We start from the raw sequence: 55683 nt of genomic DNA on the forward strand, positions 1-55683 counted from the left end.
CCTTGGCCAAGGAACCCTGGGAGGGCGAAGGGAGTGCTGCGGGTGGGTGGGGGTGTTGGTGGGGACTACCCGTTTGGGGGAAAACCCGAAAGGGGGGGTGGGGGGCCTCCCCCCCCCCTCCCCCCCCCCGGGCCCATTTGCTGTTCCCTGCAAGCGGCTCTGGCTCAGCGGTCCACGATGCGGTCGTACTGCGTCGTGGTGTGCCGCAGGTGGGCCACCAGTTCCTCGCCGACCTGGGGCTCCGGGGCGTCACCCGGCACGAAGAGGATGGAGACCTGCATGTGCGGGGGCTCCGCGAACCATCGCTGCTTGCCGGCCCACACGTACGGCGAGAGGTTGCGGTTGACGGTCGCCAGGCCCGCGCGGGCCACGCCCTTGGCGCGGGGCATCACGCCGTGCAGCGCCTTGGGCGACTCCAGGCCCACCCCGTGCGACGTGCCGCCGGCCACCACGACCAGGTAGCCGTCCGAGGCGGCCTTCTGCTGGCGGTAGCCGAAGCGGTCGCCCTTGCCGACCCGGGTGACGTCCAGGACCGAGCCGCGGTACTCGGTGGCCTCGTGGTCGCCGAGCCACAGCCGTGTACCGATCCGCGCGCGAAAGCGCGTCTGCGGAAACTGCTGCTGGAGGCGGTGCAGCTCGTCGGCCTTGAGGTGGCTGACGAACATCGTGTGCAGCGGCAGACGGTTGGCCCGCAGCCGGTCCATCCAGCCGATGACCTCCTCCACCGCGTCGGAGCCGTCGGTGCGGTCCAGCGGCAGGTGGATGGCGAAGCCCTCCAGCCGTACGTCCTCTATGGCCGCGGCCAGCTTCGGCAGGTCCTCGGGCAGCACACCGTGGCGCTTCATGCTGCTCATGACCTCGATGACCACCCGGGCGCCCACCAGGCCGCCCACGCCCTCGACCGAGGAGACCGAGCGGATGGCGCGGTCCGGCAGCGGAACCGGTTCCTCACCGTGCCGGAACGGCGTCAGCACGAGCAGGTCACCGCTGAAGTAGTCCTTCATGCGGGCCGCTTCGTACGTCGTCCCCACGGCGAGGAGGTCGGCACCGAGGCGGGTCGTCTCCTCGGCGAGGCGCTCGTGGCCGAAGCCGTAGCCATTGCCTTTGCAGACCGGGACGAGCCCCGGGAACTGCTGCAGAACGCTCTGCTGGTGTGCCCGCCAGCGCGCGGTGTCGACGTAGAGGGTGAGCGCCATGGCCGGGCCCGGAACCTTTCTCGTGGCTGCGTTGCGGTCGAACAGAGGGTGGGGCGGTCAGCGACGCGACATGTAGATGTCGAGCGCCTTGTGCAGGAGCTTGTTGAGCGGGAAGTCCCACTCGCCCAGGTACTCGGCTGCCTGCCCGCCCGTGCCCACCTTGAACTGGATGAGGCCGAAGAGGTGGTCGTTCTCGTCGAGCGAGTCGCTGATGCCGCGCAGGTCGTAGACGGTGGCGCCCAGCGCGTAGGCGTCGCGCAGCATCCGCCACTGCATGGCGTTGGACGGCCGGACCTCACGGCCGATGTTGTCCGAGGCGCCGTAGGAGTACCAGACATGGCCGCCGACGACCAGCATCGTCGCGGCGGAGAGGTTCACGCCGTTGTGCCGGGCGAAGTACAGCCGCATGCGGTTGGGGTCCTCGGTGTTGAGGGCTGCCCACATCCGCTGGAAGTAGCTGAGCGGCCGCGGCCGGAAGTGGTCACGCTCCGCGGTGATCTCGTACAGGCGCTGCCACTCGGCCAGGTCCTCGTAACGGCCCTGGACGACCTCGACGCCGGCCTTCTCGGCCTTCTTGATGTTGCGGCGCCACAGCTGGTTGAAGCCCTTGTGGACATCCTCCAGCGAGCGGTTCTCCAGCGGCACCTGGAAGACGTACCGGGGCTGTACGTCACCGAAACCGGCCCCGCCGTCCTCACCCTGCTGCCAGCCCATCCGGCGCAGCTTGTCCGACACCTCGAAGGCGCGCGGCTCGATGTGGGTGGGCTCGACATCACGCAGGCGCTTGACGTCCGGGTCCTGGATCCCGGACTTGATCGCGGCGGAGTCCCAGCGACGGATGATCACGGGCGGACCCATCTTCACCGAGAAGGCGCCCTGCTGCTTCAGGTGCGCCAGCATCGGCTTGAGCCAGTCCTCCAGGTTCGGTGCGAACCAGTTGATGACCGGCCCCTCGGGCAGGTACGCCAGGTACCGCTTGATCTTGGGCAGCTGGCGGTAGAGGACCAGGCCCGCGCCGACCAGCTGACCGGTCTTGTCGAACCAGCCCAGGTTCTCCGAGCGCCATTCGGACTTCACATCGGCCCAGGCCGGCACCTGCATGTGGCTGGCCGAAGGCAGGCTCTGGATGTACGCCAGATGCTGCTCTCGGCTGATGGTCCTCAGGGTCAGGCTCATGCGGGGCGCTCCTCGGCAGGTTTGTCCCCAGGGTCGGGGCTCCGGCTCTCGCGCCGAAGCCTACTGCGACAAAGGAGCGCCCCGTTTGGGCGAAGGGGGGTGGAGCCCCCGGCCGCCCGGCTAGCCGAGCAGCCCGCCGAAGAGACCGCCGTGTGCCATGCCGAGGAAGAAGCCGACCGCCGCGGCACCGAGACCGATGATCAGCAGGAAGCGCTCGCCGGTCGTCGCGGAGATGAACTGTCCCCATGCGCCGGTGCCGATGCCGATCAGTCCCGTCCAGGAACTCAGCAGGTGAAGGTGGTGGAAGTGGGCGGTGATGAAGGCGATCGCGCCGAACACCAGCGTCACGGCGACGAGGGTGTTCTCGACGGGATGGGCCTTGCCGTCGCTGTTCAGAAGCGAGAGGGGGCCGTGCTGCGGCCGGACTGCTTGTGCCATGCGGCACCTCCGATGACAGGGCGGCGAACTGTAACGCCGCTCACACCCGTTGTGTTCCAGATTGGGGGGATCAGCGGCCGGATTTCAACCGGAAGCCCGGAGGCGGGTACTCTGTACAGTCTGCGCCCACGTCTGCCCAGGTCTCCTGGCCGGTCCGGGCGCGGAACGCATCATGACCCTCCTGCCACGGAACGACCGTGGCCGCTGAGTCCAAAGGAGGTGGGTTCTACATGCGTCACTACGAGGTGATGGTCATCCTCGACCCCGATCTCGAGGAGCGCGCTGTCTCCCCGCTGATCGAGAACTTCCTCTCCGTCGTCCGTGAGGGCAACGGAAAGGTCGAGAAGGTCGACACCTGGGGCCGTCGTCGTCTCTCGTACGAGATCAACAAGAAGCCCGAGGGCATCTACTCGGTCATCGACCTGCAGGCCGAGCCTGCGGTCGTCAAGGAACTCGACCGTCAGATGAACCTGAACGAGTCGGTCCTCCGGACCAAGGTCCTCCGTCCCGAGACCCACTGAACGCATCAGCGTCAGCGGTAACCGGGTTCGAGTAGCAACACCAGCAGCCAGCAGCACACCCGCCGAGAGGTTCCCCTAATGGCAGGCGAGACCGTCATCACGGTCGTCGGCAATCTTGTCGACGACCCCGAGCTGCGCTTCACCCCGTCCGGTGCGGCGGTCGCGAAGTTCCGCGTCGCGTCCACCCCCCGCACCTTCGACCGCCAGACCAATGAGTGGAAGGACGGCGAGAGCCTGTTCCTGACCTGCTCGGTGTGGCGTCAGGCGGCGGAGAACGTCGCCGAGTCCCTCACGCGGGGCACCCGCGTGATCGTGCAGGGCCGCCTGAAGCAGCGGTCGTACGAGGACCGCGAGGGCGTCAAGCGCACGGTCTACGAGCTCGACGTCGACGAGGTCGGCGCCAGCTTGCGCAATGCCACGGCCAAGGTCACCAAGACCTCGGGCCGCGGTGGCCAGGGCGGCGGCTTCGGCGGCGGCCCGCAGGGCGGCGGCCAGGGTGGCGGCGGCTGGGGCGGCGGCCCCGGCGGCGGCCAGCAGGGCGGCGGCGGTGCTCCCGCCGACGACCCGTGGGCGACCGGTGCCCCTGCAGGCGGCGGCCAGCAGGGTGGCGGGGGTGGCTGGGGCGGCGGCTCCGGCGGCGGCTACTCGGACGAGCCGCCCTTCTAGGTCCGACGTCCGGCACGTACGCACGCTGTTTCACGTGAAACAGCGTGAAACGGGCCGGGGGCCTGAGGGCGTCAGCACAAACTTCTTGAACTCACTGGAGAGAGACAATGGCGAAGCCGCCTGCTCGCAAGCCTAAGAAGAAGGTTTGCGTGTTCTGCAAGGAGAAGATCTCCTACGTCGACTACAAGGACACGAACCTGCTGCGGAAGTTCATCTCCGACCGCGGCAAGATCCGTGCCCGCCGGGTGACCGGCAACTGCACCCAGCACCAGCGTGACGTCGCCACGGCCGTGAAGAACAGCCGTGAGATGGCGCTGCTGCCCTACACCTCCACTGCGCGATAAGGGAAGGGTGACCGACACATGAAGATCATCCTCACCCACGAGGTCTCCGGCCTCGGCACCGCCGGCGACGTCGTCGACGTCCGCGACGGTTACGCCCGTAACTACCTGGTCCCGCGTGGTTTCGCGATCCGCTGGACCAAGGGTGGCGAGAAGGACGTCGAGCAGATCCGCCGCGGTCGCAAGATCCGCGAGATCGCGTCGGTCGAGCAGGCCAACGAGATCAAGGGCCAGCTCGAGGGCGTCAAGGTGAAGCTGGCCGTGCGTGCCGGCGACGCCGGCCGCCTGTTCGGCTCCGTCACGCCGGCCGACGTCGCCTCGGCGATCAAGGCCGCGGGCGGCCCCGACGTGGACAAGCGCCGCGTCGAGCTCGGCTCGCCGATCAAGACCCTGGGCGCGCACCAGGTGTCCGTGCGCCTGCACAGCGACGTCGTCGCGAAGCTGGGCGTCGAGGTCGTCGCCGCCTGATAGCAGCGACACCGCAGCACGCGAAAGGGCCGCACTCCGGAAACGGGGTGCGGCCCTTTCGCGTGCGTGCGGCCGCTCTCAGCCTTCGTCCTCGTCCTGGGCCCGCTGGTAGAGGTCGGCGACAGCGTCACCGAAGTACGCGGCGTACGAGACGTCGTCCTCGTCGCCGCCGCCCTGGTGCCCGCCCAGGACGCCGATGACGGTCCCGGTGTGGCTCTTGGGGTCGTAGTCGGCGAGCCAGGGGCTGCCGCTCGTACCGCCCGCGAAGTCGGTGCACTGGACGCGCATCTGGGTGTCGCTGAATTTCGTGGTGCGGTTGTGGCAGGAGATCGGCGTCTCGCTGCTGGTGGGGTAGCCGGTGATCTTGACGTCATTGTCGAAGCCCGGATCGATGCCGAGGGTGTTGCCGCCCAGCACGTCCTGGATCTGCTTGCCGTCCTTGCTGCCGAGGACGAGGAAGGCGACGTCCATGTCCTCGTCCTGGGACTTGGCCCAGCGGTCGTCGACGACGACCTTCTCGACCTTCCACAGGCCGGTCGGCTCCTTGCCGTCGCGGTAGTCCGGCGCGAAGACCAGGTCTTTGACGGGCTCGCCGGTCTCGGTGTCGAAAGCGCAGTGGGCCGCGGTGATCAGCATGTTCCGGCCCGGGCTCTGCACGACGCTGGCGGTGCAGAAGTGGTCGCCTGAGTCGTCCTTCTCGAAGATCGCACCCACGCGGGCGTTCTGCTCGGTGCTGCGCGGGGTGTACGCGCTGCCGTCGTCGGCGGGAGCCGTGGCGGACGGGTCCTGGTCCTGGGGGTCCTGACCGGACTCCCCCGACTTGCCGTAACCGCTTCTGAGAGTGCCGTTGCCGCGGCTGCTGGTGTCGGCTTCCTGGGAGGAGTAACCCACTATGACGCCTGCCCCGATGACGGTCAGCGTCAGGGGCAGGACGATCTTCCTGGCAAGCGGGCGCACACGGTCATTATCAACACGGGGCCGTTGTTTCGCGCCGCTTCAACGCGAGGCTCCGGTCACAATCCAGCGGCCCGACCGGGTGCGTGCCCACAATGTCAGCATCCGCACGGTCATCATCAGGGCCATGGCCCACCAGAGGGCGGTCAGGCCGCCGCCGACGACCGGTACCAGCAGCGCGGCAGGCGCGAAGAGGGCCAGTGTCACCAGCATCGCCCAGGCCAGGTAGGGGCCGTCGCCCGCGCCCATCAGCACGCCGTCGAGGACGAAGACGATGCCGGCGACCGGTTGGGTGAGGGCGACGACCAGGAGCGCGGGCAGCAGTGCGTCCTTCACGGCGTGATCAGTGGTGAACAGCGGCATGAACAGCGGCCGCGTGAGCACGACGAGCAGGCCGAGCACCACGCCGGAGGCGATGCCCCACTGCACCATGCGGCGGCAGGCCGCCTTGGCGCCCGCCACGTCGTCCGCCCCCAGGTAGCGGCCGATGATCGCCTGACCTGCGATGGCGATGGCGTCCAGGGCGAAGGCCAGCAGCGACCACAGGGTGGTGACGATCTGGTGGGCAGCCACGTCGGCGTCACCGAGGCGGGCCGCGACGGCGGTCGCGATCATCAGGACGGCGCGCAGCGAGAGCGTACGTACGAGCAGCGGCACGCCGGCCTGGGCGCAGGCGCGGATCCCGGCGGCGTCGGGCCGGAGGGAGGCGCCGTGCCGGCGGGCGCCCCGCACCACGACGATCAGGTAGACGGCGGCCATGCCGCACTGGGCGATGACCGTGCCCCAGGCGGAGCCGGCGATGCCGAGTCCGGCGCCGTAGACCAGTCCGACGTTCAGCGCCGCGTTGACGGAGAAGCCGCCGATGGCGACGTACAGCGGCGTCCGGGTGTCCTGGAGACCGCGCAGTACGCCGGTGGCCGCCAGCACCATGAGCATCGCCGGGATGCCGAGGGCGCTGATGCGCAGGTAGGTGATGGCGTACGGGGCGGCGGTGGCGGAGGCGCCGAAGATGTCGACGAGCCAGGGCGCGGTGGGCAGGACGACGGCGAGTACGGCGGCGCCCAGCAGCAGGGCGAGCCAGATACCGTCCATGCCTTGCCGGATGGCGGTGGAGCGGTCACCGGCACCGACTCGCCGGGCGACGGCGGCGGTGGTGGCGTAGGCGAGGAAGACGAAGACCGAGACCGCGGTTGTCAGCAGCGGGGCGGCGACACCGAGCCCGGCGAGCTGCCGGGTGCCGAGGTGGCCGATGACGGCGCTGTCGACCATGACGAAGAGCGGTTCCGCGACGAGCGCGCCGAAGGCGGGCAGTGCGAGCGAGATGATCTCGCGGTCGTGGCGGCGGTCGGTACGCCGCGGCGTCGCGGGGGCCTGTGTCATGCTGCCAATCTAATCTTCCACAGGTAAGTGGCACAACTGCTTACTGATCATTACTTGGCGGCGGGCGGAGCGTTCTCCTCCGTGCCGTTTGGCCCGATCATGAACAGGTTGCCGAAGTTTTTCTCCCCCACAGCCTATGGATGACAAAGGCGCAGGTCAGGAGGGGTGGAGTCGGCTGATTGTGTGTTTGTCCACAGCGGTGTCCCCCGGGCCGTGCACAGGATCGGCGTACTTCTCCACAGGAACGGGACCATCGTCCACATGGCCTGTGGATAACCAGATTGGCGGACGGTCCCGGCGGGCCTACCGTAGTCCGGCGCCTGGCCCCTGATCCGGCCTGAGAACCCATCCGAACTCGACGCGCCGTAACCGGAGCCGGGCGTCTCGTTTTGTCAGTGCTGTGCCGTAAGAAAGAGGGGCACAGCAAGGTCCGCGCCGCGGACGGGAGGAGGTGCCGGGGTGAGCATGCCCGAGCCCGTGGAGGACCCCTGGGCGGACGCCGGCCCCAGCGACCGGCTGCCTGCCGCGCGCTCCCGTCGAGGTGAGGGCAAGGGCCGTGGCCGCGACGACCGCCGCGATCGCGGCGGTGACGAGGAGGGCGGCTGGTCCTCCGGCGGCTTCGAGCGCGTACCACCCCAGGACCTGGACGCCGAACAGTCCGTGCTCGGCGGCATGCTGCTGTCCAAGGACGCCATCGCGGACGTCGTCGAGGTCCTCAAAGGCCACGACTTCTACCGGCCGGCCCACGAACTGATCTACCAGGCGATCCTCGACCTGTACGCGAAGGGCGAGCCGGCCGACCCGATCACGATCGCGGCCGAGCTGACCAAGCGCGGCGAGATCGCCCGGGTGGGCGGCGCGTCGTATCTGCACACCCTGGTCCAGTCGGTGCCGACGGCGGCCAACGCGGAGTACTACGCCGAGATCGTCCACGAGCGGGCGGTCCTGCGCCGGCTCGTCGAGGCCGGCACCCGCATCACGCAGATGGGGTACGCGGCCGACGGCGACGTCGACGAGATCGTCAACAGCGCACAGGCGGAGATCTACGCCGTCACCGAGCAGCGCACCAGCGAGGACTACCTCCCGCTCGGCGACATCATGGAAGGCGCGCTCGACGAGATCGAGGCGATCGGCTCCCGCCAGGGCCAGATGACCGGCGTACCCACCGGCTTCACCGACCTGGACTCCCTCACCAACGGCCTGCACCCCGGCCAGATGATCGTCATCGCGGCCCGGCCCGCCATGGGTAAGTCCACGCTCGCGCTGGACTTCGCCCGCGCGTGCTCCATCAAGAGCAACCTGCCGAGCGTGATCTTCTCGCTCGAAATGGGCCGCAACGAGATCGCGATGCGTCTGTTGTCCGCCGAGGCGCGGGTGGCCCTGCACCACATGCGGTCCGGGTCCATGACGGACGAGGACTGGACCCGGCTGGCCCGGCGGATGCCGGACGTGTCGGCCGCCCCCCTCTACATCGACGACTCGCCGAACCTGTCGATGATGGAGATCCGTGCCAAGTGCCGCCGCCTCAAGCAGCGCAACGAGCTCAAACTGGTCGTCATCGACTACCTCCAGCTGATGCAGTCCGGCGGCTCCAAGCGCGCCGAGAGCCGCCAGCAGGAGGTCTCGGACATGTCCCGTAACCTCAAGCTGCTGGCCAAGGAACTGGAACTCCCGGTCATCGCGCTCTCGCAGCTCAACCGTGGCCCCGAGCAGCGCACGGACAAGAAGCCGATGGTCTCCGACCTCCGTGAGTCGGGTTCCATCGAGCAGGACGCGGACATGGTCATCCTGCTCCACCGCGAGGACGCCTACGAGAAGGAGTCCCCGCGCGCCGGCGAGGCCGACCTGATCGTGGCCAAGCACCGTAACGGTCCGACGGCGACCATCACCGTGGCCTTCCAGGGCCACTACTCGCGATTCGTGGACATGGCGCAGACCTGATCGGCGGGTGTACGGGCTCAAGGTCCGTGGCACAGTCTCAGCTTCGACGGCACAAGAGCGGCATATCTGCCGTCGGCGTGAGACGCGCAGGTGCCCTGTCTCGACGAAGGCGTCGGATTCTCATCGCATCTCATACCGAGAAGTGGCGAGTTCCCGCGTACTCGGCGAGTACGGGATCCCCGGGCCCGCAGGCCCGCACCGGCCCCTGGCAGCACTTCGCCCCGCCGCATAACGGCAGGGCGAAGTACGAGGCACGGATTGGCCGACAGCGTTGCTGTGGGGGCGGGGCGACTTATGCGACTGCCGGGACTTTGGGGGCGTCTGTCGCGGCCGGGTAATCGATGTACCCCTCCGCCCCTCCCCCGTACAGGTTCTCCGTCGGCGGCCCCGCGAGCGGGATGCCGTTGGCAAGGCGGGCGGGCAGGTCCGGGTTCGTCATGAACAGGCGGCCGAGGGCGACCACGTCCGCGTGCCCGTCCCGCACCAGCCGCGCCCCCGCGTCGGGGCTGCTCGGCGCGGGGCCGTTCGTGTTGGCGACGAGCGTTCCCGACCAGCGCGTCCGCAGGTCCGCGATGGCTCCGTACGCGCCGTTCTCCAGCACGTGCAGATAGGCCAGGCCCAGCGGGTCCAGTGCGTCGACCAGCGCACGGTACGTGGTGCGTGCGTCGGCCTCGGCGAGCTGGTTCTCGGCATTGTCCGGCGAGATGCGCAGACCCACGCGGTCCGCGCCGACCTCGGTGACGACCGCTTCGACGACCTCCGTCGCGAACCGCAGACGGCCGGTGACCGAGCCGCCGTACTCGTCCGTGCGCAGGTTGGTGTTGTCGGCGATGAACTGCTGGATGAGGTAGCCGTTCGCGCCGTGGATCTCCACGCCGTCGAAGCCCGCCTCGATCGCACGCAGGGCCGCTGACGCGAAGTCCGTCACCGTCCGGGCGATCTCACCGGCCGTCAGCTCACGCGGGGTCACGTGGTCGAGCAGCCCGTCCCGGGTGAAGATCTGCTTCCCCTCGATGGCGACGGCCGACGGGGCCACCGGCAGCTCGCCGTCCGGCAGCGTCAGCGGGTGGGTCATCCGGCCCACGTGCCACAACTGGGCGAAGATCGTGCCGCCCTCGGCGTGCACCGCGTCCGTCACCTCTCGCCAGCCACGTGCCTGTGCGTCGGTCACCAGGCCCGGGATGCCGGGGCCGCCCTTGGCGAGCGCGTTGACGTACACGCCCTCCGTGATCAGCAGCCCGGCTCCGGCGCGCTGCCGGTAGTACGTCGCCGCGTGCGGGCTCGGCACCCCGGACACGTCGTCGGCCCGGCCCCGCGTCATCGGGGCCATCGCCACCCGGTTCGCCAGTTCCAGCCGCCCCGCCCGGTATGGCTCCAGCAACTCCCGCATTCCCACACCCTCTTCCGGTATTTCCGCATCCCGCGCCCGTCCCGTCACGTCCTCGGCGCTCATGCGGCGCTCCGGTCCAGCGCGATGACCTCGACCTCGATCTGCCAGTCGGGCCGGGCCAGCGAGACGACCTCGACGAGGGTGTCGGCGGGGTAGGGCTCGGCCAGGAACTCGCCGCGCAGCGTGATCACGTGCGAGAGGTTCGTCGCCATGTCCCGTACGAAGATGCCGACCTTGATCACGTCCGCGAAGGTCAGGCCGGCCGCCTCCAGCACCCGTCCGACGTTCCTGAACGCCTGCCGCCCCTGCGCCAGGAAGCCGCCCTCGACGGTCGTCCCGTCCTCCTCGAAGCCTGCCTGCCCTGATACATACACGAAGCCCCCGGCCCGGACGGCCTGCGATATCCGGTACGGCGCGTACCAGTCCGGCGTGGTGGCGATCTTCTCGACGCGCCCCACGGCGGCTGCGCTCTCGTTGCTGGACATGCCCCTCCCCTGTCTCGGCGGGGTCTGCACCGGCCCCCGCACGGGTACGTAACGAAACGTTCCGTAACGCCACCGGAAGCTAGATCATCCCGAGCGCCTTGTCAAAACGAAACGTAACGTCACGTGAGCGTTAAAGTGATCCCCATGACCCCCGACCCGAACAGTGAACGGCGCAGCGAGCGAGCCCGCCGGGCCATCCTCGACGCGGCGTTCGACCTGGTGAGCCGCAAAGGCTTCGCGAAGGTGACCATCGAGGCCATCGCCGCCCAGGCCGGCGTGGGCAAGCCCACGATCTACCGTTGGTGGCGCTCCAAGGGCGCGGTGGTGCTGGAGGCGATGAACGAGGAGCTCGGCGACGACTTCGCCTTCCCCGACACCGGGGACATCGCCGCCGACCTCACGACCCAGATCACCGCGGTGAGCCAGCGGCTGGTCACCGGCAGGATCAGCGAGGCATACAAGGGCGTCATGAGCGAGGCCCAGAACGACCCTGCGCTGATGAGGGCGTTCCGCGAAACGATCCTCGAACCCAGCATCGTGGAGTGCCGGGCCCGCCTGGATTCCGCCGTCGCCGCCGGGCAGCTCCGCTCCGACGTGCCCACCGAAGTGATGGTCGACCTCTTCTACGCGCCGATCCACTACCGGCACTTCCTGGGCTTCGGCGACGACGCAGTCAGGCGCAGCGCCGATCTCGTCCAGGACGTCCTGCTCGGCCTGCGGCCCCGGCCGGACGCGGGGTGAACGGTCGGCGCGCGCTCACTCGTTGAGGGCGCTGTTGGCTCATCCGGGCCTGGTTGCTTCGCCCCGCCGCTGTACGGCGGGGCGAAGTGCTGTCAGGGGCCTGGTGCGGGTGCGCGCCGCGGGCCAGCCGGGATGCCGCGGACGTGCAGGACGCGGGCCGGCACGAGACCGGCGCCGATGATCGTGACAGGGGTGCGCAGGGGATCTCCTTACGGGTCGCACACCTGCCGGGCGGGCCCCGGCAGAGTCCGGAAGGAATGCGGCTCGCCCGGCCGTGCGACGGCGCAGGAATCGGCTCAGACGACGATGACGCGGCGCCCGCGCGTGTGACCGGCTCGGCTGTCGATGTGCGCCGCCGCGGCGTCGGCGAGCGGGTACGACTTCTCGACCGGGATGTGGAGCTTTCCCCGCGAGAGGAGGCCGGCGGCCTCGGCGAGCGCGTCCGGCATGCTCCCGGCCACACCGGAGAACCGGACACCGAGCTCCGGCGCGGCGAGATCGGCGATGGAGATCACCTTGTGCGGGTCCCCGGTCAGTTCGACGAGTTCGCGGATCACACCCGAGCCGGCCAGATCGAGGGCGGCGTCGACGGTGCCGAGCTGCCGTACCCGCTCGACCCAGCCCGGGCCGTACGTCGTGGCGAGGGCACCCAGGCTGCGCAGGTAGTCCTGGTTGGCCGCTCCGGCCGTGCCGATCACCGTGATGCCGCGGTCCCGGGCGATCTGCAGCACTGCCGATCCGACTCCGCCGGACGCGCCGCTGACCAGCAGTGTCTGCCCGGGCTGCACACCGACCTGGCGGATGATGCGCAGCGCGGTCTCCACCACGGAGGGGTACCCGGCGGCCTCTTCGAACGTCACCTCCCCGGGCATACGGGCCCAGGCCGACAGCACGGCGAACTCGGCGTAGGTGCCGGTGCCTTCGCCGAACACGTGGTCACCGACCTCGACCCCCTCGACGCCCTCGCCGACTTCGTCCACCACCCCGGAGGCGTCCTGCCCGACCCCGGCGGGCAGCTCGATCGGATGAGTCTTCTGGAACTGGCCTTCGCGGATCCGCCAGTCGACGGGGTTCACGCCCGCCGCCCGTACGGCGATGCGTATCTGGCCGGGGCCCGCGTGGGGCTCCTCGGCGTCCATGAGGTGCAGAACGTCCGGACCGCCGAACTCGGCGAAGCTCACTCTCTTCATGCGGGGACCGTAGCACTAACCGTTAGCGTTTAGGGACGGTTACACCTTTGGATTTGATAGCGTGAGCGCATGACCGTGCCGCCCGGACGCCGAGAACGCAAGAAGGCCGCGACCCGCCAGAAGATCGCTGATGCCGCCCTGCGGCTCTTCCTGGAGCGCGGCTACGACGCGGTGGGCATCCGTGACGTGGCCGCTGAGGCCGACGTGGCCGTCACCACGCTCTTCTCCCACTTCGCCTCGAAAGAGGCCCTGGTGTTCGAGCAGGACGAAAACTTCGAGCAACGCCTCATCCGGGCGGTCACCGAACGGGCCCCGCACGAGCCGCTCATCCCCGCGCTGCGCCACGAGATGCGGGCCCTGGTGCACCATTGCGCGGCGGAGGGCGCCGCCCCGATCTGGCGCATGATCGACGCATCACCCGCCCTGCGGGAGTACGAGAAGTCGATGCGGCTGCGCCACGCAGAGTCGCTGGCAACGGCCATCGCCGCCGATCCCGGTCTGCCACAGACCACAACGGCCTGCCGGACGATCGCGAGATTCGTGGTCGACGCCCATGCGCTGGCCCGTGAGGCGGCTGATCCGGATGCCGCGGTGGACGAGATCTTCCGGATGATCGAGGCGGCCTGGGAGGCCGGCTGCCCTTCCCGGCATGGGTGAGGAACTGTTCCGCCGGGCAGCCGGGCAATCAGCCGTCAAGTGGCCTCGGGCGCTTGAGCTGTGCGGAGCGTGGTGAAGGACAGGAGAAGTGCGGCGGTCCGCGCCGGTTCCTCCAGGATGGGCGTGTGTCCGCAACCGGACAGCAACTCGACTCTCGCCCCCGGAACGACGCGGTAGTCGGCCGCGGACGAAGGCCGCCATCTGCGGTCTTGGTCGCCGAAGATCACCTGCAACGGCTTACGGAGGGCCATCAGCCGGTCCGGGAGCGCACGCTCGGTCAGATAGGCGGTGGCCGCCCGCATCGCCGCGGTGACCGCGTGCCAGGTCATACCGCGCAGATCGTCGACGAGGTTTTGTGGAACCTGGAAGCCCGCGCGGAACCCGGTGCTCGCGAACCGGCGGATCTGATCGTCGGCGGGCGGCCACAGCGCGGGGTCGATCGCGGTGGGCCCCGGTGCGATGAAGGCGTCCATGCTGGGGCCGGTGTTGATGAGTACGAGCGCGGTCACCAGGTCGGGGCGTTGTTCGGCGAGAGCGGTGACGGCGTAACCACCGCTGGAGTGGCCGACGACCGTGGCGTGCTGGACGCCGAGCCGGTCCAGTGCCGTACCGATCCTGTGTCCCTGGTCGGGAGTCGCGTAATCGCCGCCGACCGGTTCGGGCGAGCGGCCGTGCCCCGGCAGATCGATCCGGACGACGCGATGGAGCGAGGTCAGCAGCGGAACCAGCGCGTCCCACGAGCGGAGCGAGGTAGCGGATCCATGGATGAGCAGGAGCACAGGGGCGTCGCGAGGGCCATCTTGACGGACATGGAGGTCGCCGTGCTCCAGGGTGAGGATCGAGTCCTCGCCGTCGCCGACGCCGCCGTTCTCCTGAAGGTGCCTGTCGGGAAGAGTCATGAGGCCACTGTCACCGCCGGCGCGAACCGGCGGCTTGGACAAATGTTCCTTCCTGGCCCGCGTAGCATCGGGTGATGGGGTCCACCACGAGTGAACGTGACGATCCCGCTGTGTGGGACGTCGCACGTCCACAGCGGCGCAGCCGGGTGGCTGGTGCCGACATGGCCGGCTTCCGGGTGCCCGGCCCGCTCGTCGAAGGCCTGCGGGTGATTCCGCATCCGGCCGTGATGATGATCCTGGAGTTCGGGGCGAGCCCCTCCACCGTGATGGACGGGGCTGGGCGGCAGCATCGGGGAAGTGTCGTCGCCGGGCCCGGGGTCGGCTCCGGAGGCGGGGTCCGGGCGTGGGGCGAACATGTCGAATGCGTGCAGGTGCGCCTGTCCCCAGCGATCGCAGGGGCAGTTCTGGGCGTCTGTCCGGCCGATCTGGCCGGCTCCCTGGTGTCCCTCGACGACCTGTGGGGCAGGGAGGCGTCCTGGATTCGCGAGCAACTCGCCGAAATTCCCGCGTGGGAGGGCCGCTTCGCGTTCATGGACGGGTTGCTCGCCCGCCGACTTGAGGCGCGGTCGCCGGTGGACCCGGCAGTGGCCTGGGCCTGGCGGCGGATCGCCGCCAGCAGAGGCCGCGTACGGATCGACCACCTGGCGGCCGAACTGGGATGGAGCCGCAAGCGTCTGTGGGCCCGGTTCCTCTCGCACATCGGCATGCCGCCGAAAAGCGCCGCGAAGCTGATCCGCTTCGACCATGCCGTGCACCGCCTGGTCGCGGGCGAAGGCGCATCCCGAGTCGCGGCGGACAGCGGCTACTGCGACCAGTCCCACCTGCATCGGGACGTCATGGTCTTCACCGGCACCACCCCGGCGACCGTGCTGGACGAGCCCTTCCTGACGGTGGACGACCGCGCGTGGCCGACGGTGGAAAACCCACCCGACACCTGTGTTTCCAGGATGCCCGGCTAGGTGTGCTGTCCCCGGACGTTGGTGACAGGCGACGCGCCTGGAGTGGTGCTTGAACTGAGCCGTTACTCCCCGCGCCTGACGACAAGGTTCGGGAACTCCCCACCCAAGGACGGGGGCCAGCCCCCGTGACCTGCGGAGAAGCAGGGTGTGAGGTGGGCGTACGGAACCGTTCGGCACACGACACCAAGGGGCACCATGCGCGTCTCCCGGGCTCTGCTCACCTGCCTGCTCGCCACTGCGGCGGTGGGCTCCCTGGCCCTCCCCGCCGCGGCGGCGTCCGACTCCGGCACAGCCGGTACGGCCCGCGAGGTCCAGCGCGATCTGGACCTGCTGACCCGGAGCGGCGCGGTCGGGGCCCAGGTGAGGGTGACCGAGGGGGGCCGGACTTGGCTGGCCAGGTCCGGCAGCGCGAAGAGACCCGGGAGGGCTCCGGTGCCGCGCGACGGGCAGTTCCGCATCGGCAGTGCCACCAAGTTGTTCACATCGGTGGCGCTGCTCCAGCTCGTCGGACAAGGGGAGGTGTCGCTGGACGCGCCCCTCTCGCGCTACCTGCCGTCGGGGCTGGTACCCGAGGCCGACAGGATCACCGTAAGGATGGCGCTCCAGCACACCAGCGGGCTGCACGACGTCGCGCGGGACCTGCCGCAGGGCGATGAGCTCATCCGTACGCGCTTCCGCCACTACGGCTGGGCCGATCAGGTGCGACAGGCCGCGGCCAAGCCCGCCGACTTCCCGCCCGGCACCGACTACGGCTACTCCAACACCAACTACCTCATCGCCGGTCTGATCATCGAGCGCGTGACCGGCCACTCGTACGCCGCCGAGGTGCGGGACCGGATCATCGCGCCGCTGGGGCTGCGCCACACGTTCGTACCCGGCGACCGCTCCGACATCCCCGGCCCACACGCCCACGGCTACCTGGGCAAGGCTGACATCAGCGCCCTCAACCCCTCCTTCGCCGGCCCGGCCGGGGAGATCGTCTCCACTCCTCGCGACATGGACAGGCTGCTGACGGCGCTGACGTCCGGCGAGCTGCTGCTGCCCGCGCAGTGGAAGGAGATGAACCGCACCGTGGCCACCGGGGAGCCCGGCGAGCGATACGGGCTCGGGCTCAAGGAGCACAAGCTGAGCTGTGGGCGCACTGCGATCGGCCACACCGGCGGCATTCCCGGTTACGCCACGCTTGCGTTCACCACGAGGGACGGCGAGCGGCGCGTGGTGCTCTCCGCGAACCTCGCCGACTGGCCCGCCGACGAGCGCATAGGCAAGCCCATCGACAAGGTGCTCGACGATGCGCTGTGCGGCTAGGCGCTTTCGTTCGAAGGTGGGCGGCCGCCGTGGGACCGCACCACAACCCCGAACCGCTGGCCGCGGAGAGGGCCGAGGAGGCGTGGGACGCCGCACGGCGGCAGATCGAGGCTCGCCTCCGCTGACCTTTTGCCCGTTCCAGGAGCCCTTCGGTCTGACAGCCGCGTTGTCAGTGGCCTCTGTGATGCTGCACTGCATGACTCCGTGGACGCTCAACGACATCACGCAGGCCATCCGCTCAGGCTGGGCCGAAGACACGTGCTCGGCTGACGACATCGCCCGTGGCCCCTGGACCGCCGACAACCCTGCCTGGGGCCACTGCGACATCACTGCTCTCGTTGTGCATGACTTCTTCGGTGGTGAGCTCCTGGTCGGTGAAGTGCATCTCGACGGTGAGCAGCATGGTTACCACTGGTGGAACCGGCTGCCCAGCGGCATCGAGATCGACCTCACGTATGAGCAGTTCCAGCGCGGCCAGGTGGTGTCCGGTGCTCGGGCCGTCCCGCGGCCCGTGGGGCGGCCGCCGCGCCGAGGGGATGAATACGAGCTGCTGCGCGGCCGGGTCCGGCGGGCGCTCGGCCGGACGGCTGCGTAGGTGAGGGGAGTGCGGCGTTGCCGACCAGGCTTTGACCTTCAGGTTGCTTGAAGTCCCACCATCGTGGTCATGGACGAGAGCGAAGAGCTGCTGGGAATCGGGGCGTTCGGTCGGCGGGTGGGCCTGGCTCCGAGCGCGCTGCGCTTCTACGACGACTGTGGCGTCCTGTGTCCCGTCAGGGTCGATCCGGCGAGCGGCTACCGGTTCTACGGGGTGGAGCAGCAGGACCGTGCCGTGCTGCTCCGCAGGCTGAGGGAGGCGGGGCTGCCGTTGGTGGACGTCAGGGCCGTACTCGACGGCGGTGAAGCGGAGGCCCGTACGGTGCTTCGCACGCACCTGGAACGGACGCGGCAGACAGCGGACGCTGCGCAGGCACTGATTGAGGAGATGCTGCGCGGGCTTCCGTCGGAGGTCCCGCAGCACCTCCAAGGGTGGGCCGGTGTCGGCGGTGCGGAGTTGGCCAGCGCTGTACGGCAGGTGGGGCCGGCGGTTGCGGACGCCGAGACACGTGCGGAGTTTCCGATTCTGGGGCATGTGCTGCTGGAACTCGGCGATGGTGAAGTGCGATTGGTCGCCACTGACCGGTACCGGCTGGCGGTTCGGGTGCTGCGGGCGAGGACTTCGGGCGGCGGCCCTTGCCGGGTGCTGTTGGCTGCCGGGGAATTGGCTGGCATGGCGGCCTGGGCGCTGCGACATCGGCACATCGATGTCGAGGTCACCGGTGACGGAGGCTGCCTGATCGGGGAGGGCGGGGAGCGCCGCGCGTTCGTGGGGGGTGGAGCTGGGGAGTTTCCCGATTACCGGGTGGTTCTGGACGAGCTGGGGGACGTACGGCATCGGATCATCGCGGACCGGGCGGTGCTCCGTGAGGCCTTCGCCGAGCGGGAAAAGGGCGCCGTGATCACGGTCCGGGCCGGATCCGAAGAGGCGGTTGTCAGTGGGGGCGGCGGCAACCCTCTCGCGGTGAGCGCGGTCTGCACGGGGCCGTCGTTGTGTGTCGCCTTCGACCCCGCGGTGCTCGTGCCTGCTCTGGACGCGGGCGTGGGGCCCGATGTGCTGCTGGAGGTTGCTTCCGGCACCGAGCCGGTGGTCGTGCGCTCTGCTGACCAAGGCAGCTTCACCACCTTGGTCATGCCGGTGCGGGGCGTTGTTTCACGTGAAACGGACTGAGGAGGAGCCGAAGGTGGATGCGGGGAATCACGTGGTGCGGCTGTGCGTGCGCGGCATGGAAGCCGAGGCGCGGGGCGAGGACCAGGAAGCACGGCGGCTGTTCCTGCTGGCGTGGGAGGACGCGGGAGATGACTATGAAGCGTGCATCGCCGCTCATTACGTGGCGCGGCACCAGGCCACGCCGGAGGACACGCTTCGGTGGAATCAGAAGTGTCTGGACCTGGCGGACCGGGTGGGCGACGAACGTGTCAGGGGGTTCTACGCGTCCCTGTACGCGAACATGGCGCGCGCTCATCGGGAGCTGGGCGAGACGGCCGTGGCGTACGAGTACTTCCAGCGTGCTGCCGAGCGGGTAGGGGACGCGCCCGACGGTGAATACGGAATGTGGAATCGGTTCGCGATTGCGGAGGGGTTGCGGGAAACGGCAGCTGCTTCGATGGAAGCGCCGGGAGTGGGGGAAGCGGGTGGCGCTGTGAGTGCAGCGCTGGCGGATCTCCTGGCCAGGTTCTGCGCGCGTCAGGACCTGAAGGCGCTGGGACTGATCCTGCCGGCGTACCTGGGTGATCTTGGCTCAGAGCAGGACCGCGATCGGCTTCGGTCGGCGCTGCACATGGTTCATGCGGCTCGCTGGCTCCCGGCGGAGGAACAGGTGGTGCTCGGGGAAGCCATTGCGGCACTGGATGAGAAGGCCGGGTCACCTGTTGGTGGCTGAGGCCGGGCCGGGGCGTAGAAGCGGAGGGGCGAAGGGGTGGAGTGGAGGGGCAGGGTGGGGAGCCTGGGGCACGGGCTTGGAGGGAGCCGGAGTCAGGTCTCAGGCCCGGCGAGTTCGCATCGTGGGGCGGGGCCGCCGGGTCGAACGGTCGAGTTCGCCAGTTCGCTCATGGCCTCTACGGCGCGCGCCAATTGGTCGTCCACCTGCTCCCGTACGCCCTGGAGCTGGGCGATACAGGCATCCAGCTCGGCCAGCTTGCGTCGGTAGACCTGGAGCGAGGCGGGGCAGGCGTCGCCTGCGGGGTGGCCGGCACGCAGGCATTCCACGAAGGGCCGGGTCTCCTCCAACTCGAAGCCGAAGCGTTGCAGCATCTGGATCTGCTGGAGCAGCCGCAGGTCCGCTTCGCCGTAGGTGCGGTGGCCGTTGGCGGTGCGCTCGGCGTGGAGCAGTCCGCGTGCTTCGTAATAGCGCAGGGTGCGAGTGGTGGTCCCCGCTCGCTCGGCCAGTTCTCCGATCCGCATGTGTGCCCCCGTCCGTCCGGCCCGGCTCGGTGCTGTGCCGGTGCCACGACGACCGTAGCCGTTGACGTCGGCGTCACGTCCAGGGGTTCGTGGCAGCAGGCAGCAGGCAGCAGGCAGCAGGCAGCAGGCAGCAGGCAGCAGGCAGCAGGCAGCAGGCAGCAGGCAGCAGGCCGGGACGGGGCTCAGGGTGATTTCGGCGGTGCGGGGGATGGGATGAGTGCTCCATCCTTGTCCTTACCGTGATTGTTGAGCCGTCGAGGAGTGCCATGAGCGCGGAAGCGTCCGACCAGACCCGGGAGTTGTGCTCGTACGGCGAGTTGAGAAGCCCGGGAGAGCATGGTGCGGAGCAGTTCGGCATGCTGTTGCCGGAGACGAGGCGGGCGCTGCTGCGGCGGCTGGCGATCGGCCAGGCCGAGGGACGTGCGCCGTCGCTGACGGGTGCGGTCATACGGGGCGGGAAGGTGGCATGGGCCGGGTCCCGCCACGGAACCGGCGCCGGTGCCGACGACGGGGTGGGCGTCCAGTACCGGATCGGGTCGATCACCAAGACGTTCGTCGCGGTACTGGTGCTGCGGCTACGTGACGAGGGGCTGCTGACGCTGGACGACCCGCTCGGTAAGCACGTACCGGGCAGCGTGGCTCCGGACGTGACCATTGTCCAGCTCCTCTCGCACAGCTCCGGGCTGTCGGCCGAAGCCCGTGGGCCCTGGTGGGAGCGGACGCCCGGATCGCTGCGCCAGGAGCTGGGCGATCTCTTCGACGAGGATCCGCGCCGCCTGCCCGCCGGCCGGCGCTTTCACTACTCCAACCCGGGTTACGCCCTGCTGGGCTCCTTGGTCGAGCGCCTGCGCGGTGGGTTGCACTGGGGCGATGTGCTGCGCCGGGAGGTGTTGGAGCCGCTGGGCATGAGCCGTACGACGCTTCAGCCGCAGGCCCCGTACGCCGACGGCTGGGCGGTGCACCCCTGGGCGGACGTTCTGCTGCCGGAGCCCGCCCAGGACACCGGCCTGATGGGTCCGGCAGGACAGCTGTGGTCCACGGCCGAGGACCTGGGCCGTTGGGCGGTGTTCCTGGCCCGTGGCGACGACCGGGTGCTCAGCGCCTCGACCCTTGCCGAGATGCGGGCCCCGGCCGTACCGCCCGAGAGAGCGGCGTGGGACGCCGGCTTCGGGCTCGGGCTCCAGCTCGAACGGTGGAACGGGCGCCTGCTGTTCGGCCACACCGGGTCGATGCCCGGCTTCCTTGCCTCCCTGTGGATCGACGTGGCCGAGGATGTCGCCGGCATTGCTCTGGCGAACTGCACGTCGGGACCGGCCGTCAGCAGCATCGCGGCCGACCTGGCCGGCATCGTCGCGGACCGGGAGCCACGGATTCCCGAGCCGTGGCGGCCGCTGGCCGGGCCGCTGGACGAGGACCTGCTGGCTCTCACGGGGCCGTGGTACTGGGGCGCGCACCCGTACGTACTGCGGCTGGGCGCCGGGCGAGCCCTGGAGATCTCGCTCATGGCAGGGCCGGGTGGCCGTTCGTCGCGGTTCCGCGCGGAGGCCGACGGTACCTGGACCGGGCTGGACGGGTACTTCGCCGGTGAGCGGCTGCGCGTCGTCCGTACCGAGGGCGGCTCGGTCAGCCACCTGGACGTGGGTACCTTCGTCTTCACCCGGGGCCCGTACGAGCCCGCCGGGCCGGTGCCGGGCGGGGTTGACGCGGAGGGTTGGCGCGGCCGCTGAGGGCGGCGTTGGTTCGGCCCGGTGGGGGACTGCCACGGTGCGGGCGGAGCGGGTCGGGTGAGCGTGCAGCGGGTCGGGCAAGGGGAGGAAACGGGGCCGGTGGTGGCGGAGCGAGCCCGTACGGCAGGGGTGACCGCCCCGGACGTACAGTCGAGCCAAATATCAGGAGCCGCCGCACCGCGGCCCGCTACCGCTGGAAGGCCACCGTGACTGACGCGACCGCCGTGAACACGACCTCCGACGCCCCGAACCTGCTCGACCTGCCGCCGCTCACCGCCGGACACTTCGCGCGGATCGAGGACAAGGTCGCGGCGCTGATGCGTACCCGTGCCGATGTCGTGGCCACCCAGGGCGAGGCGCTGCTGCCGCTGGAGGCGTGCATCCGGTCCGCCGTGCGCCCCGGCAGTACGGCGCTCAACATCGTGACCGGGCCGTACGGCGAGACCTTCGGTGGCTGGCTGCGGTCCTGTGGCGCCGAGGTCATCACCGTCAGTGCGCCGTTCACGGGGGCCGTACGTCCGGTGCAGGTGGCGGAGGCGCTGCGTGAACACCCTGCCATCGACTTCGTGAGCCTGGTGCACGCCGAGGCGGCGACCGGCAACACCAACCCGGTCGCCGAGATCGGTGCCGTCGTACGGGAGCACGGCGCGCTGCTGATGCTGGACGCCGTGGCCTCGGTGGGAGCCGAGCCGCTGCTCACCGACGAGTGGGGCGTCGACCTGTGTGTGATCGGCGGGCAGAAGGCGCTGGGAGGTCCGGCAGGCGTCTCGGCGGTATCGGTGAGCGCGCGGGCCTGGGAGCGCATCGCGGCCAACGAGCACGCTCCCCGCCGGTCCTATCTCTCGCTGCTGGACTGGAAGGAGCGCTGGATCGACGGCGGCCGTACCGCGCTGCCGCACGCCCCGGCACAGCTGGAGATGCTCGCTCTGGAGCAGGCTGTGGACCGCGTCGACACGGAGGGGCTCGACAACGTCATCACCCGGCACCGCGCGGCTGCCGCGGCGGTACGGGCCGGTGTGCGTGCGCTCGGCACCCTGTCCCCGTACGTGCTGCGGGAGGAGGACGCGGCCCCGGCGGCCACGACGCTGCGAGCGCCCGCGGACATGGACGCCCGTGAGATCGTCTCCGCCGCATCGGACGCCGCGGACGGCACGGTCGCGGTACCCGTACAGGCCGCTGCAGGGGCGCTCGCCAAGGAGATGATCCGGGTGAATCACTACGGGCAGGCAGCGAAGCGTGGCGTGGTGCTGGCGTCCCTCGCGGCGTTGACGGCGGGCCTGCGGGTGCTCGGCGTCACCGTGGACGGTGACGGGGCGGCCGCGGCAGCGGGTACGGCGTGGGATGAGGTCATCGCGGGCTGAGGGCACGGCGGGCCGAGGCGATTCTCGCTCGCTGTGCAGTGCCTCCGTGGAGGAGTGCCTGGGGTGCCGTTTCACGTGAAACGGCACCCCAACTTTGCGTTGAGGGCGCTTGTTTCACGTGAAACAAGCGCGCCGTAGGCCGTCACTGGGAGGGGCGGGGAGAGATGCGCGTGGTGAGTGCCATGCGGGTCGGGGGCTAGGGACGCTTCTCCGGGCGACGCTCGTTCTGCGCAGGTGTCGGCTCGCCCCCGGCGAGCTTCGGGCCCGACCGCAGCACGGTGGCCGGGATGCCGCAGCCGCATATGTGTTCTTCTACAGGCCATTTGTTCTGCAACGCCGCTACAGGGCACCCGTGTTGGTTGCCGGCGGCAGATGTGTGGACGAGTAACCGGGCGTCGGCTGCGGCTGCCGTCTTCGCGATGCTGCAACCGTGGTGGATCTCCTCCTTTCAGTCGTACTCCGGTGGCAGGCCCGGGGAGCCGGAGACAAGCTGGGCGCTGAAGACCCCGCACGCCTCCTCGATGGCGGCGCCCAGCGGGAGCGAGGCGGCCAAGCTGGCGGCTCGTGCGTCCGCTCCGGCAGCCATAAGGGAACGGGCTGTCGGCATCGCTGGGTCGCGGCTGAGGGTCCCGTACCGACCAGCTTCCCGCTCAGCTGGCGGCTGGCCACCGCACCGCCCCGCCGCCCGCCGCCCGCCGCTCCGGTCTCTGCGGCGGCGCTGCTGTTGGTGATCATGGACTGAAGCTCCCGTAGAATCGGAACGTGCAACCCGGTTGGGCACAGGGAACGCTCGACCCGGAAGTCAACGGTTCTCAGGAGGCTCGATGGCGGCGAGCGAGGGTCCCGCTCCGACGCGTGCGGATGCGCGGCGCAACAGGGAGCTGGTGTTGCAGGCGGCCCGAACTGCCTTCGAGGAGCAGGGGTTGGGGGTCCCGCTGGGTGAGATCGCGCGGAGGGCCGGTGTCGGCGCTGGGACCGTCTACCGTCATTTCCCGTCCAAGGAAGCGCTGTTCAGGGCCACAGTCGCGGACCGGGTGCGCCTCTTCACGGATACGGCACGGGACTTGGTGGATTCGGCGGAACCCGTCGCCGTCTTCTTCCGGTTCCTTGGGTCGGTGGTGCGGCTGGCGTCACGGAACAAGGCGTTGTGCGATGCGCTGGAAGCGGCCGGCGAGGGCGGATACGAGCCCTCCCCGCAGGCCGAGCGGGACTTCGCCGACGCCCTGGGTGTACTGCTCGTACGAGCTCAAGAGGCGGGTGGCGTGCGGAAGGACGTCGAGCTCGACGATGTTCTGGCGCTGCTGGTCGGCTGCCTTTCGATGGAACAGCGACGGGTCACGTCCGGGGTGCCGCAGGGGCGTATGACGACGTTGATGTGCGACGGGCTGCGGGCTGGCGGGGTCGTAACGAAACTGACCGGTCAGGAGCAGAAGCGTTACGAAACCCGATGCGAGGTGTGTGGGGGTTCCGTTCCTGCCGCGCGTACGGGGCGACCTGCGCGGTTCTGCGGTGGAGCCTGTCGGCAGAAGGCGCATCGGGTCAGGGCGCGGGCGGCGCTAACGCGTGAAGGGGGTGGGAGCCGAGCCTGAGGAGGGGGAAGGGTGTGAGGCGCGGGGCGTGGGGGTGGCTGGACGCTACGCGTCGGTTGGTCGTGGCGCCGGCGAGCCCGTACGTCCCGGGTGCCCGGTGGACGGTGACGTGGGCGCCCGGGAGGGACGGGGCAGACGGGGGAGCGCCAGGGGGCAGGGCGGGGCTGGGTCAGAGCTGGAGCTTGAAACCCAGGTGGGAAGCCTCGAAGCCGAGGCGTTCGTAGAAGCGGTGGGCGTCGACGCGGGTCGCGTCCGAGGTGAGCTGGACCAGTTGGCAGCCGAGGGTGCGGGATTCGGCGACCGCCCACTCGATCAGCTGGGTCCCCAGACCGCTGCCCCGCTCGTCGGCGTGGACGCGTACCGCCTCGATGATCGAACGGCTGCTGCCACGTCGTGAGAGACCCGGGACAACGGTGAGTTGGAGCGTTCCGACCGGGCGGTCGCCGCGTACGGCGACGACCAGGTGCTGGTTGGGGTCGGCAGCCAGCAGCTCGTACGCCGCACGGTACGGGGCCAGGTCGTCCGGGGTCTCGCGGGTGGCGCCCAGCGCGTCGTCGGCCAGCATCCCGACGATGGCCGGTATGTCGTCCTCGGTCGCGGGGCGGATCTCGATGTCGCTCATGGGCGGACCCTACGCACCCCTGTTCAGGCAGGTGACGCGAGGGTTTCCACCGCGGTGACGAGGGGGGCCAGTTCGGGGCGCTTTGCGGCGTCCTGGAGTGCTTCGCGCAGTGCCGCGTCGTGCGTCGGGCGGGCCTCTTCGAGCAGCTGACGGCCCTCGTCGGTGACGTTGGTGTAGATCCCGCGCCGGTCGTCGGGGCACAGGTACCGGGAGAGCAGCCGGCGCTCTTCGAGGCGGGTGACCAGGCGGGTGGTGGCGCTCTGGCTGAGCACGACCGAGTCCGCGACCTGGTGCATCCGCAGGTGGCCGCCCGGGCCGTCGTGCTGCTCGCTGAGCACGTTCAGTACGGAGAACTCCCGGACGCTCAGGTCGTGCCGGGCCTGCAACGCACGCTCGATGTGCGACTCGATGCGGCCATGCAGGGCGGAGAGGGCGCACCAGCCCTGGGCGAGGGCCGGGGCGGTTCCGGAGGCGGGCGGGCAGCCGGGGCCGGTGGGGGCCGTGTGTGCATCCGGGCCTGCCGGGTCTTGGCAGCCGGTGGGGGCCGTGTGCGCATCCGGGTTTGCCGGGCCTCGGCGGCGCTGCCCGTCCTGCCCCGTCTGCTGCTGTCCCATGTGCTCCTGCCTCGTCCGCTGCTGCCCTGTCCGCTGCTGGACCTGCCGGGGCGTTTGCCGGGTCTGCCACGTCATCGAGGGACCTCCTCACAGGCCGTACGACCCAGGATAGGACACCGGTGCAATAGCCCGCGCTTGCAAGTAATCGGCGTCTGCAATTATTGTCTACGCCTGTTAAAGCTGTATGCATCTTTCGAAGGGATCCGTCATGCCGCTCGCTCTCCTGGCGCTTACCATCGGCGCTTTCGGGATCGGGATGACCGAGTTCGCGGTGATGGGGCTGCTGCCCGACGTGGCCGCCGGCTTCGGTGTCTCCATTCCCCTGGCCGGGTACGCGACCACCCTGTACGCGCTCGGTGTCGTCGTCGGCGCCCCGCTGACGACCGCCCTCGGCACCCGCATGACCCGTAAGCAGATGCTGATGCTGCTGATGGGGCTGTTCGTGGTGGGCAACCTGCTCACCGCCGTGGCGCCGGTCTTCGCGGTGATGCTGGCCGGAAGGATCGTTTCGTCCTTTGCGCACGGCGCGTTCTTCGGCATCGGGTCACTGGTGGCCGCCGACCTCGTCGCGCCGCACAAGCGGGCCGGCGCCATCTCGATGATGTTCGCCGGACTGACCGTCGCCAACGTCGTGGGCGTACCGTTCGGCACCCTGCTCGCCCAGCAGATCAACTGGCGCGCCACCTTCGTCGCCATCGCGGCCCTGGGCGTACTGGGCTTCCTCGGCGTCGCCAAGCTGGTCCCGGCGCAGCCCGTGAAGGCGGCCGCCCCGATGGGCCAGGAGATCGCCGTCTTCCGCAACCCCCAGGTCGGGCTGGCGATGCTGATGACGGTCCTCGGCTTCGGCGGCGTCTTCGCGGCCGTCACCTACCTGGCCTCGATGATGACCGAGGTCGCCGGCTTCGCACCGTCGTCCGTCGTCTGGCTCACGGCCGTCTTCGGCCTGGGAATGGTGGGCGGCAACCTGGTCTCGGGACGGTTCACCGACCGCCACATGATGCCGATGCTGTACGTGTCACTGGTCGGGCTCGCGCTCTCGCTGGCCGCGTTCGGTTTCGCCGCGCACGACAAGGCCGCCGCGACCGTCACCGTCGCCCTCATCGGCGCCTTCGGCTTCGCGACCGTACCGCCGCTGCAGAAGCGGATCATGGACCAGGCGGCCGCCGCCCCCACTCTCGCCTCCGTCGGCAACATCGCGGCCTTCAACTTCGGCAACGCGCTCGCCTCCTGGCTCGGCGGCATCGTCATCGCGGCGGGCCTCGGGCTGACCGCGCCCAACTGGGTCGGCGTGGGGATGACCGTTCTGGCGCTGGGTGTCGCGGTTCTCGCGGGCGTGCTGGAGCGCAGGGGCGGTGGGGCCGGCACCGACGGGCAGGCAGGCCGGAAGGGGCAGGACGACCGGGGCGGCCGGGTTGTGGCTTCGGGGGTCGGGGGCGGCGCCGGGGACGAAGTTGGGACCCAGGCCGGGAGCGGGATCGGGTCCGAGGTCGGGGTCGGCAGCGCTGAGGAGGAGGCTGCGGCGGCCGTACGGGGCTGAAGGGCGGGGCCCGGCCGTACTGGGCCGCTCGGCTCCGTCCGCACCGGCCGGTCGAATTCGCACGGGGCAGCCCCGCCGGTTCGCACCGGCCAGCGCCGCCGGTCCGTGCAAGCCACCCCCGCCGGTCTGTGTAGGCCAAGCTCGCCGGCCCGCGCAGGCCCGCCGTAGCAAGGCGCAAAGCCGGAGCCCGAATAACCGGCCTGAACCCACAACACCCTGGAAGAACAACTCCCCACCACACACCAGAACCACCACCGCAAACAGGAGTCCCACCAATGAGCACCACCCCCGCCATCCGCCCCCTCACCACCCACGACGCTGACGCCCTGATCGAGGCCGCTCGCGCTGCCGCAGCCGACCTCGGGGTGCGGGGCAGTGTCACCGTGCTGGACGCGGGCGGCCACCTGCTCGGCTTCCGGCGCGACGACACCGCCGTACTGATCTCGGGCGAGACCAGCACCCGCAAGGCGTTCACCGCGTTGCAACTGGACGCGCCGACCGCCGATCTCGTCGACGCCGTACGGCCCGACGGCCTCTTCCACACCCTGCCCACCGCGCTCGATCGCCCGCTGCTGTTCATCGCGGGTGGCGTGCCGGTCCACCGGGACGGACGCCTTATCGGCGCGATCGGTGTCGGCGGCGGTGCGCCGGAGCAGGACGACCGCATCGCCCGTGCCGCCATCGAGGCGGCGGGCCTCAGCTGACGACACCGCTCGGGGGCTTACGGGCTGCCTGTTCGCGGACCACGGCCGACTGTGCAGCGCGCAGTCGGCTGCCGCGTTTGGTGGGGCCCCAGGGCTTGAGTACGGAGATGGCGGTGACGAAGAGGTACGTGGCCGTCGCGACGGAGGGCGCGGACACCATGCTCAGCCCGGTGTCCGGCGCGCCGGCCACGGCGTCGGCCGCGAGCTGGTCGATGCCCGGGCGCAGGGAGAAGGCCGTCAGCAGTACGGTCGCCAGGGTCAACCAGAACTTGACGACGACCCAACGGTGGCGGGCCAGCCCCCAGGGCGTACCGAAGGACAGCACCAGGCCGCTGACCAGCGCCGACAGTGCCACCGGCAGGATCAGCCAGTCGCTGAAGATCTTCATGGCACGGTAAGCGGCCACGGTCGTGTCCAGTGACCCCGAGGTGTATCCGACGACGCTGAGCGTGAGCAGGCCGAGCGTGAGCCCGAGCCAGCCGACGGAAACCGCGACGTGGACGACGAGGAGGGCGCGGCGCACGGGCCGGCTGAGCTGCTTCATGCGGTCCACGGTCGCGCCCGGGCGGCAGCGTGACATCTGACGGCGGGAGTATCCCGCCGTACGCGCGGTTGAGTAGCGGTGCGGTTCGCGGTTGCGACCGCGCCTGGCGAGCGACCGATGCCAGGCGCGTTCCGGGAGCGGAGTGACTGCCGTAACTCAGGGGAGGGGACCGCAACTCAGGGGGCGGGACCGCTACCCAGGAGGTCGGACCGCAATCCGGGGTTGGGCTGCAATTTGGGGGGTGAGACGGCACCTCAGGGGCGGGAATACCCACCACGCCCTACGCTCCCCGGTATGGGGAAGCTACATCTATTCGACATGGACGGAACGCTGCTCCACGGCTCGGCAGCCTCCGTCGAGATATCCCGGCAGCTCGGGCTGGACCGGGAGACGGCCGAGCTGGAGCGAGCCTTCATCACCGGAGAGGTGACACCGGTGCGCTTCGCCGAGCTGGCGTGCGAACTGTGGGCCGAACTGACCGAGGAACTGGTGACGGCGGCCTTCGAAGGCGCACCGTGGCTCGCCGGCATCCGGGAGGTGTGGGCCGACATCCGGGCGCGAGGGGAGCGGTGCGCGGTGATCTCCCTGTCACCCGGGTTCTTCGTGGAGCGGCTGACGGGCTGGGGAGCGGACGCCGCGCACGGTTCACGCTGGCCCGCACTGCCTTTTCGGGAACCGGTGGAACCTGACGGGATACTTTCCGCGTCTGCAAAGGTGAGGATTATGGATGAACTGTGCGCCGAGTTCGGGCTGAGCCGGTCCGACTGCGTGGCGTACGGCGATTCCATGTCCGACACCGCCCTGTTCGCGGCCGTTCCTGCTTCCGTGGCGGTGAATGCGGACCACCATGTCAGAGGCCTGGCCTCATACGCGTACGAAGGCCGTGACCTGCGCGAGGCGTACGAACTCGTGCGGGCCGGCGGGTAATTCCGGCTGCCTGCGGCCGTTTGGCGCTTCATGCCCGATGAATCGCGTTCCAGGGGATGGCTCACGGTAATCGGAGAACTTGAAGGAAGTGTTCTCAGTACGGGGGTTGTGTATTCAAGTACTGCGGGTATGGTCTAGTCCGGTCGAGCGGGACGATCGCTTCCGGCAGCCTGTGATCATGCGGCGGGGCGGTTCGGCGGGCAGTACGTGAAGCCCGCCACCCTAGTGGCAAAGCGGTGTGCGGCGCCCGGACTTTCAGGTGATTGTCCGGGGTGCCGAGGCCGGGTGGCACGCTGCGGAGAAGGGGTCCGCGCGGTGCCGGACGAACGTGCAGTGTCCGCTATGGAGGGTGTTGCCGGAGCAGCTCTGATCGATTAACAATCCCGAAGCAGTACGGGGGAATTGCGGGCACATTCCGAACTGCGGAAGTGCGAAGACGATCGAAAGACGTTCGAGGCGAGGCAGACCATGGACGCTCCGACCACCACGACAGCCGATAACGGCTCTTCTGGCGGCAGCAGTGGCGATTGGGGATGGTTCACTCCGTCGAAGAAGTCCGTCGAAGATCACCAGAGGCTTACGGACGGTCGGCACGATCACGACGCCGAGGGCGGCAAGGGCGGCACGACCGACACGGGCGCCGGGAGCGGCGAAGAGAACGTCCATGGCGGCCACGCCGAGCGGGATGGCGGGGACGGCCGCGGCGGCGGTGCCCCTGTCGGCCGTAACGATCCTCAAGGGCGCGTCGAAGCCGGTGCTCGCACCGAGGCTGACGCCCGTGGTGGAGCCGGCGGACACGGCGGGTGGAGTCCGCAAATCGGTCCTGGGCAGCGGCTCGGTGGCGACACGCAGGGCAGGCATGTACGGGACAGGCATGTGCAGGACAGGCATGTGCAGGACAGCGACGCGCAGGGAAGCCACGCGGAGGGCGGCCAAGCGCAGGGCGAGCACGTAGAGGGCAGGCTCGCGCAGGGCGGCCGTGTGCAAGGCAGACGCGACCCATGGGGCGACGGAAACGTCCATGGCGAGATACCCAGCCGACCGGTCAGCTCCATCAGGCCCGTGGGTACGGCGGCGGAGCGCGAACGGGCACCGGAAGAGCAGGGCGCCGAGGGGGTAACGGGCGCAGCTGTACGAGGCGGGGGCGCGGCGGGGCCTGTGGCTGGGCCCGGGGCCGGTTCCCCTTCTCCCCTCCCCCCCGTCCCCCCGCCCGCCCCCACCACCTCCACTCCAGCCCGAAGCTCAGGCACCAGCGCATCGACGGCTGAGGCCACCAGCACCGCCACCGCGCGGGAGGCCACCACCGCGCGCGGGGCCACCGGCCTCCCCACCTCCCGGGTGGCCACCACCGCGCGCGGGGCCGCCACGCCACCGCCGCCAAGCACGGTCGCCACGGCGCCAAGCACGACCGCCACGCCTGCGGGTGAGGCCACCCCGCCTGCACGCCCGGCGGGTGCCGCGCCCACCGACGCCCGGCCGTCCACCGACGCCCGGCCGTCCACCGACGCCCGGCCGTCCACCGGCGCCCGGCCGTCCACCGATACCCGGCCGTCCACCGGCGCCCGGCCGCCCGCCAATGTCTCCCCCGACGCGATGCTCGTGCAGCGGACGCTGGACGAGATCGAGCCCGTGGCGGACAAGGCCACCTCGTACTTCTACGCGCTGCTCTTCGTGCAACACCCCGATCTGCGTGCGCTCTTTCCCGCCGCGATGGACGCCCAACGTGACCGGCTGTTCAAGGCCTTGCTCACCTCCGTCAAGAACGTCGACGACACGGACTACCTCACCGAGTACCTCTCACACCTCGGGCGTGGGCACCGTAAGTACGGCACGCTGCCCGAGCACTACCCGGCCGTCGGCGAGTGCCTGTTGCACGCGCTCGCCCGTTACGCCCCCGGTACCTGGAGCCCGGAGGCCGAGGCCGCTTGGGTGCGGGCGTACACCACCATTTCGCAGCTCATGATCGACGCTGCCGCCGAGAACGAGGCGGTGGCCCCCGCCTGGTGGCAGGCCGAGGTCGTCTCGCACGAGCTGCGTACGCCCGACATCGCTGTGGTCACCGTCCGGCCCGACCAGCCCTACCCCTTTCTGGCCGGTCAGTACGCCAGTGTGGAAACCCCCTGGTGGCCGCGCGTATGGCGGCACTACTCCTTCGCCGCGGCGCCCCGCTCCGACGGCCTGCTCTCCTTCCATGTGAAAGCCGTACCGGCCGGCTGGGTGTCCAACGCCATGGTCCATCGAGCCCGCCCCGGCGATGTCGTCCGGCTCGGTCCCCCATCCGGTTCCATGACCGTAGACCACACCACTGACAACGGCCTGTTGTGCCTGGGCGGCGGTACCGGCATCGCCCCGATCAAGGCCCTGGTCGAGGACGTCGCCGATCGTGGTCACCGGCGTCCGATGGAGGTCTTCTACGGCGCTCGCAGCGGCCACGACCTCTACGACCTCGACACGATGCTGCGGCTTGAACAGAGCCATCCGTGGCTGTCCGTACGCCCGGTCGTCGCCACCGGGCGCCCCGGCGGCCCGGCCAACAGCCTCAGCGGCCAACTCCCGGACGCCGTGCGTCAGTACGGGCCGTGGCGGGAATATGACGCCTACTTGTCCGGGCCGCCCGGAATGATACGCAACGGCGTGGACGCATTGGTGGGGGTCGGTATTCCCTCCGACCGCATACGGCACGACTCCGTGGAAGAGCTGGTCGCGGCGGGAGATTGAGCATTGACGACACAAGGTGATCAGAGCTTGGCAGCACATGGTGGGGACGGTTTGACGGCATACGGCGAGCCATGCGCGGCCGCGGCTCCTGGCACGTGCGGGCCTCCTGACGCGTGCGGGCCTCCTGACGCGTGCGGACCCCCTGACGCGTGCGGGACTCCTGGCGCGTACGGGGCCGTTGACGCGTACGGGCTGGCGGGGCCGGGTCGGGGTACCGGAGGCCGCCCCGGGGCGGGCATGCGGGAGGCGCGGCCGGGCAGTGACGGCGAGCATCTGGTGCAGCAGCGGCTCGGTACGACCGAACGCGCCGACCGGTTCTACGACGATCAGGTACTCGACCATCTCAACGAGCGGATGCGGGAGTTCGTGGGCCGCCAGGAGATGTTCTTCCTGGCGACGGCCGACCGGAACGGTGAGTGCGACTCCACGTTCCGGGCCGGTCCGCCCGGGTTCCTCCAGGTCCTGGACGAGCGGACGCTCGCGTACCCGGAGTACCGCGGCAACGGTGTGATGGCGTCCGTCGGAAACCTCTCCGAGAACCCGCACCTCGGCATCCTGATGATCGACTTCACGCGCGACCGCATCGGCCTGCACGTCAACGGGCGGGCGCGGGTGGTCATGGACGACGAGATGAGGGCGCGGCACCCGCATCTGCCCGTCGATCCGATACCCGGCCGACGGGCTCAGCTGTGGGTCGAGGTCGAGGTCGAGGAAACGTATATCCACTGCGCGAAGCACATCCCGCACCTGCAGAAGGTGCCCCGGCAGGCGAGCGGGTCACGCGCCTGGGGCACGGACGACGCCAAGCGCAAGGGCGGAGACTTCTTCGGCGCGGCGGCGGAGGCCGCTGAACGCCGGGGGGAAGGGGCGCGTCACGAGGCAGGGGCGGCCCGGGCGAGCGGGGTGCCAGGGGCGGCCCAGGGGAACGGGGCATGTGGAGAGGCAGGGGCAGCCCGGGGCGGCGGGGCCTCTCGCGAGAGCGGGGCGGCCCGGGGGGCCGAGACGCAGCGGGATACGGATTCCTCGCCCGACCCTGACTTCAGACAGCCGGAACCCACCCGCCGCCTGGAGCCCGTCCCACGCCCGGGCCTTGTGCCCCGCCCGGTGCCTGGGCCCTGCCCGGAAGCCGGACTCCGCCCAGAAGCCAGGCCCCGTCCGGAAACCGGCCCCCGCCCGGCACCTATCCCGCTCCTGCCGCGCGCGGGAACCGGCGCCCGCCCGGAGAGCCGTCCGCAGACCGGCGAGGTACGGGAGCAGGTCGAGCGGGAGGTCGAGCGGGTTCTCGCCCGCGCCCGGTTGCGGGGCCCCGCGGAGGCCGACACGGACGGTTTCCGGGGCTGGTTCGGGTAGGTCGCGGATGCTCAGCCCAGGCCGGTGCGGCGCGAACGGTACGATGCGGCCGGCAGAGCCCAGACGGTACGACGCAGACGCCAAGGCACAAACGCCAGGACGCGAACGGCAAAGAACAGGCGGCAAAGAACAGGCGGCAAAGAACAGACGACAGAGCCCAGACGCCGACAGACAGGCACCCCACGTCACCCCAGGTCAGGCGCGTGCATCGCGCGTACGCCCTCGATGTTGCCGTCGAGGTAGTGGCGCAGGGACAGGGGGACGACCTCGGCCGTGGCGATCCCCACCCGCGTGAACGGCACCCTGACGATCTCGTACTGGCCGCAGGGTTCCTCCACCTCCGGCCCGTGCCGCAGTGCGGGGTCCATCGACTCCAGGCGGCAGACGAAGAAGTGCTGCACCTTCACCCCGTCCACGCCGCCGTCGCTGATGTGCTCGACGGTGTCCACGAAGACCGGGACGACGTCGGTGATCTTGGCGCCCAGTTCCTCGTGGAGTTCGCGGTGCAGGGCGTCCACGACCGTGGCGTCCTCGGGCTCGACGCCGCCGCCGGGAGTGATCCAGTACGGGGCGCGGCCCGGCTTGGTGCGCTTGATCAGAACGATGTCGGCACCGTCGAGCAGGATGGCGCGGGCGGTGCGTTTGACGACTGGCCGTACGGTCATACGGGACAGATGCCGCAGCCGGGGCGCCGTGAAACCACTGTCTCACCAGTACGCCGAGGCGTGCCGCGCGCCGTGACGCGGACTCCTCACCACTCCGCGGCGGCTCGCAGCAGCCACTCGTGGGTACGGGCGATGTGTGGCAACGCCAGCGTTCCGGCCCGGGTGACCAGGAAGTACGTACGCAGGGGCGGCACCGGAGGGTCGAGCAGGGCGACCGCCTCGCCGCTGTCCAGGGCCTCCGTGCACAGGTAGCGGGGCAGTACCGCCAGCCCGGCGCCCGCCGTGACGCACGCCAGCACGGCCCGTAAGTCCGAGGCGATGACGGCGGCGGAGGCCGCGGGCGGCGTCTCGAAGACCGCTGACCAGTAACGGGAGATCAGCGGGAGGCTTTCGTGGACCTCGACGAGCGGTACGGGGGCGAGCGCGCCCACGCCCTTCGCCTGGACGACCGCGGGGCCGCCGAGCCGGGCCGCCCACCGTGGGGCGGCTATCAGTACGTGCTCCTCGTCGCACAGCGGCGTCGCGGTGAGCAGTGCGCCACGGGGCCTGGTGGTGGTGATCGCGAGGTCGTGGTGGCCGTCGGCGAGGCCGGACAGCAGTTCGTCCGCCGGCCCGAAGGCGGTCCGTACACAGAGGCCCTGGTCTATGAGCGGGGCGAGGGCCGGTAACGCGCGCTGGGAGGTGAACTCCGGGGGACCGGCGAGGTGCAGGGTGCGGATGGCGGACTCCTCGTCGAGTCCGGCTTCGGTGATCTCGGTGAGCGCGTCCAGGTGGGGCGCCACCTTGTGGGCGAGCTCGTCGCCGACGGTGGTGGGCGTGACACCACGGGCCTTACGGAGGAACAGCGGACGCCCCAATTGCCGCTCCAGGCTGCGTATCTGGCCGGTCACGGCGGGCTGGGAGAGTCCCAGCAGAGCGGCGGCGCGGGTGAAGGAACCCGCTCGGTGCACCGTGACGAACGTGCGTAATAAAGCGAGGTCCATCCGTACCTCCCTCCCCTCCCGCCGGGCCGGCGACCGCCAACTATAAATTTGTCGATAGGGCTGTGTCGCCAGCGTGATTGGACACTGACGCTGAGTCAACTAGCCTTGTCTGCGCGGTTCGAAATGATGCGAACCGGGGCTGGCAGGGTGCCGAGGGGGGATACCCTGCCAGCCCGCTTGACGTAGCGGCATCGGTACGGACCGGCGGCAACCGGTGGCACCACACGGATCGGCCGAGCCCCCTGGCCGAGTCTCCGGACCGAGCCTCCCGCCCGTGTCTCCGGGCCGGGACCCCTCCACCGAGCCTCCGGGCCGGGCCTCACGCCGACGCCGCCCCCCCGGGGCTTCACCCCTCTCACCCGCCGTCCCCCACCGCGACCGCCGCGTCGAGCGCCGCCGTCACGTCCGCGATCAGGTCCGCCGGCTCCTCCACACCGACCGAGAAGCGGATGAAACCTTCCGGCACCGCGTCGCCGCCCCACCGGCCGCGCCGCTCGGCGGTCGACCGTACGCCGCCGAAGCTGGTGGCGTCCTCCACCAGCGTCAGCGCCCCCAGGAAGCGTTCCGCGTGGGCGCGGCCGGGCAGCGTGAAGGAGACCACGTTGCCGAAGCGGCCTTCGCGCATCTGCCGTACGGCGATCGCGTGCGCGGGGTCGGACGGCAGCCCGGGGTGCCGCAGGCCCGTCACCTCGGGCCGCGCGCGCAGCGCCGTGGCGAGCGCGAGCGCCCCGGCGGCCTGCTGGCGCACGCGCAGGGCGAGTGTGGCGAGCGACCGGTGGGCCAGCCACGCCTCCATCGGGCCTGGGATCGCGCCGACGGTCTTGCGCCACATCCGTACGGAGTCGGCGAGCGCCGTGTCACGGGTGGTGACGTAACCGAGGAGTACGTCGCCGTGGCCGGTCAGCGCCTTCGTACCGCTGGCCACGGAGAAGTCGGCGCCGAGGTCCAGCGGACGCTGGCCGAGCGGCGTGGCCAGGGTGTTGTCGACGGCGACCAGGGCGCCGCGCGCGTGTGCGGCCTCCGCCAGCCGCCGGACGTCGCACACGTCCAGGCCGGGGTTGGACGGCGTCTCGATCCACAGCAGCCGCGCGCCGTCGAGCACGTCGAGCTGCGCGTTACCGGCGGTGGGCGCCGTACGCACCTCGATGCCGTAGCTCTCCAGGCGCTCGCGGACGGCCGGCAGCAACTGGTAGCCGTCGTTCGGGAGGACGACCGCGTCGCCGCTGCGCAGGCAGGAGAAGAGGACGGCCGAGATGGCGGCCATACCGGAGGCGAAGGTCACAGTCTGCGCGGGCTCGTCCGGGGACTCCAGGCCGCCGATGGCCGCTTCCAGGCGGGTCCAGGTGGGGTTGGACTCGCGGCCGTACGTGTACGGGCCGGTGGCGTCGCCCGGAAGGTGGTAGTGCGCGGCGAAGACCGGGCCGGGCAGGGACGGCTCGTAGGCCTCGGCCGCCGGGAGACCGGCCCGTACGGCCCGAGTGCTGTCGCCTGTCATGGGAGTTCTCCTCGGTGGGGGTGGGTGGATGCGGATGTGGAGACCGGAAACTGGCGCCCTTCCCGGCCTTGGCCCAGGAGGTCCCGCCGCTGAAGCCTCTAGGCGACGGACGGCTCCCCAGCCACGGACCCCACCCCGCCACCGGACAGCCCTCCGGCCACAGCCCCCTCCTCTCCGAGGGCGGCCCGTACCGCCGCCAGCAGGCCGTCGCTCGCGGCCTCGACCATCTCCAGGCACTCCTCGAACCCTGCCATCCCGCCGTAATACGGGTCGGGGACGTCCAGATCGTGGGCGTGCGCCTCCGTAGGAACCTCGGTGGAGGGCTTCATTCCGTCCAGGCGCACGGCGCCTCCGGGGTCCACCGCCGCGTCGTACGAGCGCAGCAGCCGCACCTTGGCCGCGTCCCGGGCGGTGGGCGCCAGCCGCCGCAGCGTGCGCAGATGACCGTCGTCCAGCGCGATCACCAGGTCCAGCGCCTCGAACCACTCGGCCCGGAACTGCCGCGCGGTGTGGTCCTCCTCGTAGCCGGCGGCACGGAGGACGGCGACGGTCCGGGGGTCGGCCCCGTCGCCCTCGTGCCAGGCGCCCGTTCCGGCGCTGTCGACGACGACCCGCTCTTCGAGGCCCGCCTCCTCGATCCGGGCGCGGAAGACGGCCTCGGCCATCGGCGAGCGGCAGATGTTGCCGGTGCAGACGAAGCAGACGCGGTACGGGGCGGCGGCCCGGGTGCGCGCCGGACGCGGTATCGGGGTGCGCACGGTTCAGTCCTTGTCGTCGGGCAGCACGATGTGCATCGCCCAGGAGACGATCGAAATGATCACGCCGCCCAGTACGGCGGTCCAGAATCCCTGGACGTGGAAGGCAAGATCGAACTTCTCCGCCAGCCACGAGGTGAGCAGCAGCATCAACGCGTTGATCACGAGCGTGATGAGGCCGAGCGTGAGGATGAAGAGTGGCAAGGACAGCAGCTTCACCACGGGTTTGACGATGAAGTTCACCAGGCCGAAGAGCAGCGCGACCAGCAGCAGCGTCAGCGCCTTGCGGCCGGTGTTCTCACCGGTCAGCGTGATGTCCTTCAGCAGCCAGATGGCCACGGCCAGCGCCGCGGCGTTGGCGATCGTCTTGACCACGAAATTCTTCATGGTGAGATCGTCGCAGACGAAAACGGACTCTCCGAGGGGTACCAACGGCATGAAGGCTTTCAGGCTCGACGAACTGGAGGCGGAGCGGGCCGCCAACGACGGCGCGTATCTGCAGTTCCTGCGGGAGCGGAACATGTCGGTCGGGCTCTACGCCCTCGACGCGGGCAGCACCGACCCGCAGCTGCCGCACAACCAGGACGAGGTGTACCTGGTCGTCAGCGGCCGGGCGGCGATCACGGTCGGTATGGAGACGACCTCGGTGGCGCGCGGCAGCGTGGTGTACGTCCCCGCCGGAGTGCCGCACAAGTTCCACCACATCAGCGAGGACCTGCGGGTCATGGTGGTCTTCTCTCCGCCCGAAAGCTGAGGCGCGCACCCATGGACCCGTAGGGGACGGTTCAGGGGAGTGCCGGGGCCGCGCGGCCCCCTTTTCGCACCGCGCCGTCCTAGCATCGGTGGTGCAGGGGAGAAAAGGGCAACGGGCCCGGTTCCCGGCTCCCGGCCCCCGGACTGGGGCACCGGGCACGTGCCACGGACGCGGAACGTTGAGCGGAACCGTGGACCGAAGGCCGCGTACCGGAGGCCGCGCCGCGTACCGGGGCGGCGGTCCGCGCATCGGGAGCGTGGGCCACGTACCGGACCGGATCCGCGGCGCCTGAGGAACATGCGCGACAGGCACGACCAGCACGGCCCGCACGACCCGCGTGATCAAGGCGCGGCACAGCCAGACGAACAGACGACCGCAAACGCGAAGAAGACGCAGAAAGCAGGGCAGAGCAATGGCCGGCAAGGGGACGTTCGCAGGACTTCCGTGGTGGGTGACGTGGGTCGCGGTGCCCGTCGTCCTCCTGGTGGTGTTCGGCAGCCTGATCGCCAGCGCGGTCGGCTTCCTGATCGGCCTGCTCTTCAAGGTGCTGATAGCGGTGGCGCTGATCGCCGGTGTCGTCTACCTGGCGCGCAGGATCAAGGGCTCCGCGTCCTCGTCGTCGCGGAGTGACTGGTGACCGAGCGCTGCGCAGAGGGCCGGGCCCGTTCCTGCTGATCGCGCCCGCTCCTCCTGGCCCCCTGCCCTGTTCGCCCCGGCAACGCCCCGTCCCGTGAGGGAGCGGGGCGTTCCGCTTTTGCCGTCCCCCTATTGCGTTCCCCTTTTGCGTTCCCCGTTTCGGAGGTGGCTCGGCAGGCCCTTGCGAGCCGACCCGTCGATCCGGCCGGATTCCGGTCCTGTCGGCTTGATCAACTCGCTGCGGGCCCCTCGCCGAACCCTCTGCTGCCCCGAGCGGCCAGGTTAGAGTGCGGTGCGCAGGCGTCTTCCGGATGGTGACGTTCCGGAAAATAACCGAGTGAGGCGGGACCGGGCCGGGCGTCGGCGATGGGGCCCCAGGGAGACGCGGGCGGAGCGGGAGCGGCTCCCGCCACCGGGGCCGAGCCTCCCCGGTGCCCTGAGCAGGGGGATGGCGTTGGCAATGGTGAACAGCGAATCCGTCTCACACCCTACGTTGATCGGCTCGGTGCAGCGGGCGCTGCGCCTGCTGGAGGCGGTGGGCACACATTCCGCCGGTGCGCCCGCCAAACAGCTGGCCAGAGAGGCGGGGTTACCGCTGCCGACCACGTACCACCTGCTGCGGACCTTGACGCACGAGGGCTACCTGCGGCGCGAGAACGGGGTGTTCGTCTACGGGGAGGCCGCCGGCTCCATCGGGCGGGCGGGCGCCGAGCGGTGCCGCCGTACCGAGATCCGCGACGCGCTGGCCGTCATGGGCAAACGGATCGACGCCGCGGTCTACTTCGCCGTCTACCGTGAGGGCGAGGTGGAGGTGGTGGCCGCCACCTCGGACCCGCAACGGCCGCCGGTGGAGGAGTGGGTGGACTTCCGTACCACCGCGCACGCGCACGCGATCGGGCAGTGCCTGCTCGCCCAACTCGACGACCGGGCCAGGAAGGACCCTCTGGCCCGCCACCCGGTGCGGTCGCTCACGCCCTACTCGGTGCGGTGCGAGGACGAACTGCTGCACCGTCTGGACGCGGTGCGCCGCGCCCAAGTCGCCTATGAGCAACAGGAATATGCCCTGGGCACAGTATGCTCGGCGATTCCGATCCAGGTGGACTCGGCGGCGGCGACCGTGGCGATTTCTCTTCCCGCGAGCGACACTCAGCGCCTACACTGCGTTACCGATCGACTACGCAGGATGGTGGGGGCGACGCTGACGACACTCGTTTTCTCTATCAGTACCTGAAAAATCACTCCTTGTGATCCGTTTGCACGTGACAGACGATGGCGTCAATAGGGCCAAGAGGGACGATTCCTGGCCATCTCCGACCATGTACGGGGCAGAGGTTGATGACCGACACAGTTCAGGCAGAAGTGATCATGAGCTTCCTCGTGTCCGAGGAACTCGCCTTCCGTATCCCGGTGGAGCTGTACTTCGACCGCGCGGACCCCTACGCGGTCAGCTTCACCTTCGACCTGCCCGGCGATGTGCCCGTGACCTGGGCGTTCAGCCGGGAGCTGCTGCTGGACGGGCTGAGCAAGCCGTCCGGTGAGGGCGACGTACGCATCGAACCGTCCTCCTCCGAGCATCTCAGCGACGTCTTCATCGGCCTCCAGGTGGCCGATGAACGAGCGCTGTTCCGGGCCGGCGCTCCGCCGCTGGTGGCCTTCCTCGACCGTACGGACCGGCTCGTACCGATCGGGGAGGAAGAGGTGTGCGACACGCTCGACTCGACACTGGACCGCATTCTCTCGGAGGCGCAGGCGGCGGGGTGAACGGGCGGCCGCTGTGGGCGGCGTCGGCGGAACCGTTGCCGGGCCGGCCGGCCCGGACCCGTACGCCCGGCCGGTCCAGGGCAGGCCCGCACCTGACCGGACCGGGGCAGGCCCGTTCCCGGCCGGTTCAGCGTGTGCGCCGTCGCCTGCCGCTGCCGGCGCCCCGGCTCGCACGCCGTCCCGCGCCCCGCCCCGTACTGCGGTCGCTGCCCCGACCCCTGTCGCGTCCGGTGCGCGAACCGCCCGTGTCCCGGTCCGCCGAGACGACCAGTGCGGCCAGCAGCGTGGTCAGCGGTACGGACGCGACCAGGCCGATGCTGCCCACCAGCGTCCGTACGACCTCCTCGGCGACCACCTCGCTGGTGGCGACCGTACCGACACTGCTCTGTGCGATCGAGAACAGCAACAGCAACGGCAGCGCCGCGCCCGCGTAGGCGAGTACGAGCGTGTTGACGACGGACGCGATGTGATCACGGCCGATCCGCATCGCCGAGGTGTAGAGCTTGCGCCAGCCCGCCGACGGGTCGGCCTCCTTCAGCTCCCAGACCGCGGCGGTCTGGGTGACCGTCACATCGTCGAGCACGCCGAGCGACCCGATGATGATGCCCGCCAGCAGCAGTCCGCGGATCTCGATGTCGGGATACAGGCCGTGCACCAGGCCGGTCTGGTCGTCGGTGTTGCCGGTCAGCAGCGCCCACCCGATGAAGAGGGAGCCGAGCAGGCCGATCAGCAGCAGGGAGACGAGTGTGCCCAGTACGGCGACGGACGTACGTGCCGTCAGGCCATGGCACATGTAGAGGGCGACCAGCATGATCGCGCTGCCCCCGACGATGGCGACCACCAGGGGGTTCGACCCCTGGAGGATGGCCGGGAGGATGAACAGCGTCAGGACCAGGAAGCTCACGACGAGCGCGACCAGGGCGAGGACCCCGCGCAGCCGCCCGACCACGACGACCGCCGCCGCGAAGATGGCGGCGAGCACCCACATCGGGAAGGTCCGGTCCACATCCGTGACCGAGTACTGCAGATCCTTGGGCGCTTTTGGCGCATACGCGACCACGACTCCCTGACCGGCCTGATAGTGCCGCGTGGCGTCCGGCGTCACGATCGACTCGAACCGCCGGCCCGTGTCCTTGCCCGTGGTCACCTCGATGACGGCCCGTTCGCAGTGCTGGGCCTGCTGGGGGCCCGTGGGGGAGGGCGGTTGCTGCTGCGAAGGTTGCTGTTGCTGCTGGGCGTGCACATCCGCGCAGTTCACCTCCTCGACCTTCACCACCTTCGCCTTCTCGGTCGGCTGGTCGAAACCGACACCGGACGGCTTGTGACCGGGCGCGCCGCCGGGCCACAGCACGACCAGCCCGGCCAGGACCGCGGCGGCGAAGGGGATGAGCACCGCGGCGATGACCTTGCGCAGGTGGCGCGAGACGGGGGCGACGGGGCCGTGTCCATGTCCGTGCCCGTGCCCGTGGCCGTGCCCGTGCCCGTGTCCGGGGCTGGACGTGGCCCCGGGCCCGGATGACGACTCGGGCCCGGGGCCGGAAGTCGGGTCGGGCCCGGATGCGGGCGCAGGCCCGGCCCCCTCCCCGTACCCGTCCCCCTGCGGCGGGCCGGAAGCGTGGTGGTGCGCGGAGTGCGAAGGCTCGTTGCTGGTCACCGCCCGATCATCGCAAGAACTGGCAGGGCCCCCTGTTCACCGCGCCACACCGGCCGCTACCGTGGTGGCACCTTTGCAATCGCGGGAGCTCGGAGCACCGGGCTGAGAGGGCGCTGACCCCCGTACGGAACGTCCGGCCGAAGCCGGGAACCCCGTCACGGACATCGCTGCGTCGACCGCCGAACCTGTTACCGGGTAATGCCGGCGTAGGGAGTGGGTCTTCATGACTCTGCAGGATGCACGCACGCCCGAAAACGGCCGGAACTCCGCCAAGGAGATCGGCTGGCACAAGGGCTACCTCACCGGATCGCGCCCCGACCTCAGGGTCCCGGTCCGTCGTGTGCACCTCACCAACGGCAAGGACGTGACGCTCTACGACACGTCAGGGCCGTACACCGACCCCAACATCGAAACGGACGTCCGCCGCGGCCTCGCGCCGCTGCGGGAGAACTGGATCATCAGCCGCGGGGACACCGAGGAGTACGCGGGCCGCCCGCCGCGGCCCGAGGACGACGGCCTCAAGCACACCTCGCCGCGCGGCGGCCTGAAGAACCTCGACGCGGTCTTCCCCGGCCGCCCCCGGCAGCCGCGCCGGGGCCGGGGCGGCGCCGCGGTCACCCAGCTCGCGTACGCGCGGCGGGGCGAGGTCACGGCGGAGATGGAGTACGTCGCCCTCCGCGAGAACGTCTCCCCCGAGTTCGTACGGGAGGAGATCGCGGCCGGCCGGGCCGTGCTGCCCGCCAACGTCAACCACCCGGAGACCGAGCCGATGATCATCGGCAAGAACTTCCTGGTGAAGGTCAACGCGAACATCGGCAACTCCGCCGTCACCTCCTCCATCGAGGAGGAGGTGGAGAAGATGACCTGGGCGACCCGCTGGGGCGCCGACACGGTCATGGACCTGTCCACCGGCCGCAACATCCACACCACCCGCGAATGGGTGCTGCGCAACTCCCCCGTACCCATCGGCACCGTCCCCCTCTACCAGGCACTGGAGAAGGTGGACGGCAAGGCCGAGGAACTGTCCTGGGAGATCTACAAGGACACGGTCATCGAGCAGGCCGAACAGGGCGTCGACTACATGACCGTCCACGCCGGCGTCCTGCTGCGCTACGTCCCCCTGACGGCCCGCCGCAAGACCGGCATCGTCTCGCGCGGCGGATCGATCATGGCGGCATGGTGCCTGGCCCACCACAAGGAGTCGTTCCTCTACACCCACTTCGAGGAACTCTGCGACATCCTCGCCTCCTACGACGTCACGTACTCCCTCGGCGACGGCCTGCGCCCCGGCTCCATCGCGGACGCCAACGACGAGGCGCAGTTCGCGGAGCTGCGGACGCTCGGCGAGCTCAACTCGATCGCCAAGCGGCACGGCGTACAGACGATGATCGAGGGCCCGGGACACGTCCCGATGCACAAGATCAAGGAGAACGTCGACCTCCAGCAGGACATCTGCGAAGAGGCCCCCTTCTACACGCTCGGCCCGCTGACCACCGACATCGCGCCTGCGTACGACCACATCACCTCCGGCATCGGGGCGGCGATGATCGCCTGGTGGGGTACGGCGATGCTCTGCTACGTCACCCCCAAGGAGCACCTGGGGCTGCCGGACCGGGACGACGTCAAGACCGGCGTCATCACCTACAAGATCGCGGCACACGCGGCGGACCTGGCCAAGGGCCACCCGGGGGCGCAGGAGTGGGACGACGCCCTGTCCGACGCGCGCTTCGAGTTCCGGTGGGAGGACCAGTTCAACCTGGCCCTCGACCCGGACACGGCCCGCGCCTTCCACGACGAGACGCTGCCGGCGGAGCCGGCGAAGACGGCGCACTTCTGCTCCATGTGCGGCCCGAAGTTCTGCTCCATGAAGATCTCCCAGGACATCCGCCGTGAGCACGGTGGCGACCTGGCGGTCGACGCGGAGGCGGAGGCCGGCATGGCCGAGAAGTCGAAGGAGTTCGCGGCGGCGGGGAACCGGGTTTATCTGCCGATCGCGGAGTGAAGAACTCCGGGACCGTGTCCTGTGGGCACGGTCCCGGGATTATTTCCGGGACGTTTTCCACAGGGGCTGACCTGCGAACCAGTGCGAAGCGTCGGAGCCACGGACGGTTTGCGCAAGGCCGTCGGAGCGGCTTGCGCGGTTATGATTGCGCTCCCAGGCGGACGATGGCTTCGGCTACCTGGTCGGGCATGGCATAAGCCACGGGCCCGCTGGATGCAGGCTGTACCGGCGCCTTCTCCAACATGTATGCACCGTCCCGCTGGACGGTGCCGATGACCTCGGACACCCAGTTCTTGAACGGCTCGGCTTCCGGCTTCGTGCAGGCGTTGACCAGCATGATGAGTCCTTCGAGATTCACCATGTTCATCGACTTCTTGAGCCCGTGACCTGCAATCTTGCACGATGTGTCTACCCCGTAGACGCTTCGTGCAAGATCGCCGAGTGACTGGATGCAGGATTTCGGCACGTGTCGGAGAAGCGCCTGGCGCGTGTTCAGTAGCCCAGCTCGGCCGCGAGATCCGTGGCCGGGAACCAGTGCTTCCCGTTCGGCAGCGTCAGCCTTCGTACTCGTGCTGCCGTAGCCGCGTACACGAAGTCGTCGACATTGATCGCGTCGTTTCCCACCACATGGTTGTGCCGCGGTGTGCCATGCGTGCTCATGGTGAGCATCACCTCCACCGCCGAACGTAAGTCTCCCAAACCCCAACCACGGCACGATAAACCGCATTTCACTCCATCGGGGCGGGGCCGGCCGGACACGCGTACCGAGAGGACCCGGCACCGGGCCCCCTCGGTCGTCGTGCTGGGCGCTATTCAGGATGGTGATCCGGACCGCCGTAATCGGGGCTGGTGAAGTCCGGGCTGGTGAAGCGGGGTCGGGGAGCGGCGGGCGGGCCGCCGTCCGGGCTGGTGAAGTCGGGCCGTGAGTAGCCCAGGGACGGGATACGGTTGCCGCCGTCGACGCCGCGGCGCGGAACGTACCGAGCCGTGCCGTGGCCGTTGACGCCGGCCGGGTCGGTCAGGGCCTCGCGCAGGAACGGCAGTATGCCGCGTTCCAGGAGCGCCTGCCGCCAGGCGTCCCGGGCGAGGTCCACTTCCCGGGTCCGGCCGCCCCGGCCGTCACCGGTGCGTGGGGCGCGGAGCGAGGTGGAGCCGTTGCGCCAGGCCGCGTGGACCAGGCTCGCCATGGCGACGAGGGCCCCCGCGGCGGTGAGCGCCGCGAAGACCCAGCCGACGCTGATCATCGGCTGGGCGGCGGACGGGTCGGTGCCGACCGTCCGCAGGATGTACCCGATGACCAGGAACAGGACGGCGGCGATCCCCGCCAGTACCGGGGCCAGGACCGCGAGCATCGCGGCCAGCCCGGCACCGGCCGGTTCCGCCACTTCGCCCACGGTCGTGGCGAGGTCGATCCCCGGTCCGTCCGCGGAAGCGCCTTTCTCCTCACGGCCTTCCACGCCGCCGGCGTCCGGTGCGGGCGCCGGAGCGCGCAGCTCCTCGCGGAGCCGTACATAGTGTCGGTATTCGGCCGTCGCGCATGCGGCGATGGCGGATGTGGCGCTGAGCGCCATGGTGCGCAACTGCTCGGTGTTGAGGTGCTTACCCGCCGCGGAGGTCATTTCCGGTCGGTATTCCGCGGTGCGCAGCGCCTCGTCGAGGAGCCGCGCGAATTCCGCGCGATCCTCGTTCAGCAGGTGCGGAGCGCTGTTCATGTGCATCCCCCGATGCTCCGTAGGGCCGTACAGGCCGGCGTGGGCCGGGCAGTGGGCGGAAACGGAGGAGAGCCTGCTACGGATAGACCGATGGTAGAGCGCCTCCGGCACGGGGTGACAGGGTGTTTGCGGAAATAGGGACCGCTCCTGTCCAGCTGGAACCCCGCTGCGCCACTTCCCTACCTGCCGCTACCCTGCCCGGATAACGGTCAGGCAGTCAGGGGAAGTTGGACGACCAGTAGTTTTCCGGCCATGGTGATCCCGCCGTCCATGGCGATGGCCAGCCCGTCGGCGTAGACGTGCGGTCCGTCGACGGCGACGCCCTCGCCTTCGTCGTCCTCGCCGCCGACTTCGCCGAGGAGGTACGGGATGGGGCTGTGGCCGTGTACGACGCGCCGGCCGCCGTAGGTGTCGAGGAGTTCGCGTACGGCCATGGGCCCTGCTTCCTCGTCGCGGAAGGCGAAGCGCTTGGTGAACTTGCGGAACAGGTCCCAGACCTCGTCGGCGTCGCTGCGCGTCAGGACGTCGTGGACGGTGTCGTTGACGTCCTCGATGGAGTCGCCGTACTCCAGGTAGGCCGTGGTGTCGGAGTGCACGAGCAGGTGCCCGTCCTCCTCCGAGACGGCGTCCAGCCGGGCCATCCACTGCAGGTGGTGGTCCTGGAGGCGGTCCATGTCGGTCTTCTGGCCTCCGTTGAGGAGCCAGGCGGCCTGGAAGGAGGCGGTGCCGGCGCCGGACTGGACCGGGGTGTCGCCGAACCGCTTGGCGCCGAGGAGCAGCAGTTCGTGGTTGCCCATCAGGGCCTTGCAGTAGCCGCCGGCCGCGGCCGCCTCGGCGGACAGCTGCATGACGAGGTCGATGACGCCGATGCCGTCCGGGCCGCGGTCGGTGAAGTCGCCGAGGAACCACAGGCGGGCGTTGCCGGCGGCCCACTGGCCGTCGGCGTCGATGAGGCCTTCGGCGGCGAGCGCCTCGCGCAGCTCGTCGTAATAGCCGTGCACGTCTCCGACGACGTAGAGCGGGCCGCCGCCCTCCTGCTGCTCGGAGGCCGGTGCGGCCGACTCGGGCACCGCTGACAGGTCGACGGTCGGGCGGTCGATGAGGGTGTCCGTACGGGTGACGGGCGGGAGGTCCGTACGGCCCTCCGTGTGGCCGCCGCCACCGGCCGGGGCGCCGGCGCCGATGACCGGCAGGGACCGCTCGGTGGGCGTGTACTCGGGCGGCATGCCGTGCGGGGCGGCGGGCGCGCCCATGGACGCCGGGGGTGCCGGCGGCTGCGGGGGGACCGCGGGAGCCGGGGGCACCGGCGGAGCAGGCGGCTGTGCCGGAGCCGGAGGTTGTGCCGGCATGGTCCGCACCATGGGTCCCACACTGGCCCCCTGAGTCATCGACCCCTCCACCATCGCGCCGCCGTGCACCTCGCGGACCTTGCCTGGTCGACGGCGGTCCGTGGTGTCGTGCGCCCATCATAGGAATGCCGCTCGCGGGTTGTGACGCACCCGGGGGTGGTCAATCGCTCGGCGCCCGGTGTTCGCTGCCGTTTTCTCCGGGATCCACCCGATTTTATCTCGGGCGACGGGGTGCCGGGCGGGCGGCACGGCCGGGGCAGGACGACGGTACGACGTGACGAAGTCGCCGGGGAGGGCACTTCGGCGTGGCGCGCCGGAACGCCGGCCGGGAGGCGGCGACGTCGGTTCGCCCTTCCCCTCCCGAACGCGGGCCTCTCATGTATCTCCGACGGTGGGGGCGGCCCCACACAAACCTCCGGCCGTGTGGACGCGAAAAGCGCGTCCACACGGCCGCTCGAACGTGTGACGGTCGGACTCGGCGGGCCCTCGCGGTGACCGGCGGTCCTCAGGCCCCGGCCGGTCCCCGCGGCGGACTGACGGTCGTCCGTGTGGACCTGCGCTGGGAGGAGGTCCGCACGATCAGGTCCGTCGGTATCACCTGCTCGACCGGCCGCCCGCTGTCCAGCCCTTCGATGGCGTCGATGAGGAGCTGGACGACGGCGGTGCCGATCCGGCGGGGCTTGAGGGAGAGGGTGGTGATCGGCGGTTCGGTCGTGGCGTAGACCGTGGATTCGCTGCAGCAGACGAGCAGCAGGTCCTCGGGGACGCGCAGTCCGTAGCGTCTGGCCGCCGCGAGCAGGTCGGTGCCGTTCGGGTCGAAGAGGCCGTACACCGCGTCCGGGCGGTCCGGACGGGCCAGCAGCCGGTCGGCGGCCACCGCGCCCGCACACGGGTCGTGGGCGGGGTAGGACTCGTACACCGGGTCCTGTCCGACGCGCTCGCACCAGCGCAGGTACGCGGTGGTGGAGAGCCGGGTGTAGGTGTCGGTGGTGGTGCCGGTGAGCAGGCCGATGCGGCGGGCACCGGCGTCGGCGAGGTGGTCGAGGAGGCCGAGGACGGCTGCCTCGTGGTCGTTGTCGACCCAGCCCATCACGGGGAGGGTGCCGCCGGGGCGGCCGTCGGAGACGACGGGGATGCCGTGCCGTACGAGCTCGGTGACGACGGGGTCGCCGTCGGCCGGGTCGATGACGACGGTGCCGTCGAGGGCGACGTTCGACCAGACGTCGTGGCGGGAGGTCGCGGGCAGGATGACGAGGGCGTACCCGCGGGCGAGCGCCGCCGAGGTGGCGGCTCTGGCCATCTCCGCGAAGTACGCGAATTCGGTGAAGGTGAAAGGTTCATCCCCGTAGGTGGTGACGGTCAGGCCGATGAGCCCTGACTTGCCGGTACGGAGCGTGCGGGCGGCGGCGGAAGGGCGGTAACCCAACCGGTCGGCCACCTCGCGGACGTGGCGACGGGTGGCATCCGGAAGCCGGCCCTTGCCGTTGAGCGCGTCGGAGACAGTCGTGATGGATACCCCGGCTGCGGCGGCCACGTCCCGGATGCCTGCCCGCCCCAGCCGGCGACCGGTCGACCGGCTCACCTGGTGCTTCCCTGCTGCTGTCATGGCGAGCCGATAGTAGGGCTCGGGCGGTCCTTTCGCGGGGCGCTGCGTGCAGGAGTGGAAAGGCACGTTTCTGCACGCCTTTGTGCCCCGGATGCCCTACGAAACCAAGGGAGTTGGCGGCATACGCCAGCGACTGGTTGAGGAAGGTCGGGAGTCCCCTGCCGATTGGTCCAGGTCTCGAAGAGGTCTCAAGTCACCTTCACGAGGGATGCGCGCCACGGCGCGAGCCACCGGCGCGTGACGGAGGGGGTAGCGCTCCCCAAGGGCTGTGCGCAGTGGGGAGGGGGTGCGGGGCGATCTTCCGGTGGGACGGTGTGCCGTCCGGACGGTCTTCCGGCGGAGGATGTCCCGGGGAAGCGGATACCCGGGGAAGCGGATTTCCAGGGAGGCGGTTTTCCAGGAAGGTGGTCTTCCGGCGGTGCGGCGGGTCGCGGGCGACGCGACCGTGGTCCGTCGGCACCCACTTCTATCGGACCGCCGCCTCCTGCCGGACCGCCGCCCCGAAGCGGCATCCGTACCGGCCGGGGCCTACGCCTGACGGAGCAATCCTCATAAGGTGTGCAGTATTGGAGACGGACGGCACGGTCGAGGAGGAACCTGCGGTGAGCGAGAAGAGCCCGAAGCTGCGCGCTGCGCTGGACGGCATCCCCACCTACAAGCCCGGCAAGCCGGCCGCGACGGGCGGTCCCGTCACGTACAAGCTGTCCTCCAACGAGAACCCCTACCCGCCGCTGCCCGGCGTCCTGGAGAGCGCGGTGGTCGCGGCCGGGGCCTTCAACCGCTACCCGGACATGGCCTGTACGGGCCTGATGGCCGAGCTGTCGGAGCACTTCTCGGTGCCCGTCGAGCACCTGGCGACGGGCACCGGTTCGGTGGGCGTGGCCCAGCAGCTGGTGCAGTCGACGGCCGGGCCCGGCGATGAAGTGATCTACGCGTGGCGTTCCTTCGAGGCGTACCCGATCGTCACCCAGGTCGCGGGTGCCACGTCCGTCCAGGTGCCGCTGACCTCCGGTGAGGTGCATGACCTGGACGCGATGTACGCGGCGATAACCGACCGGACCCGGCTGATCTTCGTCTGCAACCCCAACAACCCCACCGGCACCGTCGTCCGCCGGGCGGAGCTGGAGGCGTTCCTGGACCGGGTGCCCAGCGACATCCTGATCGTCCTGGACGAGGCCTACCAGGAGTTCAACCGCGACGCGGACGTACCCGACGGCCTGGAGCTGTACCGGGACCGTCCCAACGTCTGTGTCCTGCGGACCTTCTCCAAGGCGTACGGGCTCGCCGGGCTGCGGATCGGCTTCGCGGTGGCCCATGAGCCGGTGGCGGCCGCGCTGCGCAAGACGGCCGTGCCGTTCGGCGTGAGCCAGCTCGCGCAGGAGGCGGCGGTGGCGTCGCTGCGCAGCGAGGGCGCGCTGATGGAACGGGTGGACGCGCTGGTCACGGAGCGGGCCCGGGTCTGCGAGGCGCTGACCGCGCAGGGCTGGACGGTCCCCGAGACGCACGCGAACTTCGTCTGGCTGCGGCTGGGCGACCGTACGCTCGATTTCGCGGCGGCGTGCGAGAAGGCGGGCGTGGTGGTCCGCCCCTTCCCCGGTGAGGGTGTGCGCGTGACGATCGGCGAGACCGCGGCGATGGACCTGTTCCTGCAGGCGGCCGAGGAGTTCCGCAAGGAGCTGTGACAGCGACGGCAGCGTTCCGAGCATCGCTGTGACCAGCGAGAAGCTGTGTGCTGAGCGGGCAGAGGCGTGCGCCGGGCGGGCGCACGCCTGCTCTCCCTGACACGACGATCACGCCCGCTCGATACCTGTACGGAGTCCCTGTGCAGGCTTTCCGCGTGGGATCTCCGTACGGGATCTCCGTATGGCACCCCGGCCCGCTCCGCCCGTAGCTCGCCAGGCGGCGCCCGTGCCCGGCACGACGACCTGTTGTGTGTCGTCCTCCGGAGCGACCGTGAGTCCGGTGCCGGAGCTGTCTCGTTGAAGCGCGCGGCAGGTCCGCGCGGGTTCCTGTGGTGCGTGACCGTAGTCACGCACCCCCCGTCATGGTCAGGAATCAGCCATGGGTGATAATTGCTTGTGAATGTGAACGCGTTCACAAGCCCGCCCTTTATGTACCGCTTCCATCGGGACAAAACAGGGCGAAGCAGCCGTAGACAGCACACGGCGACGTAAGGAGAGACCCGACGTGGACCTGGCGTTGGCGCCAGAGACCCTGGCGCGATGGCAATTCGGCATCACGACCGTCTACCACTTCCTCTTCGTCCCCCTCACGATCTCCCTTGCCGCGCTGGTGGCCGGGCTGGAGACCGCATGGGTGCGGACGGGCAAGCAGCAGTACCTCAAGGCCACCAAGTTCTGGGGCAAGCTCTTCCTGATCAACATCGCGATGGGTGTCGTCACCGGCATCGTCCAGGAGTTCCAGTTCGGCATGAACTGGTCCGACTACTCGCGGTTCGTCGGTGACGTCTTCGGCGCCCCGCTCGCGTTCGAGGCCCTCATCGCCTTCTTCTTCGAGTCCACCTTCATCGGCCTGTGGATCTTCGGCTGGGACAAGCTGCCCAAGAAGATCCACTGCTTCTGCATGTGGATGGTCTCGATCGGCACGATCCTGTCGTCCTACTTCATCCTCGCCGCCAACTCCTGGATGCAGCACCCGGTCGGCTACAAGTACAACGCCGCCAACGGTCGCGCCGAGCTGACCGACTTCTGGAAGGTGCTGACCCAGGACACCACGCTCGTCGTCGTCTTCCACACGCTGACCGCCGCCTTCCTGACCGGCGCCGCGTTCATGGTCGGCATCGCCGCGTACCACCTGATGCGCAAGAAGCACGTCAAGGTGATGCGCACCTCGCTGCGGCTCGGCCTGGTCACCCTGGTCATCGCCGGCGCGCTCACCGCCATCAGCGGCGACCAGCTCGGCAAGGTCATGTTCCGGCAGCAGCCGATGAAGATGGCCGCCGCCGAGGCGCTGTGGGACAAGGAGGGACCCGCGCCGTTCTCCGTCTTCGCCTACGGAGACGTCGACAAGGGCCACAACAAGGTCGCCATCGAGATACCCGGTCTGCTCTCCTTCCTCGCCCACAACGACTTCTCCACGCCGGTCCCCGGCATCAACGACGTCAACCACGCCGAGCAGCAGAAGTACGGTCCGGGTGATTACCGGCCCAACATCCCGGTGGCCTACTGGGGCTTCCGCTGGATGATCGGCTTCGGCATGGCCTCGTTCGCCATCGGCCTGGCCGGGCTCTGGCTCACCCGCAAGAAGTTCTGGCTCGCGCCAGGGTTGCGGACGGGGGACGAAGAGCCACCCAACCTGGCGCTCACCAGGAACAAGGTGCTGGGAGCGCGCCTGAGCAAGCTCTACTGGTCGCTGGCGTTCGTCACCCTCGGATTCCCGCTCATCGCCAACTCCTGGGGTTGGATCTTCACCGAGATGGGCCGCCAGCCCTGGGCCGTGTACGGCGTGCTGAAGACCTCCTCGGCGGTCTCTCCGGGTGTCTCGCAGGGCGAGGTGCTCACGTCGATGACCGTCTTCACGCTGCTGTACGCGATCCTCGCGGTCATCGAGGTCCGGCTGCTGGTCAAGTACGTCAAGGCCGGGCCGCCGGAGCTGACGGACGACGACCTCAACCCGCCCACCAAGATCGGCGGCGACCACGCGGACGCCGACCGGCCGATGGCCTTCTCGTACTAGGGGGCGACCGTGGAACTCCATGACGTCTGGTTCGTACTCATCGCCGTGCTGTGGACCGGGTACTTCTTCCTCGAAGGATTCGACTTCGGCATCGGCGTCCTGACCAAGCTGCTCGCCCGCGACCGCAGCGAGCGGCGGGTCCTGATCAACACCATCGGTCCGGTCTGGGACGGCAACGAGGTGTGGCTGCTCAGCGCGGGCGGCGCGACCTTCGCCGCCTTCCCCGAGTGGTACGCCACCCTCTTCTCCGGCTTCTACCTGCCGCTGCTGCTCATCCTGGTCTGCCTGATCGTGCGCGGTGTCGCCTTCGAGTACCGCGTCAAGCGGGCCGAGGAGCGCTGGCAGCGCAACTGGGAGCACGCGATCTTCTGGTGCTCGCTGCTCCCCGCGTTCCTGTGGGGTGTGGCGTTCGGCAACATCGTGCGGGGCGTGCAGATCGACGCGCACAAGGAGTACGTCGGCAGCGTCCTGGACCTGCTGAATCCGTACGCGCTCCTCGGCGGCCTGGTCACGCTGACGCTGTTCACCTTCCACGGTGCGGTGTTCGCCTCGCTCAAGACGCTGGGGGACATCCGGCAGCGGGCCCGCCGGACGGCCACCGTTCTGGGCCTGATCACCGCGGTGCTGGCGGTCGGATTCCTGGGCTGGACCCAGCTCGACAAGGGCGATGCCACGTCCCTGGTCGCAATGGCCGTCGCGGTGGTGGCGCTGGTCGCCGGACTGGTGATGAACCACCTCGGGCGGGAGGGATGGTCGTTCGCGTTCTCCGGCGTCACGATCGTCGCCGTGGTCGCGATGCTGTTCCTGACACTGTTCCCGAACGTGATGCCGTCCTCGCTGAACGAGAGCTGGAGCCTCACGGTCTCCAACGCCTCGTCCAGCGCGTACACGTTGAAGATCATGACGTGGTGCGCGGGCATCGCCACCCCGATCGTCCTGCTCTACCAGGGCTGGACCTACTGGGTCTTCCGCAAGCGGATCGGTACGCAGCACATCGCCGATGCGCACTAGGAAGGCTCCCCCGGTGGGGCCCCGGCCGGGGCCCCACTGATCAACTTCCGCCCGGGAGAGGTTGTTTCACGTGAAACCCGTCGACCCGCGCCTGCTGCGGTACGCCCGCGCCACCCGCTTCTTCCTCGCCGCGATGGTGGTGCTCGGGCTGGCCGGCTCGGGCCTGGTCATCGGCCAGGCCATGCTCATCGCCGAAGTCGTCGTCGGCGCGTTCCAGCGCGACCTCGGTCTCGGCGGTCTGAGCACACCGGTACTGCTGCTCGCGCTGGTCTCCGCCGGCCGGGGCCTGGTGGCCTGGCTGACGGAGCTGGCCGCACACCGAGCGAGCGCCGCCGTCAAGTCCGAGCTGCGGACGCGGCTGCTGACGCGGGCTGCTGCCGGTCTGGGGCCGGGGTGGCTGAGCGCCCAGCGTTCCGGGGAGCTGACCACCCTCGCCACCCGCGGCATCGACGCCCTCGACGATTACTTCGCGCGCTACCTTCCGCAGCTCGGCCTCGCGGTCGTCGTGCCCGTCGCGGTGCTGGTGCGGATCGTCACGGGCGACTGGATCTCGGCCGCCACCATCGTCGTGACGCTGCCGCTGATCCCGCTGTTCATGGTCCTCATCGGCTGGGCCACGCAGAACCGCATGGACCGCCAGTGGCGGCTGCTGTCGCGGCTGTCGGGACACTTCCTGGACGTCGTCGCCGGGCTGCCCACGCTGAAGGTCTTCGGCCGGGCCAAGGCGCAGGCGGCGTCCATCCGTGCCATCACCGGCGAGTACCGCCGCGCTACCCTGCGCACCCTGCGGATCGCCTTCCTGTCCTCCTTCGCGCTGGAACTGCTCGCCACGATCTCGGTCGCGCTCGTCGCGGTCGGCATCGGCATGCGGCTCGTGCACGGCGACCTCGACCTGTACACGGGCCTGCTGGTGCTGATCCTGGCGCCCGAGGCGTATCTGCCGCTGCGGCAGGTCGGTGCGCAGTACCACGCGGCGGCCGAAGGGCTGGCGGCGGCCGAGGAGATCTTCGCGGTGCTGGAGACACCGCTGCGTACGACGGGCGACCAGCCCGCTCCCGACAGCACCGCGCTGTCCGTCGAGGGGCTGGTCGTACGCCATCCCGGCCGGGCCGAACCGTCGCTCCCCGAGACGTCGTTCGAGGTCAGGCCCGGGGAGACGGTGGCGCTCGTCGGTCCCTCCGGCGCGGGCAAGACCACCTTGCTGAACGTCCTCCTCGGCTTCACCGCACCCGCGGCCGGACGGGTACGGGTCGGCGGCCGGGACCTGGCGGCCATCGACCCGGCGGACTGGCGCCGGCAGATCGCCTGGGTGGCGCAGCGCCCGTACCTCTTCGCGGGCAGCATCGCCGACAACGTACGGCTGGCCCGCCCCGACGCGGACGACGCGGCGGTACGTGCCGCGCTCCGCGACGCCGGTGCCCTGGACTTCGTCTCCGCCCTGCCCGGCGGCGCGGAGACCGTGCTCGGCGAGGGCGGTTCGGGCCTGTCGGCAGGTCAGCGGCAGCGCTTGGCTCTGGCCCGCGCGTTCCTCGCCGACCGTCCGGTCCTGCTGCTCGACGAGCCGACCGCGAACCTGGACGGCGAGACGGAGGCGGGCATCGTCGATGCGGTACGCCGCCTGGCGGCCGGACGCACGGTGCTCCTGGTCGTGCACCGGCCCGCGCTGCTGGCGGTGGCGGACCGAACGGTGCGGCTGGCGGGGCCGGTGACGCCTGCGGAGCAGGCACGGGACAGTGCCCCGCGAGCCGCGGCAACCGTCCCGGCCGGGGCCGCGATGGACTCTGCGGCTGCCGGGCCGGGTGATGAGGCAAGGGACTCGGCGAGGACCGGACCGGGTGACGTCGCGGGGGACTCCGTGGCTGCCGGACCGGACGAAGCAGCGGAAGCCGTACGCGACGATCTTGCGGCGTCGCAGACCGGCAGCGGCCCGGAAGTCGTGGCCGGCGCACGGCGTCCGGCGTTGGCGCGGCTGCGCGGCCTGGCACGGGCCCGCTGGGGCCGGCTCGGGCTCGCGCTGCTGCTCGGCAGCCTGGCGCTGGGCAGCGCCGTGGGCCTGATGGGGACGTCCGGCTGGCTCATCTCCCGGGCGGCGCAGCACCCGCCGGTGCTGTACCTGATGGTGGCGGTCACCGCGACGCGGGCCTTCGGCATCGGCCGGGCCGTTTTCCGGTACGCGGAGCGGCTGGTGGCGCACGACACCGTC

52 protein-coding genes and 1 pseudogene (1 of these 53 only partly in view) are annotated in these 55683 nt (G+C 70.1%); 29 read left to right on the forward strand and 24 right to left on the reverse strand.

Annotated features, from left to right (window positions below):
• Positions 1-164: 164 nt before the first annotated feature.
• The 3 genes from ACZ4Z1_RS08840 to ACZ4Z1_RS08850 all read right to left on the reverse strand — a co-directional run bounded on the left by ACZ4Z1_RS08840 (position 165) and on the right by ACZ4Z1_RS08850 (position 2810).
• A complete protein-coding gene (locus tag ACZ4Z1_RS08840; RefSeq protein WP_468485896.1) occupies positions 165-1196 on the reverse strand; it encodes an alanine racemase in 1032 nt (343 codons plus the stop codon).
• A gap of 57 nt (positions 1197-1253) precedes the next feature.
• A complete protein-coding gene (locus ACZ4Z1_RS08845; protein WP_468485897.1) occupies positions 1254-2372 on the reverse strand; it encodes a lipid II:glycine glycyltransferase FemX in 1119 nt (372 codons plus the stop codon).
• Positions 2373-2492: 120 nt separating this feature from the next.
• Positions 2493-2810: a hypothetical protein gene (locus ACZ4Z1_RS08850; protein WP_468485898.1), complete on the reverse strand. Its 318-nt coding sequence runs from the start codon at positions 2808-2810 to the stop codon at positions 2493-2495.
• Between the two features lie 230 nt (positions 2811-3040).
• Between ACZ4Z1_RS08850 and rpsF the strand changes: the two genes are divergently transcribed.
• The 4 genes from rpsF to rplI all read left to right on the forward strand — a co-directional run bounded on the left by rpsF (position 3041) and on the right by rplI (position 4806).
• Positions 3041-3331 carry a 30S ribosomal protein S6 gene (gene rpsF / locus ACZ4Z1_RS08855; RefSeq protein ID WP_003978891.1) on the forward strand — a complete coding sequence of 97 codons (291 nt, stop codon included), beginning with the start codon at positions 3041-3043 and terminating at the stop codon, positions 3329-3331.
• Between the two features lie 78 nt (positions 3332-3409).
• Positions 3410-3997 (forward strand): single-stranded DNA-binding protein, encoded by a 588-nt coding sequence (locus ACZ4Z1_RS08860; protein ID WP_361153065.1) that lies wholly within the window; start codon positions 3410-3412, stop codon positions 3995-3997.
• Positions 3998-4104: 107 nt separating this feature from the next.
• The gene (rpsR, locus tag ACZ4Z1_RS08865) at positions 4105-4341 is read left to right on the forward strand and encodes a 30S ribosomal protein S18 (RefSeq protein WP_003978893.1); all 237 of its coding nucleotides are present in this window, start codon (positions 4105-4107) and stop codon (positions 4339-4341) included.
• An 18-nt stretch (positions 4342-4359) separates the two neighbouring features.
• On the forward strand, positions 4360-4806 hold the full coding sequence (rplI, locus tag ACZ4Z1_RS08870) for a 50S ribosomal protein L9 (protein ID WP_030017088.1): 447 nt from the start codon (positions 4360-4362) through the stop codon (positions 4804-4806).
• A gap of 78 nt (positions 4807-4884) precedes the next feature.
• Here the strand turns inward: rplI and ACZ4Z1_RS08875 are convergent, their stop codons facing one another.
• Positions 4885-5763 carry a trypsin-like serine peptidase gene (locus tag ACZ4Z1_RS08875; RefSeq protein WP_468485899.1) on the reverse strand — a complete coding sequence of 293 codons (879 nt, stop codon included), beginning with the start codon at positions 5761-5763 and terminating at the stop codon, positions 4885-4887.
• A gap of 39 nt (positions 5764-5802) precedes the next feature.
• Entirely contained in the window at positions 5803-7140 is a 1338-nt protein-coding gene (locus tag ACZ4Z1_RS08880) for an MATE family efflux transporter (protein ID WP_468485900.1), read from the reverse strand.
• A gap of 465 nt (positions 7141-7605) precedes the next feature.
• Here ACZ4Z1_RS08880 and dnaB point away from each other — a divergent pair, with 465 nt between their 5' ends.
• A complete protein-coding gene (gene dnaB / locus ACZ4Z1_RS08885) occupies positions 7606-9081 on the forward strand; it encodes a replicative DNA helicase (RefSeq protein WP_031007727.1) in 1476 nt (491 codons plus the stop codon).
• A 292-nt stretch (positions 9082-9373) separates the two neighbouring features.
• Here the strand turns inward: dnaB and ACZ4Z1_RS08890 are convergent, their stop codons facing one another.
• Together ACZ4Z1_RS08890 and ACZ4Z1_RS08895 are read right to left on the reverse strand one after the other, a co-directional pair.
• Positions 9374-10534 (reverse strand): alkene reductase, encoded by a 1161-nt coding sequence (locus tag ACZ4Z1_RS08890; RefSeq protein ID WP_468485901.1) that lies wholly within the window; start codon positions 10532-10534, stop codon positions 9374-9376.
• Complete coding sequence (locus ACZ4Z1_RS08895; protein WP_468485902.1) at positions 10531-10956, reverse strand: RidA family protein; 426 nt, start codon at positions 10954-10956, stop codon at positions 10531-10533. The genes ACZ4Z1_RS08890 and ACZ4Z1_RS08895 overlap by 4 nt, the downstream gene beginning before the upstream one ends.
• Positions 10957-11100: 144 nt before the next feature.
• Here ACZ4Z1_RS08895 and ACZ4Z1_RS08900 point away from each other — a divergent pair, with 144 nt between their 5' ends.
• A complete protein-coding gene (locus ACZ4Z1_RS08900) occupies positions 11101-11697 on the forward strand; it encodes a TetR/AcrR family transcriptional regulator (protein ID WP_468485903.1) in 597 nt (198 codons plus the stop codon).
• Positions 11698-11993: 296 nt separating this feature from the next.
• On the opposite strand, the gene ACZ4Z1_RS08905 is transcribed toward ACZ4Z1_RS08900, so the two are convergent.
• Complete coding sequence (locus ACZ4Z1_RS08905) at positions 11994-12887, reverse strand: NADP-dependent oxidoreductase (RefSeq protein WP_468485904.1); 894 nt, start codon at positions 12885-12887, stop codon at positions 11994-11996.
• A 69-nt stretch (positions 12888-12956) separates the two neighbouring features.
• Here ACZ4Z1_RS08905 and ACZ4Z1_RS08910 point away from each other — a divergent pair, with 69 nt between their 5' ends.
• Positions 12957-13544: a TetR/AcrR family transcriptional regulator gene (locus ACZ4Z1_RS08910; protein WP_468485905.1), complete on the forward strand. Its 588-nt coding sequence runs from the start codon at positions 12957-12959 to the stop codon at positions 13542-13544.
• Between the two features lie 35 nt (positions 13545-13579).
• Here ACZ4Z1_RS08910 and ACZ4Z1_RS08915 read toward each other — a convergent pair whose 3' ends face one another.
• Positions 13580-14443 carry an alpha/beta fold hydrolase gene (locus ACZ4Z1_RS08915; protein ID WP_468485906.1) on the reverse strand — a complete coding sequence of 288 codons (864 nt, stop codon included), beginning with the start codon at positions 14441-14443 and terminating at the stop codon, positions 13580-13582.
• 74 nt (positions 14444-14517) lie between these two features.
• On the opposite strand from ACZ4Z1_RS08915, the gene ACZ4Z1_RS08920 reads away from it, so the two are divergent.
• The 5 genes from ACZ4Z1_RS08920 to ACZ4Z1_RS08940 all read left to right on the forward strand — a co-directional run bounded on the left by ACZ4Z1_RS08920 (position 14518) and on the right by ACZ4Z1_RS08940 (position 19187).
• Complete coding sequence (locus ACZ4Z1_RS08920) at positions 14518-15402, forward strand: AraC family transcriptional regulator (protein WP_468485907.1); 885 nt, start codon at positions 14518-14520, stop codon at positions 15400-15402.
• A 195-nt stretch (positions 15403-15597) separates the two neighbouring features.
• Positions 15598-16710: a serine hydrolase domain-containing protein gene (locus ACZ4Z1_RS08925; RefSeq protein WP_468485908.1), complete on the forward strand. Its 1113-nt coding sequence runs from the start codon at positions 15598-15600 to the stop codon at positions 16708-16710.
• 196 nt (positions 16711-16906) lie between these two features.
• Positions 16907-17305: a YunG family protein gene (locus ACZ4Z1_RS08930; RefSeq protein WP_468485909.1), complete on the forward strand. Its 399-nt coding sequence runs from the start codon at positions 16907-16909 to the stop codon at positions 17303-17305.
• Between the two features lie 69 nt (positions 17306-17374).
• A complete protein-coding gene (locus tag ACZ4Z1_RS08935; RefSeq protein WP_468485910.1) occupies positions 17375-18475 on the forward strand; it encodes a MerR family transcriptional regulator in 1101 nt (366 codons plus the stop codon).
• 13 nt (positions 18476-18488) lie between these two features.
• Positions 18489-19187, forward strand: coding sequence for a hypothetical protein (locus ACZ4Z1_RS08940; RefSeq protein WP_468485911.1), 699 nt, complete (start codon positions 18489-18491; stop codon positions 19185-19187).
• 92 nt (positions 19188-19279) lie between these two features.
• Here the strand turns inward: ACZ4Z1_RS08940 and ACZ4Z1_RS08945 are convergent, their stop codons facing one another.
• Positions 19280-19708 (reverse strand): MerR family transcriptional regulator, encoded by a 429-nt coding sequence (locus ACZ4Z1_RS08945; RefSeq protein ID WP_468485912.1) that lies wholly within the window; start codon positions 19706-19708, stop codon positions 19280-19282.
• 356 nt (positions 19709-20064) lie between these two features.
• Here ACZ4Z1_RS08945 and ACZ4Z1_RS08950 point away from each other — a divergent pair, with 356 nt between their 5' ends.
• The 3 genes from ACZ4Z1_RS08950 to ACZ4Z1_RS08960 all read left to right on the forward strand — a co-directional run bounded on the left by ACZ4Z1_RS08950 (position 20065) and on the right by ACZ4Z1_RS08960 (position 24385).
• On the forward strand, positions 20065-21435 hold the full coding sequence (locus ACZ4Z1_RS08950; RefSeq protein ID WP_468486294.1) for a serine hydrolase domain-containing protein: 1371 nt from the start codon (positions 20065-20067) through the stop codon (positions 21433-21435).
• Between the two features lie 206 nt (positions 21436-21641).
• Entirely contained in the window at positions 21642-22796 is a 1155-nt protein-coding gene (locus ACZ4Z1_RS08955; protein ID WP_468485913.1) for a pyridoxal-phosphate-dependent aminotransferase family protein, read from the forward strand.
• 824 nt (positions 22797-23620) lie between these two features.
• Positions 23621-24385: a TetR/AcrR family transcriptional regulator gene (locus ACZ4Z1_RS08960; protein ID WP_468485914.1), complete on the forward strand. Its 765-nt coding sequence runs from the start codon at positions 23621-23623 to the stop codon at positions 24383-24385.
• 169 nt (positions 24386-24554) lie between these two features.
• Here ACZ4Z1_RS08960 and ACZ4Z1_RS08965 read toward each other — a convergent pair whose 3' ends face one another.
• A complete protein-coding gene (locus tag ACZ4Z1_RS08965) occupies positions 24555-25007 on the reverse strand; it encodes a GNAT family N-acetyltransferase (protein WP_468485915.1) in 453 nt (150 codons plus the stop codon).
• A 23-nt stretch (positions 25008-25030) separates the two neighbouring features.
• Positions 25031-25429, reverse strand: a complete 399-nt coding sequence (locus ACZ4Z1_RS08970; protein ID WP_468486295.1) for a MarR family winged helix-turn-helix transcriptional regulator — start codon at positions 25427-25429, stop codon at positions 25031-25033.
• A 400-nt stretch (positions 25430-25829) separates the two neighbouring features.
• Between ACZ4Z1_RS08970 and ACZ4Z1_RS08975 the strand changes: the two genes are divergently transcribed.
• Positions 25830-27158, forward strand: a complete 1329-nt coding sequence (locus ACZ4Z1_RS08975) for an MFS transporter (protein WP_468485916.1) — start codon at positions 25830-25832, stop codon at positions 27156-27158.
• A gap of 275 nt (positions 27159-27433) precedes the next feature.
• Positions 27434-27862, forward strand: coding sequence for a GlcG/HbpS family heme-binding protein (locus ACZ4Z1_RS08980; RefSeq protein ID WP_468485917.1), 429 nt, complete (start codon positions 27434-27436; stop codon positions 27860-27862).
• Here the strand turns inward: ACZ4Z1_RS08980 and ACZ4Z1_RS08985 are convergent.
• Entirely contained in the window at positions 27855-28406 is a 552-nt protein-coding gene (locus ACZ4Z1_RS08985; RefSeq protein WP_468485918.1) for a DUF2269 domain-containing protein, read from the reverse strand. The genes ACZ4Z1_RS08980 and ACZ4Z1_RS08985 overlap by 8 nt on opposite strands.
• A gap of 294 nt (positions 28407-28700) precedes the next feature.
• On the opposite strand from ACZ4Z1_RS08985, the gene ACZ4Z1_RS08990 reads away from it, so the two are divergent.
• Positions 28701-29333 (forward strand): HAD family hydrolase, encoded by a 633-nt coding sequence (locus ACZ4Z1_RS08990; protein ID WP_468485919.1) that lies wholly within the window; start codon positions 28701-28703, stop codon positions 29331-29333.
• Between the two features lie 255 nt (positions 29334-29588).
• Here ACZ4Z1_RS08990 and ACZ4Z1_RS08995 read toward each other — a convergent pair whose 3' ends face one another.
• Positions 29589-30356, reverse strand: a complete 768-nt coding sequence (locus tag ACZ4Z1_RS08995; RefSeq protein ID WP_468485920.1) for a hypothetical protein — start codon at positions 30354-30356, stop codon at positions 29589-29591.
• Between the two features lie 315 nt (positions 30357-30671).
• Here ACZ4Z1_RS08995 and ACZ4Z1_RS09000 point away from each other — a divergent pair, with 315 nt between their 5' ends.
• Both ACZ4Z1_RS09000 and ACZ4Z1_RS09005 read left to right on the forward strand, forming a co-directional pair.
• Complete coding sequence (locus ACZ4Z1_RS09000) at positions 30672-32051, forward strand: globin domain-containing protein (protein WP_468485921.1); 1380 nt, start codon at positions 30672-30674, stop codon at positions 32049-32051.
• A 237-nt stretch (positions 32052-32288) separates the two neighbouring features.
• Complete coding sequence (locus tag ACZ4Z1_RS09005) at positions 32289-33401, forward strand: pyridoxamine 5'-phosphate oxidase family protein (RefSeq protein ID WP_468485922.1); 1113 nt, start codon at positions 32289-32291, stop codon at positions 33399-33401.
• Between the two features lie 185 nt (positions 33402-33586).
• On the opposite strand, the gene ACZ4Z1_RS09010 is transcribed toward ACZ4Z1_RS09005, so the two are convergent.
• From ACZ4Z1_RS09010 to ACZ4Z1_RS09030, 5 genes are all read right to left on the reverse strand, one after another.
• Positions 33587-34066: an NUDIX domain-containing protein gene (locus ACZ4Z1_RS09010; RefSeq protein ID WP_468485923.1), complete on the reverse strand. Its 480-nt coding sequence runs from the start codon at positions 34064-34066 to the stop codon at positions 33587-33589.
• Between the two features lie 86 nt (positions 34067-34152).
• Positions 34153-35049 (reverse strand): LysR family transcriptional regulator, encoded by an 897-nt coding sequence (locus ACZ4Z1_RS09015; protein ID WP_468485924.1) that lies wholly within the window; start codon positions 35047-35049, stop codon positions 34153-34155.
• Between the two features lie 355 nt (positions 35050-35404).
• A complete protein-coding gene (locus ACZ4Z1_RS09020) occupies positions 35405-36544 on the reverse strand; it encodes a cystathionine gamma-lyase (protein WP_468485925.1) in 1140 nt (379 codons plus the stop codon).
• A gap of 98 nt (positions 36545-36642) precedes the next feature.
• Positions 36643-37209: a low molecular weight protein-tyrosine-phosphatase gene (locus tag ACZ4Z1_RS09025; RefSeq protein WP_468486296.1), complete on the reverse strand. Its 567-nt coding sequence runs from the start codon at positions 37207-37209 to the stop codon at positions 36643-36645.
• A 96-nt stretch (positions 37210-37305) separates the two neighbouring features.
• Positions 37306-37686: a phage holin family protein gene (locus tag ACZ4Z1_RS09030; protein WP_468485926.1), complete on the reverse strand. Its 381-nt coding sequence runs from the start codon at positions 37684-37686 to the stop codon at positions 37306-37308.
• Between the two features lie 49 nt (positions 37687-37735).
• On the opposite strand from ACZ4Z1_RS09030, the gene ACZ4Z1_RS09035 reads away from it, so the two are divergent.
• From ACZ4Z1_RS09035 to ACZ4Z1_RS09050, 4 genes are all read left to right on the forward strand, one after another.
• Positions 37736-38053, forward strand: a complete 318-nt coding sequence (locus tag ACZ4Z1_RS09035) for a cupin domain-containing protein (protein WP_031006678.1) — start codon at positions 37736-37738, stop codon at positions 38051-38053.
• A 412-nt stretch (positions 38054-38465) separates the two neighbouring features.
• Positions 38466-38690, forward strand: coding sequence for a DUF5326 family protein (locus tag ACZ4Z1_RS09040; RefSeq protein ID WP_468485927.1), 225 nt, complete (start codon positions 38466-38468; stop codon positions 38688-38690).
• Between the two features lie 459 nt (positions 38691-39149).
• A complete protein-coding gene (locus tag ACZ4Z1_RS09045) occupies positions 39150-39920 on the forward strand; it encodes an IclR family transcriptional regulator (protein WP_468485928.1) in 771 nt (256 codons plus the stop codon).
• Between the two features lie 104 nt (positions 39921-40024).
• Positions 40025-40450, forward strand: a complete 426-nt coding sequence (locus ACZ4Z1_RS09050; RefSeq protein ID WP_468485929.1) for an SsgA family sporulation/cell division regulator — start codon at positions 40025-40027, stop codon at positions 40448-40450.
• 127 nt (positions 40451-40577) lie between these two features.
• Here ACZ4Z1_RS09050 and ACZ4Z1_RS09055 read toward each other — a convergent pair whose 3' ends face one another.
• Positions 40578-42104 carry a YibE/F family protein gene (locus ACZ4Z1_RS09055; protein WP_468485930.1) on the reverse strand — a complete coding sequence of 509 codons (1527 nt, stop codon included), beginning with the start codon at positions 42102-42104 and terminating at the stop codon, positions 40578-40580.
• A 223-nt stretch (positions 42105-42327) separates the two neighbouring features.
• Between ACZ4Z1_RS09055 and thiC the strand changes: the two genes are divergently transcribed.
• Positions 42328-44106: a phosphomethylpyrimidine synthase ThiC gene (gene thiC / locus ACZ4Z1_RS09060; protein ID WP_468485931.1), complete on the forward strand. Its 1779-nt coding sequence runs from the start codon at positions 42328-42330 to the stop codon at positions 44104-44106.
• A gap of 154 nt (positions 44107-44260) precedes the next feature.
• Here thiC and ACZ4Z1_RS09065 read toward each other — a convergent pair.
• From ACZ4Z1_RS09065 to ACZ4Z1_RS09080, 4 genes and pseudogenes are all read right to left on the reverse strand, one after another.
• Positions 44261-44766: pseudogene (locus ACZ4Z1_RS09065) on the reverse strand (BRO-N domain-containing protein); the annotation flags it as partial.
• Between the two features lie 149 nt (positions 44767-44915).
• A complete protein-coding gene (locus tag ACZ4Z1_RS09070) occupies positions 44916-45824 on the reverse strand; it encodes a hypothetical protein (RefSeq protein WP_468485932.1) in 909 nt (302 codons plus the stop codon).
• Between the two features lie 203 nt (positions 45825-46027).
• Positions 46028-47221: a metallophosphoesterase gene (locus tag ACZ4Z1_RS09075; RefSeq protein ID WP_468486297.1), complete on the reverse strand. Its 1194-nt coding sequence runs from the start codon at positions 47219-47221 to the stop codon at positions 46028-46030.
• A 451-nt stretch (positions 47222-47672) separates the two neighbouring features.
• Positions 47673-48773 (reverse strand): LacI family DNA-binding transcriptional regulator, encoded by a 1101-nt coding sequence (locus tag ACZ4Z1_RS09080; protein ID WP_030665397.1) that lies wholly within the window; start codon positions 48771-48773, stop codon positions 47673-47675.
• Between the two features lie 602 nt (positions 48774-49375).
• Between ACZ4Z1_RS09080 and hisC the strand changes: the two genes are divergently transcribed.
• From hisC to cydD, 4 genes are all read left to right on the forward strand, one after another.
• Entirely contained in the window at positions 49376-50455 is a 1080-nt protein-coding gene (gene hisC, locus ACZ4Z1_RS09085; protein ID WP_468485933.1) for a histidinol-phosphate transaminase, read from the forward strand.
• Positions 50456-50960: 505 nt separating this feature from the next.
• Positions 50961-52469, forward strand: a complete 1509-nt coding sequence (locus ACZ4Z1_RS09090) for a cytochrome ubiquinol oxidase subunit I (RefSeq protein ID WP_468485934.1) — start codon at positions 50961-50963, stop codon at positions 52467-52469.
• Between the two features lie 9 nt (positions 52470-52478).
• Positions 52479-53480 carry a cytochrome d ubiquinol oxidase subunit II gene (gene cydB / locus ACZ4Z1_RS09095; RefSeq protein ID WP_468485935.1) on the forward strand — a complete coding sequence of 334 codons (1002 nt, stop codon included), beginning with the start codon at positions 52479-52481 and terminating at the stop codon, positions 53478-53480.
• A 70-nt stretch (positions 53481-53550) separates the two neighbouring features.
• Positions 53551-55683, forward strand: partial view of a thiol reductant ABC exporter subunit CydD gene (gene cydD / locus ACZ4Z1_RS09100; RefSeq protein WP_468485936.1) — the 5' portion only. The gene runs 1542 nt beyond the window's last position; only the first 2133 of its 3675 coding nucleotides appear in the window; its start codon is at positions 53551-53553; its stop codon lies beyond the right edge, outside the window.

The organism is Streptomyces sp. NPDC030165 (assembly GCF_055573595.1).

Excerpts from the sequence above, each read along its gene's own strand:
- ACZ4Z1_RS08840 (WP_468485896.1), bottom strand. The coding sequence starts at position 1,196 with ATGGCGCTCACCCTCTACGTCGACACCGCGCGCTGGCGGGCACACCAG.
- ACZ4Z1_RS08845 (WP_468485897.1), bottom strand. The coding sequence starts at position 2,372 with ATGAGCCTGACCCTGAGGACCATCAGCCGAGAGCAGCATCTGGCGTAC.
- ACZ4Z1_RS08850 (WP_468485898.1), bottom strand. The coding sequence starts at position 2,810 with ATGGCACAAGCAGTCCGGCCGCAGCACGGCCCCCTCTCGCTTCTGAAC.
- rpsF (WP_003978891.1), top strand. The coding sequence starts at position 3,041 with ATGCGTCACTACGAGGTGATGGTCATCCTCGACCCCGATCTCGAGGAG.
- ACZ4Z1_RS08860 (WP_361153065.1), top strand. The coding sequence starts at position 3,410 with ATGGCAGGCGAGACCGTCATCACGGTCGTCGGCAATCTTGTCGACGAC.
- rpsR (WP_003978893.1), top strand. The coding sequence starts at position 4,105 with ATGGCGAAGCCGCCTGCTCGCAAGCCTAAGAAGAAGGTTTGCGTGTTC.
- rplI (WP_030017088.1), top strand. The coding sequence starts at position 4,360 with ATGAAGATCATCCTCACCCACGAGGTCTCCGGCCTCGGCACCGCCGGC.
- ACZ4Z1_RS08880 (WP_468485900.1), bottom strand. The coding sequence starts at position 7,140 with ATGACACAGGCCCCCGCGACGCCGCGGCGTACCGACCGCCGCCACGAC.
- dnaB (WP_031007727.1), top strand. The coding sequence starts at position 7,606 with ATGCCCGAGCCCGTGGAGGACCCCTGGGCGGACGCCGGCCCCAGCGAC.
- ACZ4Z1_RS08890 (WP_468485901.1), bottom strand. The coding sequence starts at position 10,534 with ATGAGCGCCGAGGACGTGACGGGACGGGCGCGGGATGCGGAAATACCG.
- ACZ4Z1_RS08895 (WP_468485902.1), bottom strand. The coding sequence starts at position 10,956 with ATGTCCAGCAACGAGAGCGCAGCCGCCGTGGGGCGCGTCGAGAAGATC.
- ACZ4Z1_RS08900 (WP_468485903.1), top strand. The coding sequence starts at position 11,101 with ATGACCCCCGACCCGAACAGTGAACGGCGCAGCGAGCGAGCCCGCCGG.
- ACZ4Z1_RS08905 (WP_468485904.1), bottom strand. The coding sequence starts at position 12,887 with ATGAAGAGAGTGAGCTTCGCCGAGTTCGGCGGTCCGGACGTTCTGCAC.
- ACZ4Z1_RS08910 (WP_468485905.1), top strand. The coding sequence starts at position 12,957 with ATGACCGTGCCGCCCGGACGCCGAGAACGCAAGAAGGCCGCGACCCGC.
- ACZ4Z1_RS08915 (WP_468485906.1), bottom strand. The coding sequence starts at position 14,443 with ATGACTCTTCCCGACAGGCACCTTCAGGAGAACGGCGGCGTCGGCGAC.
- ACZ4Z1_RS08920 (WP_468485907.1), top strand. The coding sequence starts at position 14,518 with ATGGGGTCCACCACGAGTGAACGTGACGATCCCGCTGTGTGGGACGTC.
- ACZ4Z1_RS08925 (WP_468485908.1), top strand. The coding sequence starts at position 15,598 with ATGCGCGTCTCCCGGGCTCTGCTCACCTGCCTGCTCGCCACTGCGGCG.
- ACZ4Z1_RS08930 (WP_468485909.1), top strand. The coding sequence starts at position 16,907 with ATGACTCCGTGGACGCTCAACGACATCACGCAGGCCATCCGCTCAGGC.
- ACZ4Z1_RS08935 (WP_468485910.1), top strand. The coding sequence starts at position 17,375 with ATGGACGAGAGCGAAGAGCTGCTGGGAATCGGGGCGTTCGGTCGGCGG.
- ACZ4Z1_RS08945 (WP_468485912.1), bottom strand. The coding sequence starts at position 19,708 with ATGCGGATCGGAGAACTGGCCGAGCGAGCGGGGACCACCACTCGCACC.
- ACZ4Z1_RS08950 (WP_468486294.1), top strand. The coding sequence starts at position 20,065 with ATGCTGTTGCCGGAGACGAGGCGGGCGCTGCTGCGGCGGCTGGCGATC.
- ACZ4Z1_RS08960 (WP_468485914.1), top strand. The coding sequence starts at position 23,621 with ATGGCGGCGAGCGAGGGTCCCGCTCCGACGCGTGCGGATGCGCGGCGC.
- ACZ4Z1_RS08965 (WP_468485915.1), bottom strand. The coding sequence starts at position 25,007 with ATGAGCGACATCGAGATCCGCCCCGCGACCGAGGACGACATACCGGCC.
- ACZ4Z1_RS08975 (WP_468485916.1), top strand. The coding sequence starts at position 25,830 with ATGCCGCTCGCTCTCCTGGCGCTTACCATCGGCGCTTTCGGGATCGGG.
- ACZ4Z1_RS08980 (WP_468485917.1), top strand. The coding sequence starts at position 27,434 with ATGAGCACCACCCCCGCCATCCGCCCCCTCACCACCCACGACGCTGAC.
- ACZ4Z1_RS08985 (WP_468485918.1), bottom strand. The coding sequence starts at position 28,406 with ATGAAGCAGCTCAGCCGGCCCGTGCGCCGCGCCCTCCTCGTCGTCCAC.
- ACZ4Z1_RS08990 (WP_468485919.1), top strand. The coding sequence starts at position 28,701 with ATGGGGAAGCTACATCTATTCGACATGGACGGAACGCTGCTCCACGGC.
- ACZ4Z1_RS08995 (WP_468485920.1), bottom strand. The coding sequence starts at position 30,356 with ATGGACGTTTCCGTCGCCCCATGGGTCGCGTCTGCCTTGCACACGGCC.
- ACZ4Z1_RS09005 (WP_468485922.1), top strand. The coding sequence starts at position 32,289 with ATGCGGGAGGCGCGGCCGGGCAGTGACGGCGAGCATCTGGTGCAGCAG.
- ACZ4Z1_RS09010 (WP_468485923.1), bottom strand. The coding sequence starts at position 34,066 with ATGACCGTACGGCCAGTCGTCAAACGCACCGCCCGCGCCATCCTGCTC.
- ACZ4Z1_RS09015 (WP_468485924.1), bottom strand. The coding sequence starts at position 35,049 with ATGGACCTCGCTTTATTACGCACGTTCGTCACGGTGCACCGAGCGGGT.
- ACZ4Z1_RS09020 (WP_468485925.1), bottom strand. The coding sequence starts at position 36,544 with ATGACAGGCGACAGCACTCGGGCCGTACGGGCCGGTCTCCCGGCGGCC.
- ACZ4Z1_RS09025 (WP_468486296.1), bottom strand. The coding sequence starts at position 37,209 with ATGGCCGAGGCCGTCTTCCGCGCCCGGATCGAGGAGGCGGGCCTCGAA.
- ACZ4Z1_RS09030 (WP_468485926.1), bottom strand. The coding sequence starts at position 37,686 with ATGAAGAATTTCGTGGTCAAGACGATCGCCAACGCCGCGGCGCTGGCC.
- ACZ4Z1_RS09035 (WP_031006678.1), top strand. The coding sequence starts at position 37,736 with ATGAAGGCTTTCAGGCTCGACGAACTGGAGGCGGAGCGGGCCGCCAAC.
- ACZ4Z1_RS09040 (WP_468485927.1), top strand. The coding sequence starts at position 38,466 with ATGGCCGGCAAGGGGACGTTCGCAGGACTTCCGTGGTGGGTGACGTGG.
- ACZ4Z1_RS09045 (WP_468485928.1), top strand. The coding sequence starts at position 39,150 with ATGGTGAACAGCGAATCCGTCTCACACCCTACGTTGATCGGCTCGGTG.
- ACZ4Z1_RS09050 (WP_468485929.1), top strand. The coding sequence starts at position 40,025 with ATGACCGACACAGTTCAGGCAGAAGTGATCATGAGCTTCCTCGTGTCC.
- thiC (WP_468485931.1), top strand. The coding sequence starts at position 42,328 with ATGACTCTGCAGGATGCACGCACGCCCGAAAACGGCCGGAACTCCGCC.
- ACZ4Z1_RS09070 (WP_468485932.1), bottom strand. The coding sequence starts at position 45,824 with ATGCACATGAACAGCGCTCCGCACCTGCTGAACGAGGATCGCGCGGAA.
- ACZ4Z1_RS09075 (WP_468486297.1), bottom strand. The coding sequence starts at position 47,221 with ATGGTGGAGGGGTCGATGACTCAGGGGGCCAGTGTGGGACCCATGGTG.
- ACZ4Z1_RS09080 (WP_030665397.1), bottom strand. The coding sequence starts at position 48,773 with ATGACAGCAGCAGGGAAGCACCAGGTGAGCCGGTCGACCGGTCGCCGG.